Here is a 50,812-nt window from a genome sequence, read left to right as displayed (position 1 = left end):
TTCCGACTCTATCAGACTCTTTCGTGTCCGACTTCCTCGGTGCCTTTCCGGTTCCCGCTCCGGCCTTTCGGCTTTCGCGTTTCCCTTTCCGGCGGCTCCGACTTTATCAGAAGTTCTGAGTCGGAATTCCCGCCCCGTTCGGGTCGGTCCCAGGCACGTGAGTGCTCGGGGCTTCCCTCGCTGGCGGAGCCGTAAACCTAACGGAGCGGGGCGCCCCGATGCAAATCGAGGCGCCCCGCTCCGGAGCTCGTGCAGTCGAGGGGGTCAGACCTCGACGACCACGGGCAGGATCATCGGGCGTCGGCGGTAGTTGTCCGAGACCCATTTGCCCAGCGTGCGGCGGATGAGCTGCTGCAGCTGGTGGGGTTCGACGACACCGTCCTGGGCCGACTTGTCCAGGACTTCCTGGATCCGGGGCATGACGGCACTGAACGCCGAGTCCTCGATGCCGGAGCCGCGCGCCTGGATGGTCGGGCCGCTGGTGATCTTGCCGGTGCTGGAGTCCACCACCACGAAGACCGAGATGATGCCCTCGTCGCCGAGGATCTTGCGGTCCTTCAGGGCGGGCTCGCCGACGTCGCCCACGGAGAGGCCGTCCACGTAGACGTATCCCGCCTGCACCTTGCCGACGATCTTCGCCTTGCCCTCGACGAGGTCGACGACGACGCCGTCCTCGGCGATCACGATCCGGTCGTGCGGGACGCCGGTGAGGGCGCCGAGCTCGGCGTTGGCGCGCAGGTGGCGCCATTCGCCGTGGACCGGCATCAGGTTCTTGGGCTTGCAGATGTTGTAGAAGTACAGCAGCTCGCCGGCCGACGCGTGGCCGGAGACGTGCACCTTCGCGTTGCCCTTGTGGACGACGTTCGCGCCCCAGCGGGTCAGGCCGTTGATCACGCGGTAGACCGCGTTCTCGTTGCCCGGGATGAGCGACGACGCCAGGATCACGGTGTCGCCCTGGACGATGCGGATCTGGTGGTCGCGGTTGGCCATGCGGGAGAGCGCGGCCATGGGCTCGCCCTGGGAACCCGTGCAGACGAGCACGACCTCGCTGTCGGGCAGGTCGTCGAGCGTCTTGACGTCGACGACCAGGCCCGCGGGCACGCGGAGGTAGCCGAGGTCGCGGGCGATGCCCATGTTGCGGACCATCGAGCGGCCGACGAAGGCGACCCGGCGGCCGTACTCGTGTGCGGCGTCCAGGATCTGCTGGATGCGGTGCACATGGCTGGCGAAGCTCGCGACGATGATGCGCTTCTGGGCGCCGGCGAAGACGCCTCGGATCACGTTCGAGATGTCGCGCTCGGGCGGCACGAAGCCCGGGACCTCGGCGTTCGTGGAGTCCGAGAGGAGGAGGTCGATGCCTTCCTCGCTCAGCCGGGCGAACGCGTGCAGGTCGGTCAGGCGGCCGTCCATCGGCAGCTGGTCCATCTTGAAGTCGCCGGTGGCGACCGCCATGCCCGCGGGGGTGCGGATGGCGACGGCCAGGGCGTCCGGGATGGAGTGGTTGACCGCGACGAACTCGCAGTCGAACGGGCCGAGCGCCTCGCGGTCGCCCTCGACGACCTCGAGCGTGTACGGCCGGATGCGGTGCTCCTGGAGCTTCGCCTCGATGAGGGCCAGCGTCAGCTTGGAGCCGATCAGCGGGATGTCCGGCTTCTCGCGCAGGAGATAGGGGACGCCGCCGATGTGGTCCTCGTGGCCGTGCGTGAGCACGATGCCCTCGATGTCGTCGAGGCGGTCCCTGATGGACGTGAAGTCCGGCAGAATCAGGTCGATTCCGGGCTGCTCCTCCTCGGGGAAGAGCACTCCGCAGTCGACGATCAACAGACGACCGTTGAACTCGAAGACGGTCATGTTGCGGCCGATCTCGCCGAGGCCGCCCAGCGGGGTGACCCGCAGGCCGCCCTTCGGGAGCTTCGGGGGAGCGCCGAGTTCAGGATGCGGATGACTCAAAAGACTCTCCTCACCACGCACGCCACGTACCTCCGGGGCACGTGGCGCGCATGACGTTCGTGCAATAGCAGTTGTTGTGTGGGGTGCGGGCGGCCGACAGCTCGTGCCGCGCCCGCGGTCTCGCTTATTCAGTTGTGAAGTCTGTGGTTACAGCTGTACCCCGCCGGCGGCGAGATCGATCTTGAGCTGGTGCGTCTCCTCGGGCGACAGCTCCACCATCGGCAGGCGGAGCGGGCCCGCGGGGCGCCCCTGGAGGGCCAGCGCCGCCTTGGTCGTGATCACGCCCTGGGTGCGGAACATGCCCGTGAAGACCGGGAGCAGCTTCTGGTGGATCTCCGTGGCCTTCTGCACGTCGCCCGAGAGGTGTGCCTCGAGCATGGCGCGCAGTTCCGGGGTGACGACGTGGCCGACGACGGAGACGAAGCCGCACGCGCCGACGGACAGGAGCGGCAGGTTCAGCATGTCGTCGCCGGAGTACCAGGCCAGGTCGGAGCGGGCGATGGCCCAGCTGGCGCGGCCGAGGTCGCCCTTGGCGTCCTTGTTGGCGACGATCCGCGGGTGCTCGGCGAGGCGGACGATCGTCTCGGTGTTGATCGGTACGCCGCTGCGGCCCGGGATGTCGTAGAGCATGACCGGCAGCTCGGTGCTGTCGGCGATCGCCGTGAAGTGCCGGAACAGGCCCTCCTGAGGGGGCTTGTTGTAGTACGGCGTGACGGTCAGGAGGCCGTGGGCGCCGGACTGCTCGGCGGCGCGGGCGAGCTCGATGCTGTGGCGGGTGTCGTTCGTGCCGACGCCCGCGACGATGTGGGCGCGGTCTCCGACGGCGTCCAGTACGGCTCGTACGAGATCGTTTTTCTCCGCGTCACTGACGGTCGGGGACTCACCGGTGGTGCCGTTGATGACGAGGCCGTCATTGCCTGCGTCCACCAGGTGGGCGGCGAGCTGCTGCGCGCCGTCGAGGTCAAGTGCGCCGTCCGCCGTGAAGGGCGTGACCATGGCGGTGAGGACCCTCCCGAAGGGGGTCTGCGGAGTGGAGGTCGGAGCCATGGGTAACACGCTACTCGCTGCTCAGCGCGGGGTCGCCCCTCGGGGGATGTGTGCGGACCTGACAAGTGTGGAGCCCGGCACTGCCTGCTCGGGGGTTCAAGCAGTGCCGGGTCCGTTTGATCAGGCTAGATGAACTTCACGAAGTGCCGCAATACGGACACTTCGCTCGGCCCATCCGCACATCAGTGCCTTACGGCGCCACACGTCCGTTCTTGTTGAAGGCCGCATGGGTGAGAGGCATCAGTTCCGCCCACTGCTGCTCCATGAGCTCGCCGACCATCTCGATCTCGCGCTGCGGGAACGAGGGGACCTTCGCGAGCTCGTGCTGCGTGCGCAGGCCGAGGAAGTGCATCAGCGAACGGGCGTTGCACGTCGCGTACATCGAGGAGAAGAGGCCTACCGGGAGCACGGCGCGGGCGACCTCGCGGGCGACGCCGGCGGCCAGCATCTCCTGGTACGCCTCGTACGCCTGGCGGTAGGAGTCCTCCATGACGCGGCCCGTGAGCTCCTGCTGGGCCTGGGTGCCCTCGACGAAGACGTACTTGCCGGGGCGGCCTTCCTGGACGAGCTTGCGGGACTCCCCGGGCACGTAGAAGACGGGCTGCAGCTCCCTGTACCTGCCCGATTCCTCGTTGTACGACCAGCCGACGCGGTGCCGCATGAACTCGCGGAAGACGAAGATGGGGGCGCTGATGAAGAAGGTCATCGAGTTGTGCTCGAAGGGGCTGCCGTGGCGGTCCCGCATCAAGTAGTTGATCAGGCCCTTCGAGCGCTCCGGGTCCTTCTGGAGCTCCTCGAGGGACTGCTCGCCCGCCGTGGAGACTCGGGCGGCCCACAGGACGTCGGAGTCGGTGGCGGCGTGCTTCACCAGCTCGACGGTGACCTCGCTGCGGAAGCTGGGCTTGAGGTCTTCGGTGGGGGTCTCGCTCACTGGCGGGGTCCTTCCAGGTGCATCACTCGGGCGGCGTCCACTCTATGGCCCGGCACTGACAATCGGCCGTTCGGTGACCCGTCGCGACATTCTTCGACTAATTTGCCGAAACAGGGCACCTTTTGGGCGATTCACGCGTCTATCCAAGTAACAGAGTTCACAGAGCTCCGTTCGAGACCCGTGAGGAGAAGCGCACCCCATGTTCCGTCGGCGAGAGCCCGTCCCGTTCGCCTTCATCGCCGAAGCCGAGAAGTTCCGCAGTAACGTCACTCCCCCGCCCCGAGAGCGCGCGTCGGCCAGTCAGATCATGGGCCGCACGCTCATCGGCCTCACCGTGGTGGCCGGTCTGGTGGGATCCCTGCTCTTCGGGATGCCCGCGATGTCGGCCGACCAGTCACCCGCGCACCACCAGCAGTCCGAAGCCTCCGAGGGACGCTGACCGGAGCGCGTGTCTTCCCCCGTCCGGCCCTGACTCGTCCGGGCCCCCAAGGGTGGTAGCAGGGGACACGGCTCGATAGCCTCACCGGGCACAGCCCATGTGTGGATCGAGTGAGGATCAGCCCGTGCCCCTGCCCTTCCTGACCGTGGACCACGCTTTCGACGACGTGGCGGACGACGCCGCGCTGCCCTTCGACGACCGCGATCAGTGGCGGCGGCCCTACCGCCCCGGCCCCTGGCGGGTCGGGGCTTCCGCGCTTCTGCTGCTGCTCGCCTCGTTCGTCCTCTTCGCCGCGGTGATCATCGCGTTCGCGGGGTCCCTCGCGGGCGCCGCGGTCTGCGCGGGCCTCGCCGTCCTCGTCATCGTCGCCGCCCTGCGGCTGCTGCGCATGGGCACCTGGGTGAGCGCCCGCGGGCTGCGCAGGGTCGGCTTCCTGACGACGCAGACGATCGCGTGGGCACAGATTTCGTCCGTGCGGACCGCGCAGCAGCCGGTGCGCTGGATGGGGCTGCCCCGGACGGTACAGGGGCAGGCGCTCATCCTCGTACGCCGTGATCAGGAGGCGCGGGGCGGCGGGTCGCAGGCGTTGCTGACCGACCGCAACGCGGACTTCCTCACGCGGCACGAGGCGTTCAACCGCGCGGCCGACTCCATCGAGGTGTGGGCCGACACGTACCGGCCCACCGCCTGAAACGCTTCTAGACGTTCACCGGCCGGCCCGCGTGCAGCGCGATGGCCCGCTGCATGGCCTGCCGCGCGCGGGGGGTGTCCCGGGCGTCGTGGTAGGCCACGGCCAGCCGGAACCAGCAGCGCCAGTCGTCCGGCGAGTCCTCGGTCTCGGCCTTGCGCCGGGCGAAGACCTCGTCGGCCGAGTCGCGGTCGATACGGCCGCCGGGAGTCCGCTTCAACTCGTCCACGGGCAGGCCGCCTTCGGCCTCCAGCTCGGCCGCGAGGCGGTTGGCGCGCTGGACGAACTGCGTGTTCTTCCAGAGGAACCAGACGCCGATGACCGGCAGGATCAGCACCGCGACACCGAAGGTGACGGTGAGCACGGTGCCGTGCTGTATCAGGAGCACGCCGCGGCTGCCGACCAGGACGAAATAGACGACCAGGACGGCAGCCGTGACGGCGTAAGTGATCTTCGCTCGCATGGGGGGTCCGCTTCCCGGGTCAGCCGAGGTCCAGGAAGTGTTCCAGGCCGAACGTCAGGCCCGGCGTGCTCACCACGCGGCGCGCGCCGAGCAGGATGCCCGGCATGAAGCTGCTGTGGTGCAGCGAGTCGTGGCGCACGGTCAGGGTCTCGCCCTCCCCGCCGAGCAGGACCTCCTGGTGGGCGAGGAGGCCGCGCAGGCGCACGGAGTGCACCGGCACGCCGTCCACGTCCGCGCCGCGGGCGCCGTCCAGGGCCGTCGTCGTGGCGTCGGGCTGCGGGGCGCTGCCCGCAGCCCGACGCGCCTCGGCGATGAGCTGGGCGGTGCGCGTGGCGGTGCCGCTGGGAGCGTCCGCCTTGTTCGGGTGGTGCAGCTCGACGACCTCGACGGACTCGAAGTAGGGCGCCGCGATCTGCGCGAACTTCATGGTGAGGACCGCGCCGATGGAGAAGTTCGGGGCGATGAGCACGCCCGTCTCCGGGGACGCATCGAGCGACGTGCGCAGCCGCGCGAGGCGCTCGTCGGTCCAGCCCGTCGTGCCGACGACGGCATGGATGCCGTGCCGTACGCAGAAGTCGAGGTTGGCCATCACCGAGTCGGGATGGGTCAGCTCGACCGCGACCTGGGCGCCGGCGTCCGCCAGTGACTCCAGTTCGTCGCCGCGGCCGAGTGCGGCGACCAGTTCCATGTCGTCGGCGGCCTCGACGGCCTTCACGGCCTCGGAGCCGATGCGGCCCCTGGCGCCGATGACCGCCACGCGCAGCTTGCTCATGTCCTTCAATCCTTACGGGAGTTGGGCCCTCACGCGGCTATGCGACCGCTTCGTGGAGGCGGGCCGCCTGCTTGTCCTTGAGCGGGCCGATGGCCGACAGGGACGGACGGTGGCCGAGCACGTCGCGGGCCACTTCGCGCACCTCGTCGGGGGTGACCGCGGAGATCCTGGCCAGCATGTCGTCGACCGACATGTGCTCGCCCCAGCAGAGCTCGCTCTTGCCGATGCGGTTCATCAGGGCGCCGGTGTCCTCGAGGCCGAGGACGGTGGAGCCCGCGAGCTGGCCGATGGCGCGGCCGATCTCGTCGTCGCTCAGTCCGTGCTGCGCGACCTGGTCGAGCTCGTCGCGGCAGATCTTCAGGACGTCGTGCACCTGGCTCGGGCGGCAGCCCGCGTACACCCCGAAGAGGCCGGTGTCGGCGAAGCCCGACGTGTACGAGTACACGCTGTAGGCCAGGCCGCGCTTCTCGCGGACCTCCTGGAAGAGGCGGGACGACATGCCGCCGCCGAGGGCGGTGTTCAGGACGCCGAGGGCCCAGCGGCGCTCGTCGGTGCGGGCCAGGCCCGGCATGCCGAGGATGACGTGGGCCTGCTCGGTCTTGCGGTTGACGACCTCGACGCGGCCCGCCGTGCGCAGGGCGCGGGAGCCCTGGCGCGGGACCATCGGGGTCGCGTCGGTGCGGTGGAGCGCGCCGGCCTTCTCGAAGGCGGCGCGGACCTGGCGTACGACCTTGTGGTGATCCACATTGCCCGCGGCCGCGACCACCAGGTTGGTCGGGTCGTAGTGCTTCTTGTAGAAGCGGCGGATGCGGTCGGCGTTGAGGGCGTTGATCGTGTCGACCGTGCCGAGGACCGGACGGCCCAGGGGCGTGTCGCCGAGCATCGTGTGCGCGAACAGGTCGTGCACGCAGTCGCCCGGGTCGTCCTCGGTCATCGCGATCTCTTCGAGGATGACGCCGCGCTCGGCGTCGACGTCCTCCTGAAGGATGAGGGAGCCCGTCAGCATGTCGCAGACGACATCGATGGCGAGAGGGAGATCGGTGTCGAGCACGCGCGCGTAGTAGCACGTGTACTCCTTCGCCGTGAAGGCGTTCATCTCGCCGCCGACCGCGTCGAGCGCGGCCGAGATGTCGAGGGCGCTGCGCTTCTTGGTGCCCTTGAAGAGGAGGTGCTCGAGGTAGTGCGTGGCGCCGTTCAGGGACGGGGTCTCGTCGCGCGAGCCGACGTTGGCCCAGATGCCGAAGGTCGCCGAGCGCACGGAGGGCAGGGTCTCCGTGACGACGCGCAGGCCGCCGGGGAGGGTCGTCCTGCGGACGGTGCCGATGCCGTGCTCGCCCTTGATCAGGGTTTGGGTACGGGCGACGGCCCGCGCCTCCGAGGAGGTGCGGGCCGTCGTCGTGGTGCTACGCGACGTCACTTGTCGGTGTCGTCCTTCTTGTCGTCGTCCTCTTCACCCTCGATGACGGGGATGAGGGACAGCTTGCCGCGGGAGTCGATCTCGGCGATCTCGACCTGGACCTTCTGGCCCACGCCGACGACGTCCTCGACGTTCTCCACGCGCTTGCCGCCGGCGAGCTTGCGGATCTGCGAGATGTGCAGCAGACCGTCCTTGCCCGGCATGAGCGAGACGAACGCGCCGAAGGTCGTCGTCTTCACGACGGTGCCCAGGTAGCGCTCGCCGACCTCCGGCATGGTCGGGTTGGCGATGCCGTTGATCGTGGCGCGGGCGGCCTCGGCCTGCGAGCCCTGGGCGGCACCGATGTAGATGGTGCCGTCGTCCTCGATCGTGATGTCGGCGCCGGTGTCCTCCTGGATCTGGTTGATCATCTTGCCCTTGGGGCCGATGACCTCACCGATCTTGTCCACCGGGATCTTGACGGTGATGATGCGCGGCGCGTTCGGGGACATCTCGTCCGGAACGTCGATCGCCTCGTTCATCACGTCGAGGATGTGCAGACGCGCGTCACGGGCCTGCTTCAGCGCGGCGGCCAGGACCGAGGCGGGGATGCCGTCGAGCTTGGTGTCGAGCTGGAGCGCGGTCACGAACTGCTTCGTACCGGCGACCTTGAAGTCCATGTCGCCGAACGCGTCCTCCGCACCGAGGATGTCGGTGAGGGCGACGTAGTGCGTCTGGCCGTCGATCTCCTCGGAGATCAGGCCCATGGCGATGCCGGCGACGGCGGCCTTCAGCGGCACACCGGCGTTCAGCAGCGACATCGTCGAGGCGCAGACCGAGCCCATGGACGTCGAGCCGTTGGAACCGAGGGCCTCGGAGACCTGGCGGATCGCGTACGGGAAGTCCTCGCGCGAGGGCAGCACCGGCACGATCGCGCGCTCGGCGAGCGCGCCGTGGCCGATCTCGCGGCGCTTGGGCGAACCGACGCGGCCGGTCTCGCCGACCGAGTACGGCGGGAAGTTGTAGTTGTGCATGTAGCGCTTGCGCGTCACCGGGGAGAGGGTGTCGAGCTGCTGCTCCATGCGGAGCATGTTGAGGGTGGTGACGCCCAGGATCTGGGTCTCGCCACGCTCGAACAGCGCCGAACCGTGCACGCGCGGGATGGCCTCGACCTCGGCGGCGAGCGTACGGATGTCCGTGACGCCACGGCCGTCGATGCGGACCTTGTCCTTGATGACGCGCTCGCGGACCAGCTTCTTGGTCAGCGCGCGGTAGGCACCGGAGATCTCCTTCTCGCGGCCCTCGAAGGCCGGGAGGAGCTTCTCGGCCGCGATCTCCTTGATGCGGTCGAGCTCCGTCTCGCGCTCCTGCTTGCCGGCGATGGTGAGCGCCTGGGCGAGCTCGGTCTTGACGGCGGCGGTCAGGGCCTCGAGGACGTCGTCCTCGTAGTCCAGGAAGACCGGGAACTCGCCGGTGGGCTTGGCGGCCTTGGCGGCGAGGTCCGACTGGGCCTTGCAGAGCGCCTTGATGAAGGGCTTCGCGGCTTCCAGACCGGCGGCGACGACCTCTTCGGTCGGGGCCTCGGCGCCGTCCTTCACCAGCTGGATGGTCTTCTCGGTGGCCTCGGCCTCGACCATCATGATCGCGACGTCGCCGTCCTCGAGGACGCGACCGGCGACGACCATGTCGAAGACGGCGTCCTCGAGCTCGGTGTGCGTCGGGAAGGCGACCCACTGGCCCTTGATGAGCGCCACGCGCGTGCCGCCGATCGGGCCCGAGAAGGGCAGGCCGGCCAGCTGCGTGGAGCAGGAGGCGGCGTTGATCGCGACCACGTCGTACAGGTGGTCGGGGTTGAGCGCCATGATCGTCTCGACGATCTGGATCTCGTTGCGCAGGCCCTTCTTGAAGGAAGGACGCAGCGGGCGGTCGATCAGGCGGCAGGTCAGGACCGCGTCCTCGGAGGGGCGGCCCTCACGGCGGAAGAACGATCCGGGGATCTTGCCTGCGGCGTACTGCCGCTCCTCGACGTCCACCGTCAGGGGGAAGAAGTCGAGGTTGTCCTTGGGCCGCTTGGAAGCGGAGGTGGCCGACAGCACCATGGTGTCGTCGTCCAGGTACGCGACGGCGGAGCCGGCGGCCTGCTTGGCCAGGCGGCCCGTCTCGAAGCGGATGGTGCGGGTGCCGAACGTGCCGTTGTCGATGACGGCCTCGGCGTAGTGGGTCTCGTTCTCCACTGTTCTCCTACGTGTCTACGTTTCGTCTTCTCGCCCCTGGGCCCGTGTGGCCCGGGGACGGTGTCCCGTACGTCCATGCGTCCTGCGTGGACCGGGACGGGGTGGAGAAGCGCGCCATTCGTGCGGGCCGGTCTTCGATCGAAGCACCCGGGATGTCCCGGGCGCCACTACCGAGGACCGGCGGCGGCTAGGTGCGCCTCTCCCTCGTCGGGGTGGTGCTTGGCGTCTTCGCGGGCTCTGTCACGAGCCCCCGAGGACGTGCGTACGTCACCAGACTACAAACCGTCGGTGACACCGCGCATGTACAGCAAAGGGAGCGGCCCCCTTCGAGTGGGAACCGCTCCCTTCACGACGTCTTACTTCGCGCCCGCCGCACCACGGCGGATGCCCAGACGGTCAACCAGGGCACGGAAGCGCTGGATGTCCTTCTTGGCCAGGTACTGCAGCAGACGGCGGCGCTGACCGACCAGGATCAGCAGACCACGACGCGAGTGGTGGTCGTGCTTGTGGGTCTTGAGGTGCTCGGTCAGGTCCGAGATGCGGCGAGAGAGCAGCGCCACCTGAACCTCGGGGGAGCCGGTGTCGCCCTCCTTCTGGCCGAACTCGGTCATGATCTGCTTCTTCGTAGCGGCGTCGAGCGACACGCGTACTCCTCGTGATGTCTTCGAGTGCCTCCGAGTGCCCCTGGTCTACGTCTCAGGGGGGCTTACGGGACTCGGGAGGCCGGGATGGGCCGTCGGGACGGGCCCCTGGGGGCCCGGATCCTTGCGATTCCGGTCCGGAACCTTGCGGTGTCCGGGGATACGCAGACTGACGGTCGTTACACAGGTTACCAGTCGCCGTGCGGGCGCTTCACCCCGGTCGCCGTCAGCCGCTGCTCTCGAATCCTTCCCTCACCAGTCGGTGCGGGCCGTCGCCCTTCCGCTGCGTGACACTCGTGACACTGGGTGTCGCGAGGAAGGTCCGGCCGCGCTCGTACACCACATCCGGGGGTTCGAGGCGATCTCCCTTGAGCCTGATCGTGCCGCGCTGCTTGCTCTTGTCACTGAGGGAGGCTGGGTGAAGGGGCTGGTCTCCCCATCCAGCGGCAACCCACTGGGAAGCCTCACCGAACTCCTGCCGTTCTCCCGTGACGTGGGCGTGCGCTTCATCGTCGGCCGGTGGACGAGCGGGCGTCCCTACGAGCCTTCCCAACCGCTGAACAGCGAAGGAGCCCGCAAGTAGGGTGGGTTCACCGCTCTTTCGTACGTTGTGAAGGGACCCTCCGCCATGACCGACGCATCCGACACCGAGGCGCAGGAAAAGGCTCGCAAGGAGCGCGAGAAGGAAGAGCTCTACGCCCTCGACATCTCCGGTGTCGAGTGGCACGGCGCGCCGGGCACCGAGGAGCACGAGGAGCGGGTGGAGATCGCGAACCTGCCCGAGGGCGCCGTGGCCATGCGGTCGTCGCTGGACCCGGAGACGGTGCTGCGCTACACGAAGGCGGAGTGGGACGCGTTCGTCCTCGGCGCCCGGGACGGGGAGTTCGACCTGGAGCCTTCCGTGCGCAATGGCGGGGTCACGACGGCCGAGTGACGTCAGGCCTCTCCATGGGTCCCGCGCGGAAGCCCACGGGCCCCGCGCAGAAGGGGGGACGCCTCCCACGGGCGTCCACCCCACCCCGGCTGCGCCGTGCACCGGCCCGGGTTCACTGTCCACCGGGTTCACTATCCAGTGGATCGCCTAGCCGTGCTTGCCCCTTCCTTCTGCTTCGGGACGTACGCCGAGCATGGACGAACTCGCCGTCAAATACGGCGGGCTCGACGCCATCACCACCGAACTCGGCATTCAGGACGCGCAGTTGGAGACCGATCCTGCGGACATCGAGCAGGCCGCCTCGGGGGCGGGTCGCGGCCGGGCCGTGGCAGTCGGTGCTGACCGTGTTGCCCCACTTGAGTCCCGTCGCGCCCCGGCTCGTCCGGCAGGCGCGGCTCGTGGGCGTGATGACGCAGGCCACCGACGTCGAGACCGGATTGTTGGGTACCGCTCGGCGGATGGACTGAGTCGACCTGAGTCGGGTAATTCGGTGTGCGGTGTCAGATGTTGGGGCTTTTGTCCGGCACGGTTTGGTGTACGCCGATCGTCTCTGGGCGCAGCGTGACGCAATGGACAGCATGGGTGGGGTGGACTGCCCTGCCGTGCTCGTGGTTTTGGTGATTAGGCTGGGACAGGGCACGACGCCAGAACCCGTGAGCGGGTCGGCGCGTCCCTCAACGGGGAGAGCCAGGCGGATCGGACGACAGGAACGGTCGCCCCCCACCACGGCACGAGGGTGCTCGACCACACCAGGAGGCATTGTGAACAGCGATCGGGACGAGATCCGCGGGGGCTGGGACTCACCCGCCGATGATCAGTCCGACGCGGAGTCCGCTGCCGAGACGACGGGCGAGTTCACCATCGACTATGCGCCGCCCGCCTGGTACACGCAGAACGCTTCGGGGAGTGCGGGCGAGACGCCTTCCGTGCCGCCCGTCTCCTCTCCGCCTGCTCCGACGACTCCGCCTGTCTCGTTGACGCCGCCTGTTTCGTTGACGCCGCCCGCTTCTTCAGCGTCCGACTCTGGTGTGTCCGGCTCCGGTGCGTCCGACTCTGGTTCGGCGGAGTCCGGTTCCGCGGAGTCCGGTGCCGTGGGCTCCGGGGCGGGTGCCGCCGCGCCTCTGCCCCCCGTCATGCCGTCCTTCTCCGCTCCTCCGGCTCCACCGGCGCCGGTGAATCCGCCTTCGGCCGGTGTGCCCAGTGCCCTTCCGAAGCTGCCGGTGGGGGGTGGGTTTCAGCCTGCGGCTCCGGAGTCCGAGGTTGCGGAGGAAGCTGTCTCCGCCGCGGCGCCCGCGCCGCCCGTCGTGCCGCCGGTGGCTTCCGGTGGCGGTGCCTCCGACTGGAGCGGGGCCCTGGCCGGGCCTGCCGCCTCGGTGCACGTGACGGGCGTCGTGCCGAAGGAGGAGGTCGATGCCTTGGCCGCGGCCAAGGGTGAGGTCGAGTCCGAAACCGAGCCCGGAGGCGAAGGCGAAGCGGAAGCCGAAGCCGAAGCCGAAGCCAGCGTTCCTGAGAATGAGACTGCGCGTGACGCCGACGAGAGCTTCGGGAGCGGTGATCTTGAGAGTGGCGCCACCATGCGGTTCTCCGCTCGCGCCCTCAAGCAGGAGATCGAGGAGCGTGCCGCCGCCGCGGAGGCGTCCGAGGTCGCAGACACGGCTAACGTCGTAGACACGGCTGACGTCGTAGACACGGCTGACGTCGTAGACACGGCTGAGGTCGCAGACACGTCCGACTCTGGAGGTGTCGTCGAAGACGGTACGTCCGTCGGTGACGTGGACGGTCCGGACGGGCTCGACGAGGGACGGGGCGCGGGTGACGGTGACGCGGATGACGCTGACTCCGGGACCGTAGCCGCCGACGCCGGGCCTCAGGACGCCGCGCCCGCCGCGGGCGACGTCCCCGTACAGGATTCCGTGCCGCCCTCGTGGACTCCCCCGCCACCCTCGCCGCAGGGCGGGCTCCCGCCGTTGCCGCCCGCGTTCCAGCCCGCGGCTCCGACCTCGGCGCCGCAGTGGCCCGCGTCCCAGCCCGCTCCGGCCGCCCCTGCGCAGCCGGTACAGCCCGCGCCGCCCGCACCCGAGCCCGTACAGGCTCAGGCTCCGCAGCCCGCGCCGGGTGCCTGGACCGCTCCCGTCGCGCCGGTCCCTCCGACGCCCGAGGCTCCGCAGGGGGGGTACGGGTTCCCACAGCCCGCCCCTGCCCCCGCACCCGGCGCGCCCTTCGCGTCCACCCCGCCGCCGCCCGCTCAGAACTCCGCTCCGGCACCGGCACCGGCACCGACCCCTGTCGCGCCCAACCCGCCTGTACAGGGCGGCAGTTACGGGTTCCCGCAGCCGCCCGCACCGCAGGGGCAGCAGCCCTTCCCTGGACAGCAGCCTGTTCAGCCCCAGCAGCCGCACCAGGCACAGCAGCCGCAGGCCCAACCGCAGCCGCAGCCGTATCAGGCCCCTCAGCCGCAAGCTCCCCAGCCCCACCCCCAGCCCCAGCCGCAAACCCAGCCCCCCGCCCAAGCCAGCGGCTACGGCTTCCCGCAGCAGCAGCAACAACAACAGCAGCAGCCGTCACAGTCACACCCGCACCCCCACCCCCAGCCCCAGCCACCCCACGCCCCCCAAGAAACGCAACCTCCCGTCGACCCCCGCACCGGCGCCGCCTGGCCGCAGGCCGTCCAGCACGATCAGCGGGAGCGCACCAACCCCGGCGCCCCGCTCGGCTACACCGCCGCCGTCGAGCTGTCGTCCGACCGGCTGCTGCGCAACAACAAGCCGAAAACCAAGAGCAGTCGGCCCGCGGGCGGCGGATCGCGGTTCAAGCTGGGCGGCAAGAAGGAAGAGGCCGAGCGGCAGCGGAAGCTGGAGCTGATCCGGACGCCCGTCCTCTCCTGCTACCGGATCGCCGTCATCAGCCTCAAGGGCGGTGTCGGCAAGACGACGACCACCACCGCCCTCGGCGCCACCCTCGCCACCGAGCGGCAGGACAAGATCCTCGCCATCGACGCCAACCCCGACGCCGGTACGCTCGGCCGCCGCGTGCGGCGCGAGACCGGGGCCACCATCCGTGACCTCGTCCAGGCGATCCCGTACATCCACTCGTACATGGACATCCGGCGCTTCACCTCGCAGGCGCCGTCCGGGCTCGAGATCATCGCCAACGACGTGGACCCGGCCGTGTCGACCACGTTCAACGACGAGGACTACCGGCGCGCCATCGACGTGCTCGGGAAGCAGTACCCGATCATCCTGACCGACTCCGGTACGGGGCTCCTTTACAGCGCCATGCGCGGGGTGCTCGACCTCGCCGACCAGCTGATCATCATCTCCACGCCGTCCGTGGACGGGGCGAGCAGCGCGTCGACGACGCTGGACTGGCTGTCCGCGCACGGGTACGCGGACCTCGTCTCGCGGTCCATCACCGTCATCTCCGGTGTGCGCGAGACCGGGAAGATGATCAAGGTCGACGACATCGTGTCGCACTTCGAGACGCGGTGCCGGGGTGTCGTCGTGGTTCCGTTCGACGAGCACCTCGCCGCCGGTGCCGAGGTCGACCTCGACATGATGCGGCCGAAGGTGCGGGAGGCGTACTTCAACCTCTCCGCGCTGGTCGCCGAGGACTTCGTGCGGGCGCAGCAGAAGCAGGGGCTGTGGACGTCGGACGGGAATCCGCCGCCGCACCTGGCTCCGCCGATGCCGGGGCAGCAGGGGGCCGCGGGTGTCCCGGCTCAGCCGTACGGGGGACAGGGGCAGTCGCAGCCCCAGCCTCAGCCGTACGCCCCTCAGCCGCAGCCAGGTCAGCAGCCCCAGCCGTACGCTCCCCAGCCCCAGCCCGGCCAGCAACCCCAGCCCTACGCTCCCCAGCCCCAGCCCCAGCCGCCCGCCGGTCAGCAGCCCTACCCTCAGCAGCCGGGGGCACCCCAGGGGTGGCAGGCCCCGCCCCCGCAGGCGCAGGGTCAGCCCGGCCACGTACAGGCTCAGCCCGGCCAGGCGCCTCAAGCACCTCCGGCGCCCCAGCCCGTGCAGCCCGGCGCACCCTTCCAGCCCGGTGCGCCCTTCCAGCCGGGTGCGCCGCAGCAGACTCCGCCTCCCCCGCCGGAGCAGCAGTCGCAGCAGTCGCAGCCATAGCGGTACACGTTCACCTCAGCTCATCAGTGGGCCCGCACCACCCCCGGTGCGGGCCCATCGGCATGAACGGCCCCACGCCGCGGGAACCCCACCCATCACCCCCTCACCAGCCACGCTTCACTGGTCTTGACCAATGCGGATGAAATCACGGTCAACTCGTTGTTTCCGCAGGCCACATGGGGTTCACCCGCCGTTGACGTGCGCAGACTGGCGCTGGTAGACACACATCCACCAGCTGACGTCTCTTGATCCACCAGCGTGCAACCAGCCATCCCTGCGCGAGCGATGACGCGAGGTCACCGACCCATGGACACACAAGATCAGCACGGCAGAGCAGCAGTTCCCGACAGAGCAAGCCCGTCCCGTCCCCGTCGCCGCCTGAGGCTCGTGCTCGCCGGTGGCGCCGCCGCGTTCACTCTTACGGCCGGTCTTGCCACGCCGCTCAATCCGGGCCTCCAGCAGGCGGCGGCCAAGGACGACGGCGGCAAGAAGGTCCTCACCGTCGCCGTGGCGCAGAGCGTCGACTCGCTCAGTCCGTTCCTCGCCCAGCGGCTGCTCAGCACCAGCCTGCACCGGCTGACGTACGAGTACCTGACGAACTACGACGCCAAGGACAACAAGGCGATCCCCGGTTTCGCCACCTCGTGGAAGCCGTCGGCGGACAAGCTGACCTGGACGTACACCATCCGGGACGACTCCAAGTGGTCGGACGGGAAGCCCGCCACGGCCGAGGACGCCGCGTGGACGTTCAACAAGGTGATGTCCAAGGAGGGCACCGCCACCGCGAACTCCAACTTCGTCACCAACTTCAGGAAGGTGACCGCGCCCAGCCCCACCAAGCTGGTCATCGAGCTCAAGAAGCCGCAGGCCACCATGGCCTCGCTGGACGTGCCGATCGTTCCCCGGCACGTCTGGGAGAAGGTCGACGACATCTCGAAGTTCAACAACGACAAGGACTTCCCCGTCGTCGGCAACGGCCCGTTCATCCTGACGGACTACAAGGTCGACCAGTACGTGAAGCTGAAGGCCAACAAGAGCTTCTGGCGTGGTCCGGCCAAGTTCGACGAGCTGGTCTTCAAGACGTACAAGGACCAGGACGCGGCCGTCTCCGCGCTCAGGAAGGGCGAGGTGTCGTTCGTCGCCGGGCAGCCCGCGCTCACGCCGGCGCAGGCCGCCTCCCTGAAGAACGAGGACGACATCAAGGTCAACGAGGGTCCGGGGCGGCGCTTCTTCGCGCTGGCCACGAACCCGGGGGCCAAGACCAGGGACGGCAAGAAGTTCGGCGACGGCAACCCGGCACTCCTGGACAAGAGGGTCCGGCAGGCGCTCTTCCTCTCCGTCGACCGCGAGGCGCTCGTCGACAAGGTGTTCCAGGGGCACGCCGTCGAGGGCGCGGGGTACATTCCGCCGCGCTTCTCCGAGTACGCGTGGAAGCCGTCGGCCGCGCAGGAGATGAAGTACGACCCGAAGAAGGCCGTGCGGCTCCTCGACGAGGCGGGCTACCAGAAGGACGACAACGGCCGGCGCGTCGGCAAGGACGGCAAGCCGCTCCAGTTCCGCATCCTGTGCCACGCCACCGACCCGAACGACAAGGCCGTCGGCAAGTACCTGAAGGAGTGGTGGGGGGACCTCGGGATCGGGCTCAAGGTCAACTGTCTCGACGACGTGTCCGTGCCCTGGTACGCGGGTGAGTACGACCTCGCCTTCGACGGGTGGTCCGTCAACCCCGACCCCGACTTCGTGCTCGGCATCCACACCTGCGCCGCGCTGCCGGTGAAGGCCAAGGAGAGCGCGGCCACCGACAACTTCATCTGCGACAAGAAGTTCGACGGGCTGTACGACAAGCAGCTCGCCGAGTACGACCCGGGCAAGCGGGCCGACATCGTCAAGCAGATGCAGTCGTGGCTGTACGACTCGGGCTACATGAACGTCCTCGCGTACCCGAACGCCGTCGAGGCCTATCGCACCGACCAGATCAAGTCCATCACCACCATGCCGACGGCCGCCGGGAACATCTACGGCCAGGACGGATATTGGAGCTGGTGGTCCGCCGTGCCCGCGGATGGGAAGAGTTCCTCCAAGGACGGCAGCTCGACCGGTGTCATCATCGGTATCGCCGCTGCCGCGGTGGTGCTCGTGGGCGGCGGAGTCCTGTTCGCCCTGCGCCGCCGTTCGACCGCAGAGGACCGCGAGTAACGCATGACCGCTGACAGCAATCCCGCTCTGCTCGACACCGAGGGCCCGCTGGGTCCCGGGGCCGACGGCGACCCGGCCGAGGCCGGGCCGGCGTCGGCCCGCGGGCCGCGTGCCCGCAACACCCGCGCCTACCTCCTCTATGTGGCGGGCAAGCTCGGCGGCGCGCTCGTGTCGCTGTTCGCCGTGCTCGTCACCAGCTTCTTCCTGTTCCGGCTGATCCCCGGCGACCCCGTCAAGCAGATGACGGGCGGCAAGCGGGTCTCGGCCGAGCAACTGGCCGCGATGCGCAAGGAGTTCGGCCTCGACAAGCCGGTCATGGCCCAGTTCTGGGACTACACCGGCAATGTCCTGAGCGGCGACTTCGGCACGTCGTACCAGTTCCACGCGCCCGTCATGGACAAGATCACCGACGCGCTGCCCGCGACGCTGCTCCTCACCGGAACGGCGTACGTCCTCTACACCCTCATCGGCATCTGGCTGGGCACGCGCACCGCCTGGCGCAACGGCGGGCTCGGCGACCGTTTCAACACCGGGCTCGCCCTGACGCTCTACTCGGTGCCGTCGTTCTGGCTGGGCCTGCTGCTGATCATCGTCTTCGCGGTCGGGATCGGGCCGATCCCCGGCATGTTCCCGACCGGTGGCCTGGAGTCCGGGGGCGAGACCGGCTTCGCGTACGTCGTCGACGTCGCGCACCACATGGTGCTCCCGGTGATCACTCTGGTCGCCGTCGGGTACGCGCAGACCCTGCTCGTCATGCGGTCCTCGCTGCTCGACGAGATGGGCAGCGACTATCTGACGACCGCGCGCGCCAAGGGGCTCAGGGACGACCTCGTACGGCGTCGGCACGCCGTCCCGAACGCGATGCTGCCGACCGTCACGCTCATGTTCGTCAACCTCGGCACGGTCGTGGCGGGCGCGATCCTGGTCGAGACCGTCTTCTCCTGGCCGGGCCTCGGCGGGCTCTTCTACCAGGCGCTGAGCGTGCCCGACCTGCCACTGGTGCAGGGGCTGTTCTTCGTCTTCTCCACCGCGGTGATCCTGATGAACACCCTGGCCGACGTGATCTATCCGCTGCTCGATCCCCGGGTGGGCCGATGACGACCGAATCCGCACCTCCCACCCCGACGACCACGCCGGCCGAGCCGGCCGCGCCGAAGAGCGCGCGGTCGCTGGCCTGGACGCGCAGGCGGCACTCCGCCGCCCGTTTCTGGCGCGAGTACCGCACGCACAAGGCCGGACTCCTCGGTCTCGCCGCGCTCGTCCTGATCGCCCTCGCGGCGGTCTTCGCGCCGCTGCTCGTCGGCTCGGACGCGCAGAGCGTGACCGAGGCGCCGGGCAAGCCGATGGAGTCGCCGAGCGGCGAATTCCCGCTGGGGACCGACCAGTTCGGGCGCGACCTGCTCGGCCTCCTGGTGTGGGGCGCGCGCATCTCGCTCTCCGTGGGGCTGCTCGCCGCGGTCCTCTCGGTCGCCATCGGCACCCTCGTCGGGATCACGGCCGGACACTTCAAGGGCTGGTACGCCACCGTCATCATGCGCGTCACCGACTGGTTCCTGGTGATGCCGACGCTGGTCCTCGCCATCGCCCTCGCCTCCGTGATGTCCCGCTCGATCTGGACGATCATCCTGGCGATCGGCGTGACGACCTGGCCGACGACGGCGCGCCTGGTGCGCGCGCAGACCCTCGCGGTGGAGTCCCGCCCCTACATCGAGCGCGCCCAGGCCCTGGGCGGCGGCCACGGCCACATCATGACCCGGCACGTACTGCCCAACGTCATGCCGCTCGTCCTCGCCCAGACCACCCTGGTCATCTCCGGCGCCATCCTCACCGAGGCCACGCTCGCCTTCCTCGGCCTCGGCGACCCGACCAACGTCTCGTGGGGCGGCCTGCTGCAGGACGCGCGCGAGGCGGGCGCGGTCAGCGCCGGGCACTGGTGGTACCTCGCCCCGCCCGGTCTCGCCATCGCGATCGTCGCGCTGGCGTTCACGCTGTGCGGCCGCGCCGTGGAATCCGTGCTCAACCCCAGGCTGGGGGCCACCCGTTGAACGACGTACAGACCACCGAGCCCCACCGCCTCCTCGACGTGCGCGACCTCGAGGTGACGTACGCGAACGGCGCCGCCGCCGTCCGCGGCGTCAACCTGCACGTCGACGCGGGTCACAAGCTGGGCGTGGCCGGCGAGTCCGGGTGCGGCAAGTCCACCCTCGCGCTGGCCCTGCTGCGCCTCCTGCCCGCCGGCACGAAGGTGTCCGGCGAGATCCTGCTAGACGGCGAGGACGTGCTCACCATGAAGTGGGGGCGGGTGCGCGCCGTGCGCTGGGCGGGCGCGTCGATCGTCTTCCAGGGCGCGATGCACTCGCTGAACGCCGTGCACCGCATCGGCGACCAGATCGCCGAGCCGATCCTGCTGCACAAGAAGGCGACGCAGGCGGGCGCCAAGAGGAAGGTCGGCGAGCTCCTCGAACAGGTCGGGCTGCCCGCGGCCCGCGCGCAGGCCTACCCGCACGAGCTGTCCGGCGGACAGCGGCAGCGCGTCATGATCGCGATGGCGCTGGCCTGCGACCCGCGTCTGATCATCGCCGACGAGCCGACCACCGCGCTCGACGTGATGATCCAGGCTCAGATCCTGCGCCTGATCGAGCAGTTGGTGGACCAGCAGGACCTCGGGCTGATGATGATCAGCCACGACCTCGCGGTGCTCTCCGACACCTGCGACCGGCTCGCCGTGATGTACGCGGGGCGCGTCGTCGAGGAGGGGCCCGCCTCCGAGGTCTACGAGAACGCCCGGCACCCGTACGGAAAGGCCCTGTCGGCGGCCTTCCCGCGCATCGGCGACGCGGCGTCGCGGTTCGCCCCGCGCGGCCTGCCCGGCGACCCGCCCGACCCGTCCGACCTGCCGACGGGCTGCACCTTCCACCCCCGGTGCCCGGTCGCGCTCGACACCTGCGCCACGGAGGACCAGGCCCTGCGGGACGCGGGGCCGCACCACCGCGCGGCCTGCGTCCACGCGGGCGCGCCGCTCCCGGCGCAGCCGACGTCGGCGCCCGCGGCGGCGGAGCGCACGCCGTGACCGAGAGCCCCCGTGAAGAGGAACCGCGCATGACCGCAGCCACGATCCCGCCCGCGGCCGACGGCCCCCTGCTGTCCGCCGCGGGTCTGCACATCGCCTTCCCCGGCCGCCGCGGCGCGCCGACCGCTCGGGCCGTGGACGGCGTCGACCTCGACATCAAGGGCGGCGAGATCGTGGCCCTGGTCGGCGAGTCGGGGTGCGGCAAGACGACCCTGGCCCGTTCGCTGCTCGGCCTGGTGCCGCCGACCACCGGGCGGGTGACGTTCGGCGGCAAGCCGCTCGACTACTCGGGCCGCGCCCTCAAGGCGTACCGCAAGCGGGTCCAGCTGGTCCTCCAGGACCCCAGCGGCTCGCTCAACCCCCGGCACACGGTGTACGACGCCGTGGCGGAGGGGCTGCGCATCCACGGCTACGCGGGCGACGAGCGGACGGCGGTCGCCGAGGCCCTCTCACGGGCCGGGCTGCGGCCGCCGGAGCGCTTCTTCCTGCGCTATCCGCACGAGCTGTCGGGCGGCCAGCGCCAGCGCGTCGTCATCGCGGGCGCGCTGGTCCTCGACCCCGAACTCATCGTCGCCGACGAGCCGGTGGCGTCCCTCGACGCGTCCGTGCGCGGCGAGATCCTCGCCCTGCTGCTCCGACTGCGCGACGAACTCGGCCTCTCCGCGCTGGTGGTGACGCACGATCTGGGGCTCGCGTGGAACATCGCGGACCGGGTCGCGGTGATGTACCTGGGGCGGATCGTCGAGACGGGCACGGTGGAGGAGGTGCTGACGGCACCTCAACATCCCTATACACAGGCGCTGTTGTCGGTGCTCCCCGAGGCGCCCGGCGATCCGGTCGTGCTCACGGGTGAGCCCCCGGACCCCTCCCGCATTCCCGGCGGCTGCCGGTTCCACGCGCGGTGTCAGGTGCTTGCCTCGGGGGAGGCGGAGCGGGCGGGGGTCGCGGACCGCTGTCGCGGGGAGGATCTGGCGGTGCTTTCGGGTGGGGGCGAGACGCAGGTTGCGTGTCACTGGGCGGCGGCGCCTGCGCCTTAGCGGCTGCCGGGACCGGCACTTCGGCGGCTGCCTGCCCGGTGGGGGCTGCTCGCGCAGTTCCCCGCGCCCCTGGAGAGCGCCCGCAGGGCGCTCCACCCAGGGCGCGGGAACTGCGCGGCCAACACACGACGCCTATGCGCCCCGCGCCGCCTCCACAAGCTCCCGGCACTGCTTCACGTCGTCCGCCATGGCGACGAGGAGCTGGTCGATCGAGTCGAACTTCGCCTGGCCGCGTACGTAGGCCAGGAAGTCCACGGCCACGTGCAGCCCGTACAGGTCGAGGCCGACGCGGTCGATGGCGTAGGCCTCGACCGTCCGCTCGGTCCCCTCGAACTGCGGGTTCGTGCCGACCGATACGGCCGCCGGCATCGCCTCGCCCTGGGCGTGCAGCCACCCGGCGTAGACACCGTCCGCGGGGATGGCGGTGTGCGGCAGGGTCTCGACGTTCGCCGTGGGGAAACCGAGCTCGCGGCCGCGCTGCGCGCCCCGCACGACGACGCCCTCGACGCGGTGCGGGCGGCCGAGGATCTCCGCCGCTCCCGTCACGTCGCCCTCGGCGATCAGGCGCCGGGTCAGGGTGGAGGAGAACGGCTCGCCGCCGCCCGCCTCGCCGCTGACGTACAGGTCGATGACGTCGACTTCGTAGTCGTACGTACGGCCGAGCTCGGCCAGGAAGTCGACGTTGCCCGCGGCCTTGTGGCCGAAGCGGAAGTTGGGGCCCTCGACGACCACGCGCGCGTGCAGCTTGTCGACGAGGACCTTGACGACGAAGTCGGCGGGCGACAGCTTCGAGAACTCCGCGGTGAAGGGCAGGATCAGGAGCGCGTCCACACCGAGCTCGGCCATCAGCTCGGCGCGCCGGTGGTGCGGGGCGAGCAGCGGCGGGTGGCTGCCGGGGCGCACCACCTCGCTGGGGTGCGGGTCGAAGGTGACGACGACGGCGGGCACGCCGAGCTCACGCGCGTGCTCCACGGCACGCCCGATGATCAGCTGGTGACCGCGGTGCACGCCGTCGTAGGAACCAATGGTGACGACGCTGCGCCCCCAGTCCTGGGGGATGTCCTCCAAGCCACGCCAGCGCTGCACTTCTTTGCTCCTCGCCGAACCCGTATACGTCACGTACATCTGTACGTTCCCATTGCCGATTGCGCAGGACTAAGACTGCCATGCCGACGGGTCGGGGCTCGCACCGGAGGGAGTGGCGGGGGTCACTCGCGCGCTCCGGGCGCGAGAACCTAGGCGGGAACCCGGACGCCACCCGCGAGAGCCTCGATGGTGCGGCAGGCGCTCGGGCCGACCACCGCGGCCCAGTCCTGCGGGGCGGCGTCGATCCAGCCCGCGACGAGCGCGGCGAACCCCGGCCGGGTGCGGGCCAGTTCGACGAGGTGCCGGTCGAAGCGGGAGGCGCCCTCCGGGGTGCGGCCGAGCAGGAGCCCGGTGCGGTGCACGCGCTCGCGGGTACGGGCCTCCCCGCGCTCCCCCACCCCGGAGGCCACCGACCGCAGGACGCTCTCCAGGACGGCGGAGTCCCGCTCCTCGCTGAGCAGGACGTCAAGGAGCTCGTCCCGCAGGTCGCGCGAGGCGGCGGTGCCGGGGGCGGCGAGCACGGGCGCGAGGGCGGCCCGTACCCGCGCGGGGCGGCTGTGCAGCAGCCGGGCGACCAGCGGAAAGAGGACGGGGCGCACGGCGGGGCCGTGTTCGAGCCGCCGGTCGATGTACGCGGCGGCGGGGCCCGCCGCCTCGGGGCGGGCCTCCAGGAGGTCGTGCACGAGGTCGGCCACCCGGCGCGCGAGCGCGGGAGTGGTCACGTCGGCGAGGGCGCACAGCACGTCTTCGGGCACCGTTCCGGGCGTGTACAGACGGCCGCGGAAGGCGTCGAGCACGGGATCGGGGTGGGTGGCCAGGGCGGCGGCCAGGGCGCTCGCGGGGAGGCGGGGGTCTCCGGCGGCGAAGCGGGACAGGGCGTGGGGCAGGTGCCGCGAGCGGGTCTGCGGGTCGTGGACGAGGAGGGCGAGCGCGGAGCCGTGCAGGGTGTCGTCGGCGGGTGCGAGCAGCGCGAAGGCGGCGTGCCGCAGGAGCTCGCGATCGGTGCGGCCGGTGGTGTGCGGGGCGACGAGCGGGCCGTAGGCGGCGGCCGCCACGCGCCGGGCGGGGCACTCGTCGCGGGCCCAGCGGCCGACGGCGCGGCAGACGGCGGAGGGCTCCTCCTCGGCGAGCGCGGTGAGCAGTTCGTCGGCGCGGGTGTCGGCGCAGTCGACGAGGGTCTCGACGAGGTCGTCGACGGCGTGGTGCCGGTGGGTGTGGAGCAGCGCCTGGGCGGCGGAGGCGACGGTGGCGTCGGGCGCGGCGGCCAGCGGCCGTTCGTCGGTGAACCAGCGCGCGAGGTGCGGTTGGACGCCCGCGGGGTCGGCGGCGAGCAGTTCGGCGACGGCGTCGAGGCAGCGGTCCGGGGTGCCCGGGGGGCCGTCGTGCACGACGAGCCGCCGCAGCAGCGCGAAGCGCTCGGCCTCGCGCAGCGGCAGCGTCAGCCAGAAGGAGGGCCCGAACTCCCCCCGCTCGGCGAGGGGTTCGAGCACGGCGAGGTACGGGGAGGCGTCGGGCACCCGCAGCAGCACTTCGCCGAGCAGGTGGGCGGCCCACCAGGCGGCGTCCCCGGTGTCGTCCGCGTCCGCTCCTTCGGCCCCCTGTTCCGCCCCTTCGGCAGGTGGCGGCCCGTCGGCGAAGTCCACCAGGGCGTCCGCCAGGCCGACCAGGCGCGAGGCCAGCTCCGCGGCGCCGTGCTGGCGGCCCAGCGACAGCAGGGCCTGGATCACCGGGCCGATGCGGTGCCTGGGCACCGGCAACGGGCGGGGAGCGGGCGCCGGGGCCCGCCCGCGGCGGCGCTGTTCCGGGACGGCCGGGGTCCGGGCCGCGCCCCGGTGCCGGTGGACCAACGACGTCAGCGCGCCGTCCACGTCCAGGTGCGCCCCCTGGATCCAGTCGGCCAGCTCCTCGTGTGCGAAGCGGTACCCGGCGCCGGCGGGCACGAGCAGCCCCTCCGTGAGGACGGCGGGCGCCCACCCCGTACAGCCCGCGAGCGTCCCCCACGGGAAGACCTCCTCGAAGGCGGCCGTGTCCAGCTCCCCCTGGCCGGGCCCGAGACATCTCCGCGCCGCCTCGTGGACCTGCCCGGACACCGTCGCGGCGAGGCGGCGCACCGCACTCCCGCGCAGTCCGTTCGCGGCGGCGAGCCGCACCGCGACCCGCAGGCAGAGCAGGTCGAGGTAGGCCGCGAAGATCTCCGGCCGGTCCGGGGTGCCCGGCGGCGGCGCGTCCGGCCGCGCGGCCCGCACCTCGGCGAGCAGCCGCAGCGCCAGCGGATGCCGCGCGTCGGCGGGGGCGAGCGCGCCGTCCGGGATGCCGTACCCCACGCGGGCCCGGCGGGCCTGCGGCTCCGGCAGATCACCGAGGCGTACGCAGCCGGGGAGCCCCGCGCTCTCGTCCGTCCCGTGCAGCGACGCCGCGTCGAAGTGGGCTCCGGCCTGCTCCCAGTACTCCGCGCGGCAGGCGACGACGAGGCGTGCGCCCGTCTCCCGCAGCCAGCGGGCCGTGCCCCCGCTCCACTCCGCGAGGCGGTGGGCGAGCGCGGGCGGCATCTCCTCGGGGCCGTCGAGCAGCAGGAGCAGCGGCCGCCCGGCGTCCCGTACGAGCCGTGCGACCCGGGCGGCCGAGATGCCGCCGAGGCCGCGGTCCGTCGGGGCCTCGTCCGCCGCCTCCAGGATCCGCCCGGCCCGCTCCAGCGCCCGCTCCACCGCGTCGGCCACGGAGATGTCCGTGCCGCGCAGGTCGGCGCCGCGCAGCCACAGCGTGGGGGCGGGCTCGGCGCCCCGTGCCCGGCGCGCGGCGAGCGCGGCCAGTTCCGTGGTGCGGCCCGCGCCCGGGTCGCCGACGAGCCCGAGCACGCGTGCGGGGCCCGCGGTGAAGGTCGTGAACTCCCTTGCCGTATCGGGACGTTCGACGGGCTCGTGGAGCGGGGTACGCGGTCCGTCGGAGCCTGTGGAGGTGGCGGTGAGGTGCAGCGCGCCCGCGAGGTTGAGGTCCTCGCCGTACGCGGGCACGGTCGCGGCGTTGTGGGCGAGGAGCGCGGCGAGCGGCCCGGCGGGATCGGCGGCGGCCGCGTCCCGCAGCGGGAGCGCGTAGCCCGCGGAGCGGTGGGTGCAGGCGCCCTGGGCGGGCGGGGCGGGTTCGGGGGTCTGCGGCAGCAGGGCGGTCCCGAGGACGGCGAGGACGGCGCCGGACGAGGTGTCGACGACCGGACCGCCCGCGGCTCCGCCGCCGAGCCGCAGCGCGTCGGCGCCGTCCGTGCCGATCGCCAGTTCCAGGGCGGCGGCCACCAAGTGGAAGCGGTCCGTCGCCGTGTACGTCACCGGCGAGGAGCCGAGAATGCGTGCCTCGCGCCAGCCGTGCGCGGCGATCCGCACATAGGTGCCGGTCGCGACGGAGTCCCGCACGGTGACGGGGAGGGGCCGCAGGCCGAGTCCCTCGGTGCGGATGAGCGCGAGGCCGACGGCGGGCAGTGCCTCCACGGCGTCGGCGGGCACCACGCAGGTGCGTTCGCCCGGGGCGTGCAGGACGATCCGGGCCAGACCGTCGACCGCTTCGTGGCTCGTGACGACCGTGCCGTCCTCGTCGGCGGCGAACCCCGTGCCCCGCGGGCGTCCCGCGAGATCGCACACCCGCACCACGGACCGGTCGGGCGCCGGGGCCGAGGCGCCGCCCCGCTCCCCCGCGTCTCCGGCACGCCCGGACCGCGGGCCGCGTCCCGCCATGCTCGAACCTCCCCACGATGCCCCGTTATGCACCGACCGTAGGTCGGGGGTGATCGGCGGGACAGACGGCGACGCGAACGCGCCCCCTTCCGACCCCGCGGTTCACTCCGAGCGCCTGCTCGATGGGGTGAATCGGCGGGTGGCGATGGATACACCTCTAGTGGGGGGATCGCGGAGCGGCGGACGCGAGTCCGCCGCTCCGCAACGAGATCACTGATCCGCGGGCGGGGCTGCGGCTCTGTGGCGGAAGCACCGCTCCGCGGCGGGGCTGCGACTCCACGATGGGACCACCGCTCTCTGGCGGGAGCACCGCTCCGTGGCGGGACCACCGCTCCACGACGGGACCACCGCCCCGTGGCGGACGCCCCTGGCAGGGCTGCCGCCCCGCCACGGGATCACCGCTCTCGCTACGCGAAAACCGCCAGGCTCTTCGCCTTGCCCCGCGACTCCTCCGCCAGGACCAGGAAGCGGCCCTCCGGATCGAAGACGGCGACGGCGCCCACACCCGCGTACTCCTCGGGCATGTCGATCCGTACGCCGTTCAGGAGCAGCCGGCCCCGCTTCTCGTCCACGTCCCAGCGCGGGAACGCCCGCTCCGCGGCCTCGGCCACGGGCATCACCGTCAGCTCCTCCTGGAGCTGGTCGAGGGTCTTGGCCGCGTCCAGCTTGTAGGGGCCGACGCGGGTGCGGCGCAGCGCGGTCAGGTGGCCGCCGACGCCGAGGTCCGCGCCCAGGTCGCGGGCGAGCGCCCTGATGTACGTACCGGAGGAGCAGACGACCGAGACGACCAGGTCCTGGACGGGCGTGCCGTCCTCGGCCACGGCCTCGCGGACGTCGTACACCGTGAAGGCGGAGACCGTCACGGGCCGGGCGGGGATCTCGAAGTCCTCGCCCTTGCGGGCCCGCGCGTACGACCGCTTTCCGTCGATCTTGATCGCGCTGACCTTCGACGGCACCTGCATGATGGCGCCGGAGAGCTTGGCGATGCCCGCGTCTATGCCCTCGCGGGTGACCCCGGACGCGTCGGTGGACGAGGTGATCTCGCCCTCGGCGTCGTCGGTGATCGTGTTCTGTCCGAGGCGGATGGTGCCCAGGTACTCCTTCTCGGTCAGCGCCAGGTGACCGAGGAGCTTGGTGGCGCGCTCGACGCCGAGCACGAGGACGCCCGTCGCCATCGGGTCGAGGGTGCCCGCGTGCCCGACGCGACGGGTCTTGGCGATCCCGCGCATCTTGGCCACCACGTCGTGCGAAGTGAAGCCGGACGGCTTGTCGACGATGACGAGTCCGTCCGGCGTGGTGGTGCTGCTCTTGCTCATGCGGGGGCGTCGCCGTCCTCGTCCTCGTCGTCCTCGGGCTTGCGGTACGGGTCGGCACCGCCCGCGAACTCGGCGCCCGCCGAGACCTCACGCACCTTGGCGTCCGAGAGCCGTGCCCTGTCCAGCAGGTCCTCGATGGCCCTGGCGTTGTCCGGCAGGGCGTCCGCGACGAAGGCCAGCGTCGGCGTGAACTTCACGCCCGCCGCCTGGCCGACCGCCGACCGGAGTACGCCCTTGGCGCTCTCCAGGCCCGCGGCCGCCGCCGCCCGGTCCTCGTCGTCGCCGTAGACCGTGTAGAAGACCGTGGCCTCCCGCAGGTCGCCGGTCACCCGGGTGTCCGTGATCGTCACGTGCGTGCCGAGCCGCGGGTCCTTGATCCCGCGCTGCAGCTTCTGAGCAACCACCTCTCGGATGAGGTCCGCCAGCCTTTTCGCCCGCGCGTTGTCGGCCACTGCTCCGTCTCCCTTATCCCCGGGCATTCCCTGGGCTTGTCTTGCTGTGTTCAATCGTCGTCGCCGTGCAGCCGCCGTCGTACCGACAGCAGCTCCACTTCGGGCCGGGCGGCGACGAGGCGCTCGCACCGGTCCAGTACGTCGTGGAGGTGGCCCACGTCGCCCGACACCACCGCGAGGCCGATCTCGGCTCTGCGGTACAGGTCCTGACCGCCCACTTCCGCCGCGCTCACTCCGTACTTGCGCTGGAGCTCGGCGACGATCGGACGGACGACGGAGCGTTTCTCCTTCAGCGAATGTACGTCGCCGAGGAGCAGATCGAAGGACAGAGTCCCCACATACATGTGTGTCCGGATGTCCCGCCGGTACGGGGTCGAGGCCCCGCCAACCGCTTGGCAGGGACACAAGAACCGTACACGGAACGGCCGGGGCCGATCGACGGGATTTTCCCCGTCGACCGGCCCCGACACTGAACCGAGCGGATCAGATCAGTGAACTGATCAGCCGCGCGGCTTCTCGCGCATCTCGTACGTCGCGATGACGTCGTCGATCTTGATGTCGTTGAAGTTGCCGAGGTTGATACCGCCCTCGAAGCCTTCGCGGATCTCGGTGACGTCGTCCTTGAAGCGGCGCAGACCCTCGATGTTGAGGCTCTCCGCGATGACCTTGCCATCGCGCAGCAGGCGGGCCTTGGTGTTGCGCTTGACCTCGCCGGACCGGATGAGGACACCCGCGATGTTGCCGAGCTTGGACGAGCGGAAGACCTCGCGGATCTCCGCGGTGCCGAGCTCGACCTCCTCGTACTCCGGCTTGAGCATGCCCTTGAGGGCCGCCTCGATCTCCTCGATGGCCTGGTAGATCACCGAGTAGTAGCGGACGTCGACGCCCTCGCGCTCCGCCATCTGCGCGGCACGTCCGGCCGCGCGGACGTTGAAGCCGATGACGATGGCGTCGGAGCCCATCGCCAGGTCGATGTCGGACTCGGTGACCGCACCCACACCGCGGTGCAGCACGCGGATGTCGACCTCTTCACCGACGTCGAGCTGGAGCAGCGAGGACTCGAGAGCCTCCACCGAACCGGACGCGTCGCCCTTGATGATGATGTTGAGGTCCTGCACCAGGCCTGCCTTGAGCACCTGGTCGAGGTCCTCGAGGGACACCCGGCGGGTGCGCTTGGCGAACGCGGCGTTGCGCTCACGGGCGGCACGCTTCTCGGCGATCTGACGCGCCGTACGGTCCTCGTCGACAACCAGGAAGTTGTCGCCGGCACCCGGCACGTTGGTGAGACCGAGGACGAGGACGGGAGTCGACGGGGTCGCCTCCTCGACGTTCTCGCCCTTGTCGTCGAGCATCGCGCGGACTCGGCCGTACGCGTCACCGGCGACCATCGTGTCGCCGACGCGGAGGGTACCGCGCTGGACGAGGACGGTCGCGACGGCGCCGCGGCCCTTGTCGAGGTGGGCCTCGATGGCGATGCCCTGCGCGTCCTGCTCCGGGTTGGCCCGCAGGTCGAGCGAGGCGTCCGCGGTCAGGACCACGGCCTCGAGCAGCTGCTCGATGTTCTGCCCCTGGCGCGCGGAGATGTCGACGAACATCGTGTCGCCGCCGTACTCCTCGGCCACCAGACCGAACTCGGTGAGCTGACCGCGCACCTTGGTCGGGTCGGCACCCTCGACGTCGATCTTGTTGACCGCGACCACGATCGGCACGTCGGCCGCCTTGGCGTGGTTCAGCGCCTCGATCGTCTGCGGCATCACACCGTCGTTGGCCGCGACCACGAGGATCGCGATGTCGGTGGACTTCGCACCACGGGCACGCATGGCGGTGAACGCCTCGTGACCGGGGGTGTCGATGAAGGTGATGGCGCGCTCTTCGCCGTTGACCTCGGTCGCGACCTGGTAGGCACCGATGTGCTGGGTGATGCCACCGGCCTCGCCCGCGACGACGTTCGTCTTGCGAATGGCGTCGAGGAGTCGGGTCTTACCGTGGTCGACGTGACCCATGACGGTCACGACCGGCGGACGGGAGACGAGCATCTCCTCGCCGCCCTCGTCCTCACCGAACTCGATGGAGAACGACTCGAGGAGCTCGCGGTCCTCCTCCTCCGGGCTGACGATCTCCAGGACGAAGTTCATCTCGTCCGCGAGGAGCTTCAGCGTCTCGTCGGAGACGGACTGCGTGGCGGTGACCATCTCGCCGAGGTTCATCATCACGCCGACGAGCGACGCCGGGTTGGCGTTGATCTTCTCGGCGAAGTCGGTCAGCGAGGCACCGCGCGACAGGCGGACGATCTGTCCGTTGCCGCGAGGCAGCATGACGCCGCCCACCGACGGGGCCTGCATGGCCTCGTACTCCTGGCGCCTCTGCCGCTTCGACTTGCGGCCACGACGGGCGGGCCCGCCGGGACGGCCGAACGCACCCTGCGTGCCACCACGGGCACCGGGACCACCGGGACGGCCACCGAAGCCGGGACGACCGCCGAAGCCGCCGCCACCACCGGGACGACCGGCACCGCCGCCGCCACCGGGACCACCGGGACGACCCGCGAAGCCACCGCCGCCGCCACCGGGACGGCCGGCGAAGCCGCCGCCACCCGGACGACCGCCGCCACCGGGACGGCCTGCGCCGGCCGGACCACGACCGCCGCCGCCACCGGGGCCACCGCCGGGACGGGGACCCGCGGCGGGACGCTGCGGCATCATGCCCGGGTTCGGACGGTTACCGGCGGGACCGCCGCCGGGACGCGGAGCGCCGCCCTGCGGGCGAGGCATGCCGCCCGGGGTCGGACGGGCGCCACCCTGGCCCTGCGGACGCGGAGCGCCGCCGGGACCGCCCTGGCCCTGCGGGCGCGGGGCGCCGCCGGGACCGCCGGGGCCACCCTGGCCGCCGGGACGCGGGGCACCGCCCGGACGGGGCGCCTGCGGGCGCGCCATGCCGGTGGAGCCGCCGGAGGTGAAGGGGTTGTTGCCCGGACGCGGACCCGCGGGACGGGCACCGCCGGGACGCGGGGCGCCACCCTGGCCGCCGGGGCGCGGAGCACCCTGACGGTCGCCGCGGTCACCACGGCCCTGACCCTGACCCTGGCCCTGGCTGGGGGCCGGACGGCCACCGGGCTTCGGGGCACCCGGACGAGCGGCGCTCGGGCGGGGGGCCTGCGGGGCCGCGGGGGCTGCCGGAGCGGCCGGGGCGGCGGGCGGAGCGGTGAACTCCGGGGCGGCCGGAGCCGGCGAGGCCGGCGCGGGCTTGGGGGCCGGCGGCTTCGGGCCGGGCGTCGGGCGCGGGCCCGGGGTCGCCGGCGAAGCAGCGGGCTTCTCGGCCGCGGCGGGCTTGGGCGCCGGCGGCTTGGGCGCGGCCGGACCCGGACGGGCGGCCTGCGCGGGGGAAGGCGCCGACGGGGTCGGCGGCTTGGGGGCGGCCTGCTTGCGCGGCGCGCCGGGCTTGGCGGCGGACTTGCCGTTGCCACCGCCCTGCTGGAATGCGTCAGTCAGTTTGCGTACCACGGGCGCCTCGATCGTCGAGGACGCCGAACGTACGAATTCACCGAGATCTTGGAGCTTGGCCATGACGACCTTGCTCTCTACACCGAACTCCTTGGCGAGTTCGTATACCCGGACCTTAGCCACTTCGCTCCTTTTAGGTCCGGGTTACGCCGGACCGTCGCTACTTCATGGGCGTACTCATCGCGTGCTCATCGAGTGCTCATCGCAATCTCGACCTACTTCCAACTCGCGGGGTACCAGGGCCGCACGGGGTTCCGTACAGCCACGTCTTGCGTTGTTGCCTACTGGGCAACCGTCTCGACAGCCCGGCGCAGCGCCTCCGTGTCGAGCGGCCCCTGGGCTCGGAAGGCCCGCGGGAACGCCCGGCGGCGGACCGCCAGGTCTAGACAGACCAGGGCGGGGTGTACATACGCACCCCGGCCGGGCAGCGTACCGCTTGGATCGGGGGCGCAGGCGCCCTCTTTCGCCACGATGCGCAGCAGTTCGCTCTTGGCCGCTCGCTCCCGGCACCCCACACAGGTGCGCTCAGGGCATGCGCGGGCATGCGTCCGGCCAGACACGCTTAAGTCTACCTCCCCGCACCGACCTCACCCCTTTGGGGCAAGAATCGAACGGCTACTCGCCACATACTGTCGTGATCGAAGCGGTGGCCGCCCGGAATTTATTCCCGGCGGCGGCTCCACCGCTGGTCGCTACTGGTCGGCCGGCTGCTCGGTGTCGGGCCGGATGTCGATGCGCCAGCCCGTGAGGCGCGCGGCCAGACGGGCGTTCTGCCCCTCCTTGCCGATGGCGAGCGACAGCTGGTAGTCCGGCACGGTCACCCGGGCCGAGCGCGCGCCGAGGTCGACGATCTCGACCTTGCTGACGCGGGCCGGGGAGAGCGCGTGGGCGACCATGTCGGCCGGGTCGTCGGACCAGTCGACGATGTCGATCTTCTCGCCGTTGAGCTCGGCCATGACATTGCGCACACGGCTGCCCATGGGGCCGATACAGGCGCCCTTGGCATTGAGCCCCGAGCGCGTCGAACGGACCGCGATCTTGGTGCGGTGGCCGGCCTCGCGGGCGATCGCCGAGATCTCGACGGAACCGTCGGCGATCTCCGGGACCTCGAGCGCGAAGAGCTTCTTCACCAGGTTCGGGTGGGTACGCGACAGCGTCACGGAGGGGCCGCGGACGCCCTTGGCCACGCGGACGACATAGCTGCGCAGGCGCAGCCCGTGCGGGTACTCCTCGCCCGGCACCTGCTCCTGGACGGGCAGGATGGCCTCGAGCTTGCCGATGTCGACGAGCACGTTCTTCGGGTCGCGGCCCTGCTGGACGACACCGGTGACGATGTCGCCCTCGCGGCCCGCGTACTCCCCGAGGGTCACGTCGTCCTGGGCGTCGCGCAGCCGCTGCAGGATGACCTGCTTGGCCGTCGTCGCGGCGATCCGGCCGAAGTCGGACGGGGTGTCGTCGAACTCCTTGGCCTCCTGCCCCTCTTCGAGGTCCGCCGGGTCCTCCGTCGCCCACACCGTCACATGGCCGCTCTCGCGGTCCAGCTTCACGCGGGCACGACGGAAGCTGCCGTCGGTGCGGTGGTAGGCGATGAGGAGGGCAGACTCGATCGCCTCGACGAGGAGGTCGAAGGAGATCTCCTTCTCCCGGACCAGACCCCGCAGGGCACTCATGTCGATGTCCACGGCTACGCCTCCTCTTCCTTCTTGTCCTTGCGGTTGAACTCGACCTGTACGCGCGCCTTGTCGATCTCGTCGAAGGCGAGGCGGCGGGAGGTGGGCTTGCGGCCCTTCACTCCGGGCACTTCGAGGTCGAGGCCTTCGTCGTCCACGGTGAGGATGCGGGCGGTCAGCTCGCCACCCTCGGTCAGCTGGAACTTCACCAGGCGGCTCACGGCGCGCACGTAGTGACGGTGCTCGGTCAGGGCTCGCTCGGCGCCGGGGGAACCGACCTCCAGGTCGTACTCCCCCTCGCCCATGGCGTCGCTCTCGTCGAGCTTCGCGGAGAGCAGGCGGCTCACTTCCGCGATCTGGTCCAGGTCCACGCCGTCCTCGGAGTCGATCACGACTCGCAGCACTCGCTTGCGTCCGACCGGGGCCACTTCGATCTCTTCGAGATCCAGGTCCTGGGAGCTGACGAGCGGTTCCAGTAGTTGCCGCAGCCTCTCGCTCTGGGTGGTGCTCATCCGGGTGACTCCTCGGCCGCGTGTGCTGTTGTGGGATCGTCGCGTGTCAGGTCAAAGGGTATCCGGTCCGGAGGGGTGTTGCCGCCCACGGACGGGACGGACGGACCGGGCGGTGCGCCGTTCCGTTCCGAGCCGCTCGCGGGTGGCGGGGCGGTCCGAAGGTACGGTGATCACCGGGCTCCTGCCCACCGATCTCCCTTTGTGTTCCTTTCCGTTCTTTTCTCGCTCACGCCTTTTGGCCTTCCTTCCGAGGATGTCTGCCGTGCCGTCGTATCCCACCGCCCCGCGGTCCCGCCCGGGTCCGCGTCGAAGGAGCCTGCTCACCGGGGCCGCCGGCGTCGCTTCGGCGGCGCTGCTCGCGGGCTGCTCGGACTCCGCAGGCTCCGACGCCGACGAGCGTTCGTCCGCCGCCCGGCGGCTGCGCGCCGAGGCGACCGAGGACAGCAGGAAGCTCCTGCGGCACTACGACGCCGTGCTCGCGGCGCACCCCGCCCTCGAAAAGCGGCTCGGTCCGCTGCGCGCCGAGGTGAAGCAGCACGCCGAGGCGTTCGACGACGAGCGCGCCCCGGCCTCGACCGCCTCCCCGGCCTCCCCGGCCGCTCCGCGGCCGAAGTCGTCACCCGTCGTCGCCACCGACCCCGGCAAGGCGGTCCGCGAGCTCGCCCGGGCCGAGCGGGAGCTCGCCGACCGCCGGGGCGCGGCCGTCCTGGACGCGCCCGCGGAACAGGGCAGGCTGCTTGCCTCGGTGGCCGCCGCGGGAGCGGCCCACGCGTACCTGCTGACGGAGCCGGAGGGCGACAAGTGAGCGACGGCAAGGGTTCGGACGGGACGTCGAAGGACGCGGAGCTCAAGGCCCTGCAGGCCGTGCTCGGCGCCGAGCACGCCGCCGTGTACGGCTACGGGGTCGTCGGCGCCCGGGTCGGCAACCAGCGCAGGGCCGAGGCGCGCACGGCGTACGACGCGCACCGCGCCCGGCGCGACGAGCTGCAGCGCGCGGTGCGCGACCTCGGCGGCGAGCCGCGGGCGGCCGACGCGGCGTACTCGCTGCCGTTCCCGGTGCCGGACGCCGCGGCGGCCGTGCGGCTCGCCACGGAGCTGGAGGACCGGGTCGCCGGGGTCTACTCCGATCTCGTACGGGCCGCTTCGGGTGCCCGGCGGGGCACCGCGGCGCGGGCGCTGCGGGAGGCCGCGGTCCGGGCGGCGCGCTGGCGCGGCGGGAGCGTAGCCTTCCCTGGGCTCGCGGAGCGGTCGGCACCCTCGTCCGCACCGGCGACACCCAAGGCGTAACGCGCTCAGGAAGGGAACGACTCGCGCATGGCTCTCGAACCGCCGCAGCGCCTCGTCACAGCACTCGGCGAGACGGCGCAGGACGGCGACGACTGGCTGGAGAAGCTGCCCGAGGCAGCCGAACAGGCCGTCGCTCTACGCGAGTTGACCGTCGAGCGGGTCCACGTGCCCGGCGGCCGCAGCAGCCTCGTGCTGATGGTGCGGCAGGCCGGGGGCGAACCCGCCGTGCTCAAGCTGGTGCCGCCCCGCTCCCGGCCGGAGAGCGAGCGGGCCGCGCTCGCCCACTGGAACGGGCTCGGCGCCGCGCGGCTGCTCGACCCGGAGGGCTCGGACGGGGCGCTGCTCCTCGAACGGCTGCACCGTGACGTGTCGGTGCGCTCCCTGCCCGAGGCCAAGGCGCTCCTGGAGGCCGCGGGGACGCTGCGGCGGCTCTGGGTGGCACCGCCCGCCGGGCACCGCTTCGAGACGGTCGCCGAGCGGACCGGGCGGCAAGCGGCGGCGATGCGGGCCTCCGCCGACGCGCGGGCCGACCTCGCGCCGCTGGTCGACGCGGCGCTCGCGGCCCGCGACGAGCTGCTCGCGGCGGAGGTGGAGCCGCGGCTGCTGCACGGCACGTTCCGGCAGAGCAAGGTCCTCGCCGGGGACCGGCTGCCGTGGCTGGCCGTGGGGCCCGATCCGGTGGTCGGCGATGCCGCCTTCGACCTGGCGCGGCTCGTGCGCGACCGGGTCGAGGACCTGATCGCGTCGCCGTCGGGCGCCTCGATCACCCGGCGGCGCGTGAAGAAGCTGGCCGAGGCCCTGGAGGTGGACCAGGAGCGGCTGCGGGGCTGGACGCTGTTCCGGGCCGTCGAGTCGGGGGTCCGGGCCCAGCGGGTGGGGCGCGGCCAGGACGCGGAGCTCCTGCTGGAGTTCGCGGGGTGGCTGTAGGAGGTCGCCCTCCTACAGCCACCGTGCTCGATCAGGCCGTCAGGCGGGCGATCGCCTCGTCGACCGTGAGCTCCTCGCGCTCGCCCGTGCGGCGGTCCTTCAGCTCCACGACGCCTTCGGCGGAGCGGCGGCCCGCGACCAGGATCTGCGGGACACCGATCAGCTCGGCGTCGGTGAACTTCACACCCGGGGAGACCCCGGCGCGGTCGTCCACCAGGACGCGCGCGCCCGCGGCACCCAGCTTCTCGGCGACGTCGAGGGCCAGCTCCGTCTGGAGGGCCTTGCCCGCGGCGACCACGTGGACGTCGGCGGGGGCGATCTCCTTGGGCCAGCACAGGCCCTTGTCGTCGGCGGTCTGCTCGGCGAGCGCCGCCACCGCGCGGGACACGCCGATGCCGTACGAGCCCATGGTCACGCGGACCGGCTTGCCCTGGTTGCCGAGCACGTCGAGCTGGAAGGTGTCGGCGTACTTGCGGCCGAGCTGGAAGATGTGGCCGATCTCGATGGCGCGGTCCAGCTTGAGGCCGGTGCCGCAGTTCGGGCACGGGTCGCCCTCCTCGACCACGACGACGTCGAGGTAGTCGTCGACCTCGAAGTCACGGCCGCAGACCACGTTCCTGGCGTGCTTGTCCTGCTTGTTGGCGCCGGTGATCCAAGCCGTGCCCGGGGCGACGCGCGGGTCGGCGATGTAGCGGACCTTGGCCAGGCCCTGCGGGCCGACGTAACCGCGGACGAGGTCGTCGCGGCCCTCGAAGTCCTCGGCGGTGACCAGCTCGACCTCGGCGGGGGCCAGGTGCTCGCCGAGCTTGCCGAGGTCGACCTCGCGGTCGCCGGGGACGCCGACGGCCACGATCTCGCCGTCGACCTTGACCAGGAGGTTCTTCAGGGTCGCGGAGGCCGGGACGCCGAGGTGCTCGGCGAGGGTCTCGATGGTCGGGGTGTCGGGGGTGTCCAGCTCCTCGACCGGGCCGTGCGCGGCGCCGTCGACCGGGGCGAGCTTGAAGGTGACGGCCTCGGTGTTGGCGGCGTAGTCGCAGGCCGGGCAGTCCACGAAGGTGTCCTCGCCGGCCGGGGCCGGGGCCAGGAACTCCTCGGACTTGGAGCCGCCCATGGCGCCGGCGACGGCGGACACGATGCGGTAGTCGAGGCCGAGGCGCTCGAAGATCTTCTGGTAGGCGCCGCGGTGCAGCGCGTACGACTCGGCGAGGCCCTCGTCGGAGGTGTCGAAGGAGTACGAGTCCTTCATCTGGAACTCGCGGCCGCGCAGCACACCGGCGCGCGGGCGGGCCTCGTCGCGGTACTTGGTCTGGATCTGGTAGAGGATCACCGGCAGGTCCTTGTAGGACGAGCACTGGTCCTTGACGACCTGGGTGAAGATCTCCTCGTGCGTGGGGCCGAGGAGGTAGTCGGCGCCCTTGCGGTCCTTGAGGCGGAAGAGCAGGTCGCCGTACTCCTCGTAGCGGCCGGACGCCTCGTAGGGCTCCTTGGGCAGCAGCGCCGGGAGGAGGACCTCCTGGCCGCCGATGGCGTCCATCTCCTCGCGGACGACGCGGGCGATGTTCTCGTAGACCTTCTTGCCCAGCGGCAGCCAGGTCCAGATGCCGGCGGCGGTACGGCGGACGTAGCCGGCCCGGACGAGCAGCTTGTGGTTGAGCGTCTCGGCGTCCGCGGGGTCGTCGCGCAGTGTCTTGACCATCAATCGGGACATGCGCTGGACCTGGGCCATGATGAACTCCTGCTACAGGGTGGTCCCCCCTGCTCCGGCTGGGCCGGGAGCTCGGGGAAGGGTGATGCCAGGAGGTTAGCCGGGGGCCGGGGGCGGGCGGAAATCGGTTATGGCTCAGACCCGCCGCGCCAGGGGCAGCGGGGCGCCCATCACGGCGTACGGCTTGGGGGCGCTGGGGAACAGGACGCGGCGTGCCAGATCCGTGTACCCCAGGGAGCGGTAGAGGCCGCGGGCGGGGCTCTCGACGTCGATCGCGGAGAGGATCGAGCGGGGCTCGGGGACGTCCTGCGTGATGGTGGTGATGAGCGTCCTGCCGATGCCGCGGTTCTGGTGGCCGGGGTGCACGTGCAGTTCGGTGATGACGAAGGAGTCGTCCAGCCAGTCGTCGAGGTCCCGGCTGCGCAGGTACGGCTCGACGACCGTCGACCACCAGTGGCCGCGGTTGTTGGGCATGCCGTAGACGAAGCCGACGAGCCGGCCGTCGGGGGTGGTCGCGCCGAACGCGCGGGCCCGGGGGTACGTGACGTGGCGCAGGACGATCTGCCGCCGTACCGCGACCTCCTCCTCGCTCAGTCCGAAGGCGTGGGCCTGGACGTGCAGCGCGTCGTCCACGCGTGCGGCGAGGTCGAGGGGCCCGATCACGACGTCGTCTGTCATGGTCCGACCCTACTTCGCGGCGGTCCGGTTCAGAACAGGACGCTCATGAACGCCCCGACCTCCTGGAAGCCCACCCTTCGGTAGGCCGCCCTGGCCGCGGTGTTGAAGTCGTTCACGTAGAGGCTGGCGACCGGCGCGATGTCCGCGAGGGCGTAGCGCAGGACGGCCGCCATGCCGGGGGCCGCGAGGCCGCGGCCGCGGTACTCGGGGGCCACCCAGACGCCCTGGATCTGGCACGCCTGCGGGGTGGCGGCGCCGATCTCGGCCTTGAAGGCGACCTTGCCGTCCCGGTCGAGGCGGGCGAAGGAGCGGCCGGAGCCGACGAGTTCGGCGACGCGGGCCTGGTAGAGGAGTCCGCCGTCGCCCGCCATCGGGGAGACGCCCACCTCCTCGGTGAACATCGCCACGCACGCGGGCATGATCGTGTCCATCTCGTCCTTGCGGACGCGACGGACGTACGGGTCGGGGGTGACGTCGTCCGGGAGCCGGTCGGTGACCATCAGGGGCTGCTGGGCGCGGATCTCGCGGGCGGGGCCCCAGGACGGTTCGAGGAGCCGCCACAGCTGGGCGGTGGCGGGTGCGGGGCCGACGATGGAGGAGCAGCGGCGGCCCGCCCGCCGGGCGCGGTCGGCGAAGCCCCGGACGGCCCGCGGGGTCGCGCAGATGGGGACGAGGTTGGCGCCCGCGTAGCAGAGCGACTCCAGCATGCCGTCCTCGTACCAGCCCCACATCTCGCCGCCCAGGCGCCAGGGGTCGAGGCCCGCCACCTGGACGCGGGCGGTCACGAAGGCGTTCGCGACCGGCTCGCGGTCGAGCACGGCGAGCGCGGCGTCCAGGTCACTCGGTTCGAGCACCCTGGTGGTGGTCTGAGTCAACACGTGCGGGGGCCTCACCATACGGTCTGCTGATCTCCGCACTGTACCTGGCGGGGGCGCCTTGTGCGGGGGCGCCTTTTGTGGGTGGGGATCGCTGATGTCGGGCGGCGTGCCCTCGGTGGGGGCGGGCGTCTCCTTGCCGCTTCGCGGCGGGGTCTCGCCCACCCGCCCGTCCGTTCGCCCCGCGACGTCGCGTCATCGTAGGGGCGGGCGGGTGGTCTTGCCGGACGTCGCGGTGCGGGCGGGCGGGCGGGACACATCCCGGCCCCGCCCACAAACATGCCCCGGCGCTCCAAGAGCTGCCGGGGCACGGGAGAGGGAGGGGTCAGCCCGCGACGGAGATCGTCGGCTCGCCGGAGGCCACGCCGTCCCTCTCCATCTGCTCGGCGATCTTCATCGCCTCGTCGATGAGGGTCTCCACGATCTTGGACTCGGGGACGGTCTTGATGACCTCGCCCTTGACGAAGATCTGGCCCTTGCCGTTGCCGGAGGCGACGCCGAGGTCGGCCTCGCGGGCCTCGCCCGGGCCGTTCACGACGCAGCCCATGACGGCGACGCGGAGCGGGACCTCCATGCCGTCGAGGCCCGCGGTGACCTCTTCGGCGAGCTTGTAGACGTCGACCTGGGCGCGGCCGCAGGACGGGCAGGAGACGATCTCCAGGCGGCGCTGGCGGAGGTTGAGGGATTCGAGGATCTGGATGCCGACCTTGATCTCCTCGGCCGGCGGGGCCGAGAGGGAGACGCGGATCGTGTCGCCGATGCCCTCGGAGAGCAGCGCGCCGAAGGCGACCGCCGACTTGATCGTGCCCTGGAAGGCGGGGCCCGCCTCGGTCACGCCGAGGTGGAGGGGGTAGTCGCACTGGGCCGCGAGCTGGCGGTAGGCGTTGACCATGACCACCGGGTCGTTGTGCTTGACCGAGATCTTGATGTCGCGGAAGTCGTGCTCCTCGAAGAGGGACGCCTCCCAGAGGGCCGACTCGACGAGGGCCTCGGGGGTCGCCTTGCCGTACTTCTTCAGGAGGCGGGCGTCCAGCGAGCCCGCGTTGACCCCGATGCGGATCGGCGTGCCCGCGTCCTTGGCGGCGCGCGCGATCTCCTTGACCTTGTCGTCGAACTGCTTGATGTTCCCGGGGTTCACGCGGACCGCCGCGCAGCCCGCGTCGATCGCGGCGAAGACGTACTTCGGCTGGAAGTGGATGTCCGCGATCACCGGGATCTGCGACTTGCGCGCGATTGTGGCGAGCGCGTCCGCGTCGTCCTGCGTGGGGCAGGCGACGCGCACGATCTGGCAGCCGGAGGCCGTGAGCTCGGCGATCTGCTGCAGCGTGGCACCGATGTCGGACGTGCGCGTGGTCGTCATCGACTGCACCGACACCGGTGCGTCCCCGCCGACGGCCACCGCGCCGACCTGGATCTTGCGGCTGACCCTTCGGTCGGCGAGCTTGGTCGGTACGGACGGGATTCCGAGAGAAACGGCAGTCATCTGGCGTGCATCCCCAAGGTGTGGATCATGGTCCCGAGATCGGCGGGCTCCAGGCTTCGAGATTACGGCACCCCGTGGTGGCCGAACACATCCCGTCCGAAACTCCACTCAATGGAGGGCGGCCCGGCACATAGCGTGCCGGGCCGCCGCAGATTTCGCATATCCGGACAGTTGTGCGGAAGCGTCCGGTTCCATCAGAAGATTTCCGTCGGGAGATGTCCGTCGGGAGATGTCCGTCAGGAGATCCTCACCGGGTTCACCACGTCCGCGATGAGCACCAGGATCGTGAAGCAGATGAAGATCCCCGCCACCACGTAGGCGACCGGCATCAGCTTGGCGACGTCGAACGGGCCCGGGTCGGGGCGGCGCAGGACCTTCGCCACGTTGCGGCGCACGGACTCCCACAGGGCGCCCGCGATGTGGCCGCCGTCGAGCGGGAGCAGCGGCAGCATGTTGAAGAGGAAGAGCGAGAGGTTGAAGCCCGCGATGAGGAACAGCATCATCGCGATCTGGTTCTCCGGCGGGATGTCCAGGGTGAACACGTCGCCGCCCACCCGGGCCGCGCCGACCACGCCCATCGGGGAGTCCTGCTTGCGCTCGCCGTCGCCGAACGCCGCGTTCCACAGGTCGGGGATCTTGGACGGCAGGGCGACGATCGACTCGACGCCGTTCTCCATCATGTCGCCCATGCGGTCCACGGACTCGCCGAAGGACTGCTGGACGATGCCGGTGGCGGGGGTGAAGCCGAGGAACCCGGCGTAGACGTACTTGCCCTCCACGTAGGCCCCGTCACCGTCGGTCTTGGTGACCTGGTTCCTGATGAGGTTCGCGTGCAGGTCCTGCCGCTCGCCGTCGCGCTCGACCGTGATGGTGGCCGGGCCGATGGTCTCGCGGATCTTCGACTGGAGCGCGGACCAGTCGCCCACGGGCTTGCCCTGGAAGGCGACGATCTTGTCGCCGGGCTTCAGGCCCGCCGCCTTGGCGGGCGCGGCCTTGTCGCCCTTCTCGCACTTCGCGCGGTTCTCGCTCTGCTGGATGACGCAGTCGGAGACCTTGCCGACCTGGGTCGTCTGGCTGCTGATGCCGAACGTCATCATCACGCCGAGGAAGATCGCCACGGCGAGGATCAGGTTCATGAAGGGGCCCGCAAACATCACGATCACGCGCTTCCACGGCTTGCGCGTGTAGAAGAGGCGGGACTCGTCGCCGGGCTGCAGTTCCTCGAAGGCGGCCGAGCGGGCGTCCTCGATCATGCCGCGCCAGGGGGACGTCGACCGTGCCTCTATGCGGCCGTCCGCGCCCGGCGGGAACATGCCGATCATGCGGATGTAGCCGCCGAGGGGGATGGCCTTGACGCCGTACTCGGTGTCGCCCTTCTTGCGCGAGAAGAGGGTCGGGCCGAAGCCGACCATGTACTGCGGCACGCGGATGCCGAACATCTTGGCGGTCGACAGGTGCCCCAGCTCGTGCCAGGCGATCGAGAAGAGCAGCCCGATCACGAAGACGACTATCCCGAGGATCATCATCAAGGTCGTCATGCACGAGCCTCCGCGGTCGTCTTGCCTGCCAGTTCACGTGCCCGAGCACGTGCCCAGGTCTCCGCTTCGAGGACGTCCGCGACGGTCAGGGAGGTTCCCGGCGCCGCGGCGGCGGGGCCGCCGTGTTCCTCCACGGTCCTCGTCACGGTCTCCATGATGCCGTTGAAGGGCAGCGCGCCCTTCAGGAACGCGGCCACGCACTCCTCGTTTGCGGCATTGAACACCGCCGGGGCCGTGCCCGCGAGCTCTCCGACGTGCCGGGCGAGGCGGACCGACGGGAACGCGTCGTTGTCGAGGGGGAAGAACTCCCAGCTCGACGCCTTCGTCCAGTCGAAGGCGGGGGCCGCGTCCGGGACGCGTTCGGGCCAGCCGATGCCGATGGCGATCGGGCCGCGCATGTCGGGCGGGGTCGCCTGCGCGAGGGTCGAGCCGTCGCTGAACTCGACCATGGAGTGCACGTACGACTGGGGGTGGACGACGACCTCGATGCGGTCGAAGGGGATGTCGTAGAGGAGGTGCGCCTCGATGACCTCAAGACCCTTGTTGACCAGCGTCGCGCTGTTGACAGTGATCACCGGGCCCATGGCCCAGGTGGGGTGGGCGAGGGCGTCCTCGGGGGTGACGTGCGCGAGGTCGGCCCTGGTCCGGCCCCTGAAGGGCCCGCCGGAAGCGGTGACGACGAGTTTGCGCACGTCGGCGCGGGTGCCCGCGGCCAGCGCCTGGAAGAGCGCCGCGTGCTCGGAGTCGACCGGGATGATCTGTCCGGGCTTGGCGAGGGCCTTGACCAGGGGGCCGCCGACGATGAGCGATTCCTTGTTGGCCAGCGCGAGGGTGCGGCCCGCCTCCAGGGCGGCGAGCGTCGGGGCGAGGCCGATGGACCCGGTGATGCCGTTGAGGACCGTGTGGCAGTCGGAGGCGGCGAGCTGGGCCGCGGCGTCGGGCCCGGCCAGGATCTCGGGCAGCGGCTCCCCCGCGGCGTACTGCCCCCGGAGCGCTTCGCGCAGCGCCGGTACGACGTCCTCGCGGGCGACCGCGACGGTCTTCACCCGCAGCCGACGCGCCTGCTCGGCGAGGAGACCGACGCGGCCGCCCGCGGCGGAGAGCGCCGTGACGCGGAAGCGGTCGGGGTTGCGCAGCACGAGGTCGATGGCCTGGGTGCCGATCGAGCCCGTGGAGCCGAGGATCACGATGTCCCGCGGTCCTGCCCCCTCCGTGACGGAGACGGGGTCGAAGACGAGACGCGGGTCGGCGAGGGGAGATGGGCTGTCGCTCATGCCCCCATTGTGGCCGCACCACGCGCCCGGTCCGACAGGGCGTGCCCGGTTGGGGGCGCACGGGGCGTGCGGCGAGGTCGTCACTGTGTGCGGCGAGCGCCTGCCGGGCCGTCGGGCGGCCGGGGGCCCGGCCCGTTTCCCGGAGCTCCGTCGTGGGGTGCGTCGTGGTCGTGGGGTGCGTCGTGGGGTGCGAAATCGCCCTCGAGGACGCCTTCCGCCGTGTCCACCGTCGGCGCGGTGAAGTGCAGTTGACCACTGGGCCGGCGCGCCCGCAGGCCCTTGGCGCTGATCTCGACGGCGTCCCGCACCGGCTGCTCCTGTTGCTCGACGTGGACCTCCAGGTTGAAGAGGTAGCCGACGGACTCCTCCTTGATGGCGTCCATCATCGCGCCGAACATCTCGAACCCCTCCCGCTGGAATTCGAAGAGCGGGTCCCTGCCCAGGTAGGACCGCATCCAGATGCCCTCCTGGAGGTAGTCCATCTCGTACAGGTGCTCGCGCCATTTGCGGTCGAGGACGGAGAGCACGACGCGCCGCTCCAGTTCGCGCACGACGTCCGTGCCCAGGGCGCGCTCGCGCTCCTCGTACCGGTCGTGGATGTCCTCGACCAGGGCCTCGCGCACCTGCTCGGCGGTGACGTCCGCGCGGGCGCCCGCCGCCGCGTCGAGGTCCTGCGCGGTGACGCGCACGGGGTAGAGCTGGCGGCAGGCGCTCCACAGCCGGTCCAGGTCCCACTCCTCGGCGAAGCCCTCGGCGGTCGCGGCGCCGACGTACGCCTCGACGGTGTCGTCCATGAAGTGGTGGATCTGCTCGCGGAGGTCCTCGCCCGCCAGGACGCGGCGGCGCTCCCCGTAGATGAGGCTGCGCTGGCGGTTGAGGACCTCGTCGTACTTCAGGACGTTCTTGCGGGTCTCGAAGTGCTGCTGCTCGACCTGGGACTGGGCGGAGGCGATGGCGCGGGTGACCATCTTGTTCTCGATGGGGACGTCGTCGGGGACGTTGGCCATGAGCATCACGCGCTCCACCAGCTCGGCGCGGAACAGGCGCATCAGGTCGTCGCCGAGCGAGAGGTAGAAGCGGGACCGGCCGGGGTCGCCCTGCCGGCCGCTGCGGCCGCGCAGCTGGTTGTCGATGCGGCGTGACTCGTGCCGTTCGGTGCCGAGGACGTAGAGGCCGCCGAGCTCCTTGACCTCGGCGTGCTCGGCCGCGGCCGCGGCCTCGACACGCCGCAGGGTGGCGTCGTACCGGTCCGGGGCCTCCTCGGGGGTGAGCCCGGCCGCCCGGAGCTCGGCCTCGGCCATGGCTTCGGGGTTGCCGCCGAGCATGATGTCGGTGCCGCGGCCCGCCATGTTCGTGGCGACGGTGACGGCGCCCTTGCGGCCGGCCTGGGCGACGATCTGTGCCTCGCGCCGGTGGTTCTTGGCGTTGAGCACCTCGTGCGGGACGCCGCGCCCGGTGAGCAGGGCGGAGAGGTGCTCGGACTTCGCCACGGAGACGGTGCCGACGAGGATGGGCTGGCCGGTGCGGTGCCGTTCGATGATGTCGGCGACGACGGCCTCGAACTTCACGGCTTCGTCGCGGTAGACGACGTCGGGCCGGTCGGCGCGGACCATCGGTTTGTTGGTGGGAATGGGCACCACGTGGAGTTTGTAGATCTGGTGGAACTCCGCGGCCTCCGTCATGGCCGTGCCGGTCATTCCGGAGAGTTTCTCGTAGAGGCGGAAGAAATTCTGCAGGGTGATCGTGGCGAGCGTCTGGTTCTCGTCCTTGACGGTCACGTTCTCCTTGGCCTCGATGGCCTGGTGGACGCCTTCGTTGTAGCGGCGCCCCGCGAGGATGCGCCCGGTGTGCTCGTCGACGATCAGGACCTCGCCGTCGGTGACCACGTAGTCCTTGTCCCGCTTGAAGTGTTCCTTCGCCTTGAGGGCGTTGTTCAGCTGGCCGATGAGGGACGTGTGCGCGGAGTCGTAGAGATTGTCTATGCCGAGCTGGTCCTCCAGGAATTCCACGCCGCTGTCGAGGACGGCGACGGTGCGTTTCTTGGGGTCGTACTCGTAGTCGTACGCGGCGCGCAGTTCGGCCAGCTCCAGCTTGCGCTGCGGGGCCGTGAACTTCTCCTCCTGGATCGCGACGCCGCGCATCCGCCGTGCGGCGTCGGCGAAGAACCCGTACCAGTGCGTCGGCTGGTCGGCGGGACCGGAGATGATCAGCGGGGTGCGGGCCTCGTCGATCAGGATGGAGTCCGCCTCGTCGACGATCGCGAAGTGGTGTCCGCGCTGCACCAGTTCGCTCTCGGACCAGGCCATGTTGTCGCGCAGGTAGTCGAAGCCGAATTCGTTGTTGGTGCCGTACGTGATGTCGCAGGCGTACGCGGCGCGGCGTTCGTCCGGGCTCATCTCCGCCTTGATGACGCCGACCGTCAGGCCGAGGAAGTGGTAGGCGCGGCCCATCCACCGGGCGTCGCGTGCGGCCAGGTAGTCGTTCACGGTGACGAGGTGAACTCCCTTGCCCGTCAAGGCGTTCAGATAGGCGGGCAGGGTCGCGGAGAGGGTTTTCCCCTCACCGGTCTGCATTTCGGCGACATTGCCGAGGTGGAGTGCCGCGCCGCCCATGATCTGGACGTCGAAGTGGCGCATTCCGAGGGTGCGCCGGGCGGCCTCGCGGACGGTCGCGAAGGCCTCGGGCAGCAGATCGTCGAGGGATTCCCCGTCGGCGTACCGCTCTCTGTACTCGTCGGTGAGCGCGCGCAGTTCGGCGTCGGAGAGCCGCTCGACGTCCGCCTCGATGGAATTGACCTGATCCCTGACGCGTTCGAGCCTGCGCAGCATTCTGCCTTCGCCCGCGCGCATGATCTTTCCGGTGAGACGTTCCAGTTTGAGGACGGACAACGTGATCCCCTCCTGGTTCCCAGGCCGGTCAGCTCATTGTGGGCGGGGCTCATCGCCGCAGCAAGCAGTCCGGTGACGGGCGGGACGGAGAGCGGCGCACGCGACGTCTTTGACGCGTGCGCCGCTCATTCGGCGGGTGTTCGCCGCCCGCCGGCCCGTCGGGACACGCCCCCGCGGCCCGCTCACCGGGCCGGGGGACGCGGGATCAGCTCTCCTTGATCACCCTTCGTACGTCGGGGCGCGGGGTCTCGGGCAGCTTGGTGTCCGCGATCCACGGGCCCTCGCCGGAGGGGTCGACGACGCCCGCCTCCAGCCAGGTGTACGTCCCGGAGAGGACGCCCTTGACCACCTTGCGGTCCAGTTCGTCGGTGTTGGTCCACAGCCGGTCGAAGAGCTCGTCGATGCGGATGCGGGACTGGCGGCAGAAGGCGTCGGCCAGTTGGTAGGCCTCGCGTCCGTACTCCTCGGTGGTGCGCAGGAGTTCGGCGCGTACGCACGCCGCGCTCATCGCGAAGAGCTCCGCGCCGATGTCGACGACGCGGCCGAGGAAGCCCTGCTTGGTCTCCATCTTCCCCTGCCAGCGGGACATGGCGTAGAAGGTGGAGCGGGCCAGCTTGCGGGCGCCCCGCTCGACGTAGCGCAGGTGGCCGGAGAGGTCCGGGTGGCCCTCGGGGTGGAACTCGGCGTACGAGCGCGGCAGTTGACCGGGGCCCGTGACTAGCTTGGGCAGCCAGCGGGCGTAGAAGCCGCCGGCCCGTGCGCCCGCCTTCGCCTTGTCGGACAGCGTCTTGTCCGGGTCGATGAGGTCGCCCGCCACCTTGAGGTGGGCGTCCACGGCCTCGCGGGCGATCAGCAGGTGCATGATCTCGGTGGAGCCCTCGAAGATGCGGTTGATGCGCAGATCGCGCAGGACCTGCTCGGCGGGGACGGCGCGTTCGCCGCGGGCCGCTAGGGACTCGGCGGTCTCGAAGCCGCGGCCGCCGCGGATCTGGACGAGCTCGTCGGCCATCAGACAGGCCATCTCGGAGCCGTACAGCTTGGCGAGGGCCGCCTCGATGCGGATGTCGTTGCGGTCCTCGTCGGCCATCTGCGAGGAGAGGTCGAGGACGGCTTCGAGCGCGAAGGTCGTCGCCGCGATGAAGGAGATCTTCTTGCCGACCGCCTCGTGGTGGGCGACCGGCTTGCCCCACTGCTCACGGGCGCCCGACCACTCGCGGGCGATCTTCAGGCACCATTTGCCCGCGCCGACGCACATGGCGGGCAGCGAGAGGCGTCCGGTGTTCAGGGTGGTGAGCGCGATCTTCAGGCCCGCGCCCTCCGGGCCGATACGGTTCGCGGCCGGGACCCGCACCCCGTGGAAGCGGGTCACGCCGTTCTCCAGGCCGCGCAGGCCCATGAACGCGTTGCGGTTCTCAACGGTGATGCCCTCGGACGCCGCCTCGACGACGAAGGCGGTGATGCCGCCCTTGTGCCCCTCGGACTTCGGCACCCGGGCCATGACGACCAGCAGGTCCGCGACGACGCCGTTGGTGGTCCACAGCTTCACGCCGTCCAGGACGTAGTGGTCGTCGCCGTCCGGGACGGCCGCCATGGCCATGCGGGCCGGGTCCGACCCGACGTCGGGCTCGGTCAGCAGGAACGCGGTGATGTCGGTGCGCGCGCACCGGGGCAGGAAGGCGTCCTTCTGCTCCTGGGTCCCGAAGATCTTCAGGGGCTGCGGCACGCCGATCGACTGGTGCGCGGAGAGCAGCGCGCCGATCGCGGGGCTCGCGGAGCCGACGAGGGCCAGGGCCTTGTTGTAGTAGACCTGCGTGAGGCCGAGCCCGCCGTACTTCGTGTCGATCTTCATCCCGAGCGCGCCGAGCTCCTTGAGCCCCTTGATCACCTCGTCGGGGATCTTCGCCTCGCGCTCGATGCGGGCCGCGTCGATCTTCGTCTCGCAGAAGTCGCGGAGCTTGGCGAGGAACTCCTCGCCGCGCTGCGCGTCCTCGTCGGGCGGCATCGGGTGCGGGTGGATCAGGTCGAGCCGGAATCGGCCGAGGAAGAGTTCCTTGGCGAAGCTGGGCTTGCGCCAGTCCTGCTCACGGGCGGCCTCGGCGACCTGCCGGGCCTCGCGTTCGCTCACGGACGGTTTGGGGGTTGGTGCGGTCATGAGGAGCTCACCTCGCCGCGGAGTGGGGCCGCCGGGCCCGTCGGCCCGGCCTGCCCGGTCGGTTACTGACTGGTGCTACTGGATCGTTGGTACCCGATCCGCCCCGAGCCCACCAGTCCTCGCGCAGCGTTCGGCGCATTGCGCCCCGTGCGGCCGGGCGCCCGCTCCTCGTACGAGAACGGCCGGAGCCCCCGCACAGTGGGCTCCGGCCGTTGTCCTTCGGGGACGTGGGTCCCTACAGGGCGAGGCCCGTCAGGACCATGACGCGCTCGTAGGTGTAGTCGTCCATCGCGTAGCGGACGCCCTCGCGGCCCACGCCGGACTGCTTGACGCCGCCGTACGGCATCTGGTCGGCGCGGTAGGACGGGGCGTCGCCGATGACCACGCCGCCGACCTCGAGGGCGCGGTGGGCGCGGAAGGCGGCTTGCAGGTCGTGCGTGAAGACGCCCGCCTGCAGGCCGTACTTGGAGTCGTTGACGGCGTCGAACGCGGCGTCCTCGCCGTCCACCTTCTTCAGCGTGAGGACCGGTCCGAAGACCTCCTCGTGGGCGAGGGTGGTGTCGGCCGGTACGTCGGCGAGCACGGTCGGCGCGTACGCGGCGCCGTCGCGCTTGCCGCCGGTGAGCAGCTGGGCGCCCGCGGCGACGGCCTCGTCGACCCAGGACTCCACGCGCCGGGCGGCGTCCTCGTTGACCAGCGGGCCGACCTCGGTCTTCGGGTCCGACGGGTCGCCGGTGACCTGGGCCTCGACGGCCTTGACCACGCGTGGCACCAGGCGGTCGTACACGGCGGCGTCCGCGATGACCCGCTGCACGGAGATGCAGGACTGGCCGCCCTGGTAGTTGGAGAACGTCGCGATGCGCGAGGCCGCCCAGTCGAGGTCCTCGTCGGAGGCGTAGTCGGCGAGGACCACGGCCGCGCCGTTGCCGCCGAGCTCCAGGGTGCAGTGCTTGCGCGGCACCGAGTCCATGATCGCGTAGCCGACCTTCTCGGAACCGGTGAAGGAGATGACCGGCATCCGCTCGTCCTGGACGAGGGCGGGCATCTTGTCGTTGGCGACGGGCAGGATGCTCCACGAACCGGCCGGCAGCTCGGTCTCGGCGAGCAGCTCGCCGAGGATCAGGCCCGAGAGCGGGGTGGCGGGCGCGGGCTTGAGGATGATCGGCGCGCCGACGGCGATGGCCGGGGCGATCTTGTGCGCGCACAGGTTCAGCGGGAAGTTGAACGGCGCAATGCCGAGCACGACGCCCTTGGGGAAGCGGCGGGTGAGGGCGAGGCGGCCCTGGCCGCCCGCGTCGGTGTCCAGGCGCTGGGCCTCGCCGCCGTTGAAGCGGCGGGCCTCCTCGGCGGCGAACCGGAAGACGGAGACGGCACGGCCGAGCTCGCCGCGGGCCCACTTGATCGGCTTGCCGTTCTCGGCGGAGATCAGCTGGGCGATCTCCTCGGTGCGCTCGACGAGGCGGTCCGAGACGTGGGTGAGGGCGGCGGCGCGGACGTGGGCCGGGGTCGCGGCGAACTCGTCGCGCACGGCGTACGCGGCGGCGACGGCCTCCTCGACCTGGGCGTCGGTCGGGACGGCGGCCTTGCCGACGACCCGGCCGTCCCAGGGCGAGGTGACGTCGAGGGTGGTCTCGCCGGTGGTCTGGCGACCGGCGAGCCAGAAGGCGTGGATGGAAGTCATGTCGATTCCCGGCCCTTCCGCGGTGGTGTGTCTGGGGGTACGTCCCTCACGGTAGGGGTAGGCGGTGGGGGTGGCGTTTGTCCGGGGCGGAGTAGTGGCCGGGGGCCTCGTGCCGCTTTGTATGTGTCGCCCTCGCTATTGCGGGTGGAG

General features: G+C 71.1%; 38 protein-coding genes and 1 pseudogene. 13 read left to right on the top strand and 26 right to left on the bottom strand.

The window, feature by feature from the left end; translation table 11 throughout:
• Window positions 1-264: 264 nt before the first annotated feature.
• The 3 genes from ACZ69I_RS30485 to thyX form a co-directional block, all read right to left on the bottom strand.
• A complete protein-coding gene (locus ACZ69I_RS30485; RefSeq protein WP_467671995.1) occupies window positions 265-1,950 on the bottom strand; it encodes a ribonuclease J in 1,686 nt (561 codons plus the stop codon).
• A gap of 147 nt (window positions 1,951-2,097) precedes the next feature.
• Entirely contained in the window at window positions 2,098-2,997 is a 900-nt protein-coding gene (gene dapA / locus ACZ69I_RS30480) for a 4-hydroxy-tetrahydrodipicolinate synthase (protein ID WP_467671993.1), read from the bottom strand.
• 190 nt (window positions 2,998-3,187) lie between these two features.
• Complete coding sequence (gene thyX, locus ACZ69I_RS30475) at window positions 3,188-3,928, bottom strand: FAD-dependent thymidylate synthase (protein ID WP_389724184.1); 741 nt, start codon at window positions 3,926-3,928, stop codon at window positions 3,188-3,190.
• Window positions 3,929-4,127: 199 nt separating this feature from the next.
• On the opposite strand from thyX, the gene ACZ69I_RS30470 reads away from it, so the two are divergent.
• Entirely contained in the window at window positions 4,128-4,367 is a 240-nt protein-coding gene (locus ACZ69I_RS30470) for a hypothetical protein (RefSeq protein ID WP_389724181.1), read from the top strand.
• Between the two features lie 124 nt (window positions 4,368-4,491).
• Window positions 4,492-5,058, top strand: a complete 567-nt coding sequence (locus ACZ69I_RS30465; protein ID WP_470835795.1) for a hypothetical protein — start codon at window positions 4,492-4,494, stop codon at window positions 5,056-5,058.
• 7 nt (window positions 5,059-5,065) lie between these two features.
• Here ACZ69I_RS30465 and ACZ69I_RS30460 read toward each other — a convergent pair whose 3' ends face one another.
• The 5 genes from ACZ69I_RS30460 to rpsO all read right to left on the bottom strand — a co-directional run bounded on the left by ACZ69I_RS30460 (window position 5,066) and on the right by rpsO (window position 10,564).
• Entirely contained in the window at window positions 5,066-5,518 is a 453-nt protein-coding gene (locus ACZ69I_RS30460) for a tetratricopeptide repeat protein (RefSeq protein WP_361720974.1), read from the bottom strand.
• Between the two features lie 19 nt (window positions 5,519-5,537).
• Window positions 5,538-6,290 carry a 4-hydroxy-tetrahydrodipicolinate reductase gene (dapB, locus tag ACZ69I_RS30455; RefSeq protein ID WP_470835793.1) on the bottom strand — a complete coding sequence of 251 codons (753 nt, stop codon included), beginning with the start codon at window positions 6,288-6,290 and terminating at the stop codon, window positions 5,538-5,540.
• Between the two features lie 37 nt (window positions 6,291-6,327).
• Window positions 6,328-7,707, bottom strand: coding sequence for a M16 family metallopeptidase (locus ACZ69I_RS30450; RefSeq protein WP_470835791.1), 1,380 nt, complete (start codon window positions 7,705-7,707; stop codon window positions 6,328-6,330).
• On the bottom strand, window positions 7,704-9,920 hold the full coding sequence (locus ACZ69I_RS30445) for a polyribonucleotide nucleotidyltransferase (RefSeq protein ID WP_467671984.1): 2,217 nt from the start codon (window positions 9,918-9,920) through the stop codon (window positions 7,704-7,706). The genes ACZ69I_RS30450 and ACZ69I_RS30445 overlap by 4 nt, the downstream gene beginning before the upstream one ends.
• 356 nt (window positions 9,921-10,276) lie before the next feature.
• A complete protein-coding gene (rpsO, locus tag ACZ69I_RS30440) occupies window positions 10,277-10,564 on the bottom strand; it encodes a 30S ribosomal protein S15 (RefSeq protein ID WP_030363216.1) in 288 nt (95 codons plus the stop codon).
• 625 nt (window positions 10,565-11,189) lie between these two features.
• On the opposite strand from rpsO, the gene ACZ69I_RS30435 reads away from it, so the two are divergent.
• The 8 genes and pseudogenes from ACZ69I_RS30435 (at window position 11,190) to ACZ69I_RS30400 (ending at window position 21,916) form a co-directional block, all read left to right on the top strand.
• Window positions 11,190-11,495: a DUF397 domain-containing protein gene (locus ACZ69I_RS30435; protein ID WP_467671981.1), complete on the top strand. Its 306-nt coding sequence runs from the start codon at window positions 11,190-11,192 to the stop codon at window positions 11,493-11,495.
• A 236-nt stretch (window positions 11,496-11,731) separates the two neighbouring features.
• Window positions 11,732-11,962 (top strand): annotated as a pseudogene (locus ACZ69I_RS30430) (hypothetical protein); the annotation flags it as partial.
• A 294-nt stretch (window positions 11,963-12,256) separates the two neighbouring features.
• Entirely contained in the window at window positions 12,257-15,613 is a 3,357-nt protein-coding gene (locus ACZ69I_RS30425; RefSeq protein ID WP_470835789.1) for an SCO5717 family growth-regulating ATPase, read from the top strand.
• 306 nt (window positions 15,614-15,919) lie between these two features.
• Complete coding sequence (locus ACZ69I_RS30420) at window positions 15,920-17,809, top strand: ABC transporter substrate-binding protein (RefSeq protein WP_470835787.1); 1,890 nt, start codon at window positions 15,920-15,922, stop codon at window positions 17,807-17,809.
• A gap of 3 nt (window positions 17,810-17,812) precedes the next feature.
• Window positions 17,813-18,907 carry an ABC transporter permease gene (locus ACZ69I_RS30415; RefSeq protein ID WP_467671973.1) on the top strand — a complete coding sequence of 365 codons (1,095 nt, stop codon included), beginning with the start codon at window positions 17,813-17,815 and terminating at the stop codon, window positions 18,905-18,907.
• A complete protein-coding gene (locus ACZ69I_RS30410) occupies window positions 18,904-19,854 on the top strand; it encodes an ABC transporter permease (RefSeq protein ID WP_470835786.1) in 951 nt (316 codons plus the stop codon). The genes ACZ69I_RS30415 and ACZ69I_RS30410 overlap by 4 nt, the downstream gene beginning before the upstream one ends.
• Window positions 19,851-20,879 (top strand): ABC transporter ATP-binding protein, encoded by a 1,029-nt coding sequence (locus ACZ69I_RS30405; RefSeq protein ID WP_470835784.1) that lies wholly within the window; start codon window positions 19,851-19,853, stop codon window positions 20,877-20,879. Before ACZ69I_RS30410 ends, ACZ69I_RS30405 begins: the two co-directional genes overlap by 4 nt.
• Before the next feature lie 29 nt (window positions 20,880-20,908).
• A complete protein-coding gene (locus ACZ69I_RS30400; RefSeq protein ID WP_470835783.1) occupies window positions 20,909-21,916 on the top strand; it encodes an ABC transporter ATP-binding protein in 1,008 nt (335 codons plus the stop codon).
• 132 nt (window positions 21,917-22,048) lie between these two features.
• Here ACZ69I_RS30400 and ACZ69I_RS30395 read toward each other — a convergent pair whose 3' ends face one another.
• The 9 genes from ACZ69I_RS30395 to rimP all read right to left on the bottom strand — a co-directional run bounded on the left by ACZ69I_RS30395 (window position 22,049) and on the right by rimP (window position 34,174).
• A complete protein-coding gene (locus tag ACZ69I_RS30395) occupies window positions 22,049-23,002 on the bottom strand; it encodes a bifunctional riboflavin kinase/FAD synthetase (RefSeq protein ID WP_470835782.1) in 954 nt (317 codons plus the stop codon).
• A gap of 149 nt (window positions 23,003-23,151) precedes the next feature.
• Window positions 23,152-26,724 (bottom strand): trypsin-like peptidase domain-containing protein, encoded by a 3,573-nt coding sequence (locus ACZ69I_RS30390; RefSeq protein WP_470835781.1) that lies wholly within the window; start codon window positions 26,722-26,724, stop codon window positions 23,152-23,154.
• Between the two features lie 407 nt (window positions 26,725-27,131).
• A complete protein-coding gene (gene truB, locus ACZ69I_RS30385; RefSeq protein ID WP_467671961.1) occupies window positions 27,132-28,040 on the bottom strand; it encodes a tRNA pseudouridine(55) synthase TruB in 909 nt (302 codons plus the stop codon).
• Window positions 28,037-28,492, bottom strand: coding sequence for a 30S ribosome-binding factor RbfA (gene rbfA / locus ACZ69I_RS30380; protein ID WP_470835779.1), 456 nt, complete (start codon window positions 28,490-28,492; stop codon window positions 28,037-28,039). The genes truB and rbfA overlap by 4 nt, the downstream gene beginning before the upstream one ends.
• Before the next feature lie 50 nt (window positions 28,493-28,542).
• Window positions 28,543-28,836 (bottom strand): DUF503 domain-containing protein, encoded by a 294-nt coding sequence (locus ACZ69I_RS30375; protein WP_467671957.1) that lies wholly within the window; start codon window positions 28,834-28,836, stop codon window positions 28,543-28,545.
• A gap of 156 nt (window positions 28,837-28,992) precedes the next feature.
• Window positions 28,993-32,115: a translation initiation factor IF-2 gene (gene infB / locus ACZ69I_RS30370; RefSeq protein ID WP_467671955.1), complete on the bottom strand. Its 3,123-nt coding sequence runs from the start codon at window positions 32,113-32,115 to the stop codon at window positions 28,993-28,995.
• A 158-nt stretch (window positions 32,116-32,273) separates the two neighbouring features.
• The gene (locus ACZ69I_RS30365) at window positions 32,274-32,552 is read right to left on the bottom strand and encodes a YlxR family protein (protein ID WP_361720884.1); all 279 of its coding nucleotides are present in this window, start codon (window positions 32,550-32,552) and stop codon (window positions 32,274-32,276) included.
• Window positions 32,553-32,684: 132 nt separating this feature from the next.
• The gene (nusA, locus tag ACZ69I_RS30360) at window positions 32,685-33,674 is read right to left on the bottom strand and encodes a transcription termination factor NusA (protein WP_470835777.1); all 990 of its coding nucleotides are present in this window, start codon (window positions 33,672-33,674) and stop codon (window positions 32,685-32,687) included.
• A 2-nt stretch (window positions 33,675-33,676) separates the two neighbouring features.
• Complete coding sequence (gene rimP / locus ACZ69I_RS30355; RefSeq protein WP_389716428.1) at window positions 33,677-34,174, bottom strand: ribosome maturation factor RimP; 498 nt, start codon at window positions 34,172-34,174, stop codon at window positions 33,677-33,679.
• 262 nt (window positions 34,175-34,436) lie between these two features.
• Here rimP and ACZ69I_RS30350 point away from each other — a divergent pair, with 262 nt between their 5' ends.
• The 3 genes from ACZ69I_RS30350 to ACZ69I_RS30340 are packed head-to-tail and all read left to right on the top strand — an operon-like array spanning window position 34,437 to window position 36,388.
• On the top strand, window positions 34,437-34,979 hold the full coding sequence (locus ACZ69I_RS30350) for a hypothetical protein (protein ID WP_470835775.1): 543 nt from the start codon (window positions 34,437-34,439) through the stop codon (window positions 34,977-34,979).
• The gene (locus ACZ69I_RS30345) at window positions 34,976-35,461 is read left to right on the top strand and encodes a ferritin-like domain-containing protein (protein ID WP_470835773.1); all 486 of its coding nucleotides are present in this window, start codon (window positions 34,976-34,978) and stop codon (window positions 35,459-35,461) included. Before ACZ69I_RS30350 ends, ACZ69I_RS30345 begins: the two co-directional genes overlap by 4 nt.
• Window positions 35,462-35,488: 27 nt before the next feature.
• Window positions 35,489-36,388 carry an aminoglycoside phosphotransferase family protein gene (locus ACZ69I_RS30340; RefSeq protein WP_470835771.1) on the top strand — a complete coding sequence of 300 codons (900 nt, stop codon included), beginning with the start codon at window positions 35,489-35,491 and terminating at the stop codon, window positions 36,386-36,388.
• Window positions 36,389-36,419: 31 nt separating this feature from the next.
• Here ACZ69I_RS30340 and ACZ69I_RS30335 read toward each other — a convergent pair whose 3' ends face one another.
• The 9 genes from ACZ69I_RS30335 to ACZ69I_RS30295 all read right to left on the bottom strand — a co-directional run bounded on the left by ACZ69I_RS30335 (window position 36,420) and on the right by ACZ69I_RS30295 (window position 50,662).
• Window positions 36,420-38,114: a proline--tRNA ligase gene (locus ACZ69I_RS30335; protein ID WP_467671945.1), complete on the bottom strand. Its 1,695-nt coding sequence runs from the start codon at window positions 38,112-38,114 to the stop codon at window positions 36,420-36,422.
• Window positions 38,115-38,228: 114 nt separating this feature from the next.
• Complete coding sequence (locus ACZ69I_RS30330) at window positions 38,229-38,771, bottom strand: GNAT family N-acetyltransferase (protein ID WP_470835770.1); 543 nt, start codon at window positions 38,769-38,771, stop codon at window positions 38,229-38,231.
• Between the two features lie 29 nt (window positions 38,772-38,800).
• Window positions 38,801-39,649, bottom strand: coding sequence for a GNAT family N-acetyltransferase (locus tag ACZ69I_RS30325; protein ID WP_467671941.1), 849 nt, complete (start codon window positions 39,647-39,649; stop codon window positions 38,801-38,803).
• A 322-nt stretch (window positions 39,650-39,971) separates the two neighbouring features.
• A complete protein-coding gene (ispG, locus tag ACZ69I_RS30320; RefSeq protein WP_470835769.1) occupies window positions 39,972-41,129 on the bottom strand; it encodes a flavodoxin-dependent (E)-4-hydroxy-3-methylbut-2-enyl-diphosphate synthase in 1,158 nt (385 codons plus the stop codon).
• A gap of 236 nt (window positions 41,130-41,365) precedes the next feature.
• Window positions 41,366-42,667, bottom strand: coding sequence for a M50 family metallopeptidase (locus ACZ69I_RS30315; RefSeq protein ID WP_470835767.1), 1,302 nt, complete (start codon window positions 42,665-42,667; stop codon window positions 41,366-41,368).
• Window positions 42,664-43,941, bottom strand: coding sequence for a 1-deoxy-D-xylulose-5-phosphate reductoisomerase (gene dxr, locus ACZ69I_RS30310; RefSeq protein ID WP_467671935.1), 1,278 nt, complete (start codon window positions 43,939-43,941; stop codon window positions 42,664-42,666). Before dxr ends, ACZ69I_RS30315 begins: the two co-directional genes overlap by 4 nt.
• 80 nt (window positions 43,942-44,021) lie before the next feature.
• The gene (gene secA / locus ACZ69I_RS30305) at window positions 44,022-46,790 is read right to left on the bottom strand and encodes a preprotein translocase subunit SecA (protein WP_470835798.1); all 2,769 of its coding nucleotides are present in this window, start codon (window positions 46,788-46,790) and stop codon (window positions 44,022-44,024) included.
• A gap of 244 nt (window positions 46,791-47,034) precedes the next feature.
• Window positions 47,035-48,981, bottom strand: coding sequence for an acyl-CoA dehydrogenase family protein (locus tag ACZ69I_RS30300; RefSeq protein WP_470835766.1), 1,947 nt, complete (start codon window positions 48,979-48,981; stop codon window positions 47,035-47,037).
• 235 nt (window positions 48,982-49,216) lie between these two features.
• Window positions 49,217-50,662, bottom strand: coding sequence for an aldehyde dehydrogenase family protein (locus tag ACZ69I_RS30295; RefSeq protein WP_470835764.1), 1,446 nt, complete (start codon window positions 50,660-50,662; stop codon window positions 49,217-49,219).
• Window positions 50,663-50,812: the final 150 nt, after the last annotated feature.

The sequence above is a fragment of the Streptomyces sp. NPDC036815 genome, assembly GCF_055609205.1.
The sequence above is the reverse complement of the archived record's forward strand: the minus strand, read 5'-3'. Positions and strand labels throughout refer to the sequence as shown.

Coding starts and splice junctions, on each gene's coding strand:
- dapA (WP_467671993.1), bottom strand. CDS start 2,997: ATGGCTCCGACCTCCACTCCGCAGACCCCCTTCGGGAGGGTCCTCACC.
- ACZ69I_RS30470 (WP_389724181.1), top strand. CDS start 4,128: ATGTTCCGTCGGCGAGAGCCCGTCCCGTTCGCCTTCATCGCCGAAGCC.
- ACZ69I_RS30460 (WP_361720974.1), bottom strand. CDS start 5,518: ATGCGAGCGAAGATCACTTACGCCGTCACGGCTGCCGTCCTGGTCGTC.
- dapB (WP_470835793.1), bottom strand. CDS start 6,290: ATGAGCAAGCTGCGCGTGGCGGTCATCGGCGCCAGGGGCCGCATCGGC.
- ACZ69I_RS30435 (WP_467671981.1), top strand. CDS start 11,190: ATGACCGACGCATCCGACACCGAGGCGCAGGAAAAGGCTCGCAAGGAG.
- ACZ69I_RS30420 (WP_470835787.1), top strand. CDS start 15,920: ATGGACACACAAGATCAGCACGGCAGAGCAGCAGTTCCCGACAGAGCA.
- ACZ69I_RS30415 (WP_467671973.1), top strand. CDS start 17,813: ATGACCGCTGACAGCAATCCCGCTCTGCTCGACACCGAGGGCCCGCTG.
- ACZ69I_RS30410 (WP_470835786.1), top strand. CDS start 18,904: ATGACGACCGAATCCGCACCTCCCACCCCGACGACCACGCCGGCCGAG.
- ACZ69I_RS30400 (WP_470835783.1), top strand. CDS start 20,909: ATGACCGCAGCCACGATCCCGCCCGCGGCCGACGGCCCCCTGCTGTCC.
- ACZ69I_RS30390 (WP_470835781.1), bottom strand. CDS start 26,724: ATGGCGGGACGCGGCCCGCGGTCCGGGCGTGCCGGAGACGCGGGGGAG.
- truB (WP_467671961.1), bottom strand. CDS start 28,040: ATGAGCAAGAGCAGCACCACCACGCCGGACGGACTCGTCATCGTCGAC.
- ACZ69I_RS30375 (WP_467671957.1), bottom strand. CDS start 28,836: ATGTATGTGGGGACTCTGTCCTTCGATCTGCTCCTCGGCGACGTACAT.
- rimP (WP_389716428.1), bottom strand. CDS start 34,174: ATGAGCACCACCCAGAGCGAGAGGCTGCGGCAACTACTGGAACCGCTC.
- ACZ69I_RS30340 (WP_470835771.1), top strand. CDS start 35,489: ATGGCTCTCGAACCGCCGCAGCGCCTCGTCACAGCACTCGGCGAGACG.
- ACZ69I_RS30335 (WP_467671945.1), bottom strand. CDS start 38,114: ATGGCCCAGGTCCAGCGCATGTCCCGATTGATGGTCAAGACACTGCGC.
- ACZ69I_RS30330 (WP_470835770.1), bottom strand. CDS start 38,771: ATGACAGACGACGTCGTGATCGGGCCCCTCGACCTCGCCGCACGCGTG.
- ispG (WP_470835769.1), bottom strand. CDS start 41,129: ATGACTGCCGTTTCTCTCGGAATCCCGTCCGTACCGACCAAGCTCGCC.
- ACZ69I_RS30315 (WP_470835767.1), bottom strand. CDS start 42,667: ATGACGACCTTGATGATGATCCTCGGGATAGTCGTCTTCGTGATCGGG.
- dxr (WP_467671935.1), bottom strand. CDS start 43,941: ATGAGCGACAGCCCATCTCCCCTCGCCGACCCGCGTCTCGTCTTCGAC.
- secA (WP_470835798.1), bottom strand. CDS start 46,790: ATGCGCGCGGGCGAAGGCAGAATGCTGCGCAGGCTCGAACGCGTCAGG.
- ACZ69I_RS30300 (WP_470835766.1), bottom strand. CDS start 48,981: ATGACCGCACCAACCCCCAAACCGTCCGTGAGCGAACGCGAGGCCCGG.
- ACZ69I_RS30295 (WP_470835764.1), bottom strand. CDS start 50,662: ATGACTTCCATCCACGCCTTCTGGCTCGCCGGTCGCCAGACCACCGGC.